Annotated in this window: 49 protein-coding genes, 4 tRNA genes and 1 pseudogene (1 of these 54 running past the window's edge); 38 read left to right on the top strand and 16 right to left on the bottom strand. The window is 61.4% G+C overall.

Going from position 1 to position 56,523, the window contains the following annotated elements:
* Positions 1-180: 180 nt before the first annotated feature.
* Positions 181-1,470 carry a citrate synthase gene (gene gltA, locus TU79_RS12955; protein ID WP_012723087.1) on the bottom strand — a complete coding sequence of 430 codons (1,290 nt, stop codon included), beginning with the start codon at positions 1,468-1,470 and terminating at the stop codon, positions 181-183.
* Between the two features lie 364 nt (positions 1,471-1,834).
* Here gltA and sdhC point away from each other — a divergent pair, with 364 nt between their 5' ends.
* The 11 genes from sdhC to TU79_RS12900 all read left to right on the top strand — a co-directional run bounded on the left by sdhC (position 1,835) and on the right by TU79_RS12900 (position 15,759).
* Positions 1,835-2,209, top strand: a complete 375-nt coding sequence (gene sdhC, locus TU79_RS12950; protein ID WP_057008337.1) for a succinate dehydrogenase, cytochrome b556 subunit — start codon at positions 1,835-1,837, stop codon at positions 2,207-2,209.
* Positions 2,203-2,571, top strand: coding sequence for a succinate dehydrogenase, hydrophobic membrane anchor protein (gene sdhD / locus TU79_RS12945; protein ID WP_003233245.1), 369 nt, complete (start codon positions 2,203-2,205; stop codon positions 2,569-2,571). The genes sdhC and sdhD overlap by 7 nt, the downstream gene beginning before the upstream one ends.
* A 3-nt stretch (positions 2,572-2,574) precedes the next feature.
* Positions 2,575-4,347, top strand: coding sequence for a succinate dehydrogenase flavoprotein subunit (gene sdhA / locus TU79_RS12940; RefSeq protein WP_057008336.1), 1,773 nt, complete (start codon positions 2,575-2,577; stop codon positions 4,345-4,347).
* Positions 4,348-4,358: 11 nt separating this feature from the next.
* On the top strand, positions 4,359-5,063 hold the full coding sequence (locus TU79_RS12935) for a succinate dehydrogenase iron-sulfur subunit (RefSeq protein WP_003172807.1): 705 nt from the start codon (positions 4,359-4,361) through the stop codon (positions 5,061-5,063).
* A gap of 261 nt (positions 5,064-5,324) precedes the next feature.
* Positions 5,325-8,156, top strand: coding sequence for a 2-oxoglutarate dehydrogenase E1 component (locus TU79_RS12930; protein ID WP_057008335.1), 2,832 nt, complete (start codon positions 5,325-5,327; stop codon positions 8,154-8,156).
* A gap of 44 nt (positions 8,157-8,200) precedes the next feature.
* Positions 8,201-9,424, top strand: coding sequence for a 2-oxoglutarate dehydrogenase complex dihydrolipoyllysine-residue succinyltransferase (gene odhB, locus TU79_RS12925; protein WP_057008334.1), 1,224 nt, complete (start codon positions 8,201-8,203; stop codon positions 9,422-9,424).
* Positions 9,425-9,524: 100 nt separating this feature from the next.
* Positions 9,525-10,961 (top strand): dihydrolipoyl dehydrogenase, encoded by a 1,437-nt coding sequence (gene lpdA, locus TU79_RS12920; RefSeq protein WP_057008333.1) that lies wholly within the window; start codon positions 9,525-9,527, stop codon positions 10,959-10,961.
* Positions 10,962-11,165: 204 nt separating this feature from the next.
* The gene (gene sucC, locus TU79_RS12915; protein WP_003233235.1) at positions 11,166-12,332 is read left to right on the top strand and encodes an ADP-forming succinate--CoA ligase subunit beta; all 1,167 of its coding nucleotides are present in this window, start codon (positions 11,166-11,168) and stop codon (positions 12,330-12,332) included.
* Positions 12,332-13,213, top strand: coding sequence for a succinate--CoA ligase subunit alpha (gene sucD / locus TU79_RS12910; RefSeq protein ID WP_003233233.1), 882 nt, complete (start codon positions 12,332-12,334; stop codon positions 13,211-13,213). The genes sucC and sucD overlap by 1 nt, the downstream gene beginning before the upstream one ends.
* A 370-nt stretch (positions 13,214-13,583) precedes the next feature.
* Positions 13,584-14,897, top strand: a complete 1,314-nt coding sequence (brnQ, locus tag TU79_RS12905) for a branched-chain amino acid transport system II carrier protein (RefSeq protein ID WP_057008332.1) — start codon at positions 13,584-13,586, stop codon at positions 14,895-14,897.
* A gap of 124 nt (positions 14,898-15,021) precedes the next feature.
* Complete coding sequence (locus tag TU79_RS12900) at positions 15,022-15,759, top strand: DUF599 domain-containing protein (RefSeq protein WP_057008331.1); 738 nt, start codon at positions 15,022-15,024, stop codon at positions 15,757-15,759.
* Between the two features lie 92 nt (positions 15,760-15,851).
* Here the strand turns inward: TU79_RS12900 and TU79_RS12895 are convergent, their stop codons facing one another.
* On the bottom strand, positions 15,852-16,094 hold the full coding sequence (locus TU79_RS12895; RefSeq protein ID WP_003233227.1) for a hypothetical protein: 243 nt from the start codon (positions 16,092-16,094) through the stop codon (positions 15,852-15,854).
* Between the two features lie 158 nt (positions 16,095-16,252).
* Here TU79_RS12895 and TU79_RS12890 point away from each other — a divergent pair, with 158 nt between their 5' ends.
* The 5 genes from TU79_RS12890 to TU79_RS12870 all read left to right on the top strand — a co-directional run bounded on the left by TU79_RS12890 (position 16,253) and on the right by TU79_RS12870 (position 21,129).
* Entirely contained in the window at positions 16,253-16,729 is a 477-nt protein-coding gene (locus TU79_RS12890) for a PaaI family thioesterase (RefSeq protein ID WP_057008330.1), read from the top strand.
* Positions 16,726-17,178 carry a PaaI family thioesterase gene (locus TU79_RS12885; protein WP_057008329.1) on the top strand — a complete coding sequence of 151 codons (453 nt, stop codon included), beginning with the start codon at positions 16,726-16,728 and terminating at the stop codon, positions 17,176-17,178. The genes TU79_RS12890 and TU79_RS12885 overlap by 4 nt, the downstream gene beginning before the upstream one ends.
* An 89-nt stretch (positions 17,179-17,267) precedes the next feature.
* Positions 17,268-19,172: a molecular chaperone HtpG gene (gene htpG / locus TU79_RS12880; protein WP_057008441.1), complete on the top strand. Its 1,905-nt coding sequence runs from the start codon at positions 17,268-17,270 to the stop codon at positions 19,170-19,172.
* Between the two features lie 67 nt (positions 19,173-19,239).
* Positions 19,240-19,968, top strand: coding sequence for a dienelactone hydrolase family protein (locus TU79_RS12875; protein ID WP_057008328.1), 729 nt, complete (start codon positions 19,240-19,242; stop codon positions 19,966-19,968).
* A 153-nt stretch (positions 19,969-20,121) separates the two neighbouring features.
* On the top strand, positions 20,122-21,129 hold the full coding sequence (locus tag TU79_RS12870) for an amidohydrolase family protein (RefSeq protein WP_139136769.1): 1,008 nt from the start codon (positions 20,122-20,124) through the stop codon (positions 21,127-21,129).
* Between the two features lie 79 nt (positions 21,130-21,208).
* Here TU79_RS12870 and fabB read toward each other — a convergent pair whose 3' ends face one another.
* The 5 genes from fabB to TU79_RS12845 all read right to left on the bottom strand — a co-directional run bounded on the left by fabB (position 21,209) and on the right by TU79_RS12845 (position 28,155).
* Complete coding sequence (gene fabB / locus TU79_RS12865) at positions 21,209-22,429, bottom strand: beta-ketoacyl-ACP synthase I (RefSeq protein ID WP_057008326.1); 1,221 nt, start codon at positions 22,427-22,429, stop codon at positions 21,209-21,211.
* Positions 22,430-22,440: 11 nt separating this feature from the next.
* The gene (gene fabA / locus TU79_RS12860; protein ID WP_003210552.1) at positions 22,441-22,956 is read right to left on the bottom strand and encodes a 3-hydroxyacyl-[acyl-carrier-protein] dehydratase FabA; all 516 of its coding nucleotides are present in this window, start codon (positions 22,954-22,956) and stop codon (positions 22,441-22,443) included.
* 249 nt (positions 22,957-23,205) lie between these two features.
* Complete coding sequence (locus TU79_RS12855; protein WP_057008325.1) at positions 23,206-25,107, bottom strand: ATP-binding protein; 1,902 nt, start codon at positions 25,105-25,107, stop codon at positions 23,206-23,208.
* The gene (locus tag TU79_RS12850; RefSeq protein WP_057008324.1) at positions 25,104-26,033 is read right to left on the bottom strand and encodes an ABC transporter substrate-binding protein; all 930 of its coding nucleotides are present in this window, start codon (positions 26,031-26,033) and stop codon (positions 25,104-25,106) included. Before TU79_RS12850 ends, TU79_RS12855 begins: the two co-directional genes overlap by 4 nt.
* Before the next feature lies 1 nt (position 26,034).
* Complete coding sequence (locus tag TU79_RS12845) at positions 26,035-28,155, bottom strand: TonB-dependent receptor plug domain-containing protein (protein WP_331716166.1); 2,121 nt, start codon at positions 28,153-28,155, stop codon at positions 26,035-26,037.
* A 195-nt stretch (positions 28,156-28,350) separates the two neighbouring features.
* Between TU79_RS12845 and TU79_RS12840 the strand changes: the two genes are divergently transcribed.
* From TU79_RS12840 to TU79_RS12805, 8 genes are all read left to right on the top strand, one after another.
* Positions 28,351-29,376, top strand: a complete 1,026-nt coding sequence (locus TU79_RS12840; RefSeq protein WP_057008322.1) for an NAD(P)H-dependent glycerol-3-phosphate dehydrogenase — start codon at positions 28,351-28,353, stop codon at positions 29,374-29,376.
* A gap of 10 nt (positions 29,377-29,386) precedes the next feature.
* The gene (locus tag TU79_RS12835) at positions 29,387-29,734 is read left to right on the top strand and encodes a DUF4389 domain-containing protein (RefSeq protein ID WP_057008321.1); all 348 of its coding nucleotides are present in this window, start codon (positions 29,387-29,389) and stop codon (positions 29,732-29,734) included.
* Positions 29,731-30,180, top strand: a complete 450-nt coding sequence (sixA, locus tag TU79_RS12830) for a phosphohistidine phosphatase SixA (protein ID WP_057008320.1) — start codon at positions 29,731-29,733, stop codon at positions 30,178-30,180. The genes TU79_RS12835 and sixA overlap by 4 nt, the downstream gene beginning before the upstream one ends.
* 33 nt (positions 30,181-30,213) lie before the next feature.
* Positions 30,214-30,657 carry a hotdog fold thioesterase gene (locus TU79_RS12825; protein WP_057008319.1) on the top strand — a complete coding sequence of 148 codons (444 nt, stop codon included), beginning with the start codon at positions 30,214-30,216 and terminating at the stop codon, positions 30,655-30,657.
* Positions 30,658-30,754: 97 nt separating this feature from the next.
* A complete protein-coding gene (locus TU79_RS12820) occupies positions 30,755-31,558 on the top strand; it encodes an alpha/beta fold hydrolase (protein WP_057008318.1) in 804 nt (267 codons plus the stop codon).
* Positions 31,555-32,409 carry an alpha/beta hydrolase gene (locus tag TU79_RS12815; RefSeq protein WP_057008317.1) on the top strand — a complete coding sequence of 285 codons (855 nt, stop codon included), beginning with the start codon at positions 31,555-31,557 and terminating at the stop codon, positions 32,407-32,409. Before TU79_RS12820 ends, TU79_RS12815 begins: the two co-directional genes overlap by 4 nt.
* A 102-nt stretch (positions 32,410-32,511) precedes the next feature.
* Entirely contained in the window at positions 32,512-33,330 is an 819-nt protein-coding gene (locus tag TU79_RS12810; protein WP_057008316.1) for a DUF4892 domain-containing protein, read from the top strand.
* Between the two features lie 71 nt (positions 33,331-33,401).
* Positions 33,402-34,454 (top strand): AI-2E family transporter, encoded by a 1,053-nt coding sequence (locus TU79_RS12805; protein WP_057008315.1) that lies wholly within the window; start codon positions 33,402-33,404, stop codon positions 34,452-34,454.
* Positions 34,455-34,518: 64 nt separating this feature from the next.
* Here the strand turns inward: TU79_RS12805 and TU79_RS12800 are convergent, their stop codons facing one another.
* Positions 34,519-35,553 carry a sensor histidine kinase gene (locus TU79_RS12800; protein WP_057008314.1) on the bottom strand — a complete coding sequence of 345 codons (1,035 nt, stop codon included), beginning with the start codon at positions 35,551-35,553 and terminating at the stop codon, positions 34,519-34,521.
* Positions 35,553-36,314: a response regulator gene (locus TU79_RS12795; RefSeq protein WP_057008313.1), complete on the bottom strand. Its 762-nt coding sequence runs from the start codon at positions 36,312-36,314 to the stop codon at positions 35,553-35,555. The genes TU79_RS12800 and TU79_RS12795 overlap by 1 nt, the downstream gene beginning before the upstream one ends.
* A gap of 247 nt (positions 36,315-36,561) precedes the next feature.
* Between TU79_RS12795 and pyrF the strand changes: the two genes are divergently transcribed.
* A complete protein-coding gene (gene pyrF, locus TU79_RS12790; RefSeq protein ID WP_057008312.1) occupies positions 36,562-37,260 on the top strand; it encodes an orotidine-5'-phosphate decarboxylase in 699 nt (232 codons plus the stop codon).
* Positions 37,261-37,330: 70 nt separating this feature from the next.
* On the opposite strand, the gene TU79_RS12785 is transcribed toward pyrF, so the two are convergent.
* The gene (locus tag TU79_RS12785) at positions 37,331-38,338 is read right to left on the bottom strand and encodes an NADP-dependent oxidoreductase (protein ID WP_057008311.1); all 1,008 of its coding nucleotides are present in this window, start codon (positions 38,336-38,338) and stop codon (positions 37,331-37,333) included.
* 228 nt (positions 38,339-38,566) lie between these two features.
* On the opposite strand from TU79_RS12785, the gene TU79_RS12780 reads away from it, so the two are divergent.
* From TU79_RS12780 to TU79_RS26920, 4 genes and pseudogenes are all read left to right on the top strand, one after another.
* A complete protein-coding gene (locus TU79_RS12780) occupies positions 38,567-39,328 on the top strand; it encodes an SDR family oxidoreductase (protein ID WP_057008310.1) in 762 nt (253 codons plus the stop codon).
* Positions 39,329-39,529: 201 nt separating this feature from the next.
* Positions 39,530-40,942, top strand: a complete 1,413-nt coding sequence (locus tag TU79_RS12775) for an aminotransferase-like domain-containing protein (protein WP_057008309.1) — start codon at positions 39,530-39,532, stop codon at positions 40,940-40,942.
* A 113-nt stretch (positions 40,943-41,055) separates the two neighbouring features.
* Positions 41,056-42,117: pseudogene (locus TU79_RS26925) on the top strand (HAMP domain-containing protein); the annotation flags it as partial.
* Positions 42,106-43,023 (top strand): methyl-accepting chemotaxis protein, encoded by a 918-nt coding sequence (locus TU79_RS26920; protein ID WP_428839033.1) that lies wholly within the window; start codon positions 42,106-42,108, stop codon positions 43,021-43,023. The pseudogene TU79_RS26925 and the gene TU79_RS26920, both read left to right, overlap by 12 nt.
* A gap of 36 nt (positions 43,024-43,059) precedes the next feature.
* Here the strand turns inward: TU79_RS26920 and TU79_RS12765 are convergent, their stop codons facing one another.
* Together TU79_RS12765 and TU79_RS12760 are read right to left on the bottom strand one after the other, a co-directional pair.
* Entirely contained in the window at positions 43,060-43,872 is an 813-nt protein-coding gene (locus tag TU79_RS12765; protein WP_057008307.1) for an alpha/beta fold hydrolase, read from the bottom strand.
* A 228-nt stretch (positions 43,873-44,100) separates the two neighbouring features.
* The gene (locus tag TU79_RS12760) at positions 44,101-44,859 is read right to left on the bottom strand and encodes a hypothetical protein (RefSeq protein WP_057008306.1); all 759 of its coding nucleotides are present in this window, start codon (positions 44,857-44,859) and stop codon (positions 44,101-44,103) included.
* 370 nt (positions 44,860-45,229) lie between these two features.
* Between TU79_RS12760 and TU79_RS12755 the strand changes: the two genes are divergently transcribed.
* From TU79_RS12755 to gltS, 5 genes are all read left to right on the top strand, one after another.
* Positions 45,230-45,305, top strand: a tRNA-Glu gene (locus TU79_RS12755).
* Between the two features lie 3 nt (positions 45,306-45,308).
* Positions 45,309-45,384 (top strand) — tRNA-Gly (locus TU79_RS12750).
* 105 nt (positions 45,385-45,489) lie between these two features.
* Positions 45,490-45,565, top strand: a tRNA-Glu gene (locus TU79_RS12745).
* A gap of 3 nt (positions 45,566-45,568) precedes the next feature.
* A tRNA-Gly gene (locus TU79_RS12740) sits at positions 45,569-45,644 on the top strand.
* Positions 45,645-45,884: 240 nt separating this feature from the next.
* Positions 45,885-47,096 carry a sodium/glutamate symporter gene (gene gltS / locus TU79_RS12735; protein WP_057008305.1) on the top strand — a complete coding sequence of 404 codons (1,212 nt, stop codon included), beginning with the start codon at positions 45,885-45,887 and terminating at the stop codon, positions 47,094-47,096.
* 60 nt (positions 47,097-47,156) lie between these two features.
* On the opposite strand, the gene TU79_RS12730 is transcribed toward gltS, so the two are convergent.
* The 3 genes from TU79_RS12730 to TU79_RS12720 all read right to left on the bottom strand — a co-directional run bounded on the left by TU79_RS12730 (position 47,157) and on the right by TU79_RS12720 (position 51,976).
* Entirely contained in the window at positions 47,157-48,896 is a 1,740-nt protein-coding gene (locus TU79_RS12730; RefSeq protein WP_057008304.1) for a dipeptidase, read from the bottom strand.
* Positions 48,897-49,045: 149 nt separating this feature from the next.
* Positions 49,046-49,453, bottom strand: coding sequence for a PA2817 family protein (locus TU79_RS12725; protein WP_003237131.1), 408 nt, complete (start codon positions 49,451-49,453; stop codon positions 49,046-49,048).
* Between the two features lie 75 nt (positions 49,454-49,528).
* On the bottom strand, positions 49,529-51,976 hold the full coding sequence (locus TU79_RS12720; RefSeq protein WP_057008303.1) for an acyl-CoA dehydrogenase: 2,448 nt from the start codon (positions 51,974-51,976) through the stop codon (positions 49,529-49,531).
* A gap of 277 nt (positions 51,977-52,253) precedes the next feature.
* Between TU79_RS12720 and TU79_RS12715 the strand changes: the two genes are divergently transcribed.
* From TU79_RS12715 to TU79_RS12705, 3 genes are all read left to right on the top strand, one after another.
* A complete protein-coding gene (locus TU79_RS12715) occupies positions 52,254-52,871 on the top strand; it encodes a glutathione S-transferase family protein (RefSeq protein WP_057008302.1) in 618 nt (205 codons plus the stop codon).
* A 135-nt stretch (positions 52,872-53,006) separates the two neighbouring features.
* Entirely contained in the window at positions 53,007-53,939 is a 933-nt protein-coding gene (locus TU79_RS12710; protein WP_057008301.1) for an ABC transporter ATP-binding protein, read from the top strand.
* Positions 53,936-54,715, top strand: a complete 780-nt coding sequence (locus tag TU79_RS12705) for an ABC transporter permease (RefSeq protein WP_057008300.1) — start codon at positions 53,936-53,938, stop codon at positions 54,713-54,715. Before TU79_RS12710 ends, TU79_RS12705 begins: the two co-directional genes overlap by 4 nt.
* 73 nt (positions 54,716-54,788) lie before the next feature.
* Here the strand turns inward: TU79_RS12705 and TU79_RS12700 are convergent, their stop codons facing one another.
* Positions 54,789-55,328 carry a TetR/AcrR family transcriptional regulator gene (locus TU79_RS12700; protein ID WP_082638485.1) on the bottom strand — a complete coding sequence of 180 codons (540 nt, stop codon included), beginning with the start codon at positions 55,326-55,328 and terminating at the stop codon, positions 54,789-54,791.
* A gap of 91 nt (positions 55,329-55,419) precedes the next feature.
* On the opposite strand from TU79_RS12700, the gene TU79_RS12695 reads away from it, so the two are divergent.
* Positions 55,420-56,523: the 5' portion of an MFS transporter gene (locus TU79_RS12695; RefSeq protein ID WP_057008298.1), read on the top strand. Its footprint extends 96 nt past the window's final position; the window shows 1,104 of its 1,200 coding nt (coding positions 1-1,104); its start codon is at positions 55,420-55,422; its stop codon lies beyond the right edge, outside the window.

Raw genomic sequence — 56,523 nt, 5'->3', positions numbered from 1 at the left:
CATTTTTTTGTCTGGGGTTTCGTGGTGCTGGTGCTGGCCTCATCACAGTTAACCGGGTACATCCTTTGGAATGCAGTCAAATGTGGGAGGGGGCTTGCTCCCGATGGCGGTAGACCAGACAGCACAAACAAAAACGGCCTCCACTAAGGAAGGCCGTTCTCGGTACAACCAGGCAATTGCTTACTTGCGATCTTCCAGCTTGGTAATGTCACGCGACTCGTAGCCGGTGTACAGCTGGCGCGGGCGGCCAATCTTGTACGGGCTGGAGAGCATTTCCTTCCAGTGGGAGATCCAGCCCACGGTCCGCGCCAGGGCGAAGATCACGGTGAACATGCTGGTTGGAATGCCGATGGCCTTGAGGATGATCCCCGAGTAGAAGTCGACGTTCGGGTACAGCGAGCGTTCGATGAAGTACGGGTCGGTCAGGGCGATCTCTTCCAGGCGCATGGCCAGTTCGAGTTGCGGATCGTTCTTGATGCCCAGCTCTTTCAACACTTCGTCGCAGGTCTGCTTCATCACGGTGGCGCGCGGGTCGCGGTTCTTGTAGACCCGGTGACCGAAGCCCATCAACTTGAACGGATCGTTCTTGTCCTTGGCCTTGGCGATGAATTTGTCGATGTTGGACACATCGCCGATTTCATCGAGCATGGTCAGCACGGCTTCGTTCGCACCGCCGTGGGCAGGGCCCCAGAGTGCGGCGATGCCGGCGGCGATACAGGCAAACGGGTTGGCACCCGAGGAGCCTGCCAGGCGCACGGTGGACGTGGAGGCGTTCTGCTCGTGGTCGGCGTGGAGGATGAAGATCCGGTCCATGGCCTTGGCGAGCACCGGGCTTATCGGTTTGATCTCGCACGGGGTGTTGAACATCATGTGCAGGAAGTTTTCTGCGTACGTCAGGTCATTGCGCGGGTACATCATGGGTTGGCCCATGGAGTACTTGTAAACCATCGCGGCCAGCGTCGGCATCTTGGCAACCAGGCGGATCGCGGAGATTTCGCGATGCTGCGGGTTATTGATGTCCAGGGAGTCGTGATAGAAGGCCGAGAGGGCGCCGACCACGCCGCACATGACGGCCATCGGGTGGGCGTCGCGACGGAAGCCGTTGAAGAAGGTCTTCAACTGTTCATGAACCATGGTGTGGTTCTTTACGGTGCTGACGAACTGGGCCTTTTGCTCGGCTGTTGGCAATTCGCCATTTAGCAGCAGGTAGCAGGTTTCCAGGTAGTCCGACTGTTCAGCGAGTTGCTCGATCGGGTAGCCCCGGTGCAGCAGAATGCCATTGTCGCCATCGATATAGGTGATCTTCGACTCGCACGAGGCGGTCGACATGAAGCCTGGGTCGAAAGTGAAACGGCCCGTGGCCGTTAGGCCCCGTACGTCGATAACATCGGGACCAACGGTGCCGGTTAAAATGGGCAGCTCGACGGGGGCTGCGCCCTCGATGATCAACTGCGCTTTTTTGTCAGCCATGTGGCCTCCTATTTATGCTTCAAATCATCAGACAGCCCCCCACGCAGGGCCCGCACCACTATAGTGAGATAAATTCAGAAGTCAATTTGCCTAAAGTCTTGCTCCAGAAGGCTTTAACCATACTTTTTCGTCGAAATTGACTGCCGTTTACGCCTTTTATACCGCCAGCGCAATCCGCTATTAGGGTGAGGAGCGCGCGTTGTCATTAGTAGCCTAACTGTCTATACTCGGCCACCGACCGCCAAGGGCTTTTGGGCTTGCTTTCATTGGGGGTCGCACTCCCTGGGTGGTGCTTACCTGACCAGTCGCACTCCCCAACAACTTTGCCCTGATTGTTAGGGGCTCTTCAGTGTGAAAAAAAGCCGTGAATAGCCAACGACCTGTAAACCTAGACCTAAGGACCATCAAACTCCCCATCACCGGCGTTACGTCGTTCCTGCACCGTGTTTCCGGCATCATCCTGTTCCTCGGCCTGGGCATCATGCTTTACGCATTGAGCAAATCCCTGGAGTCCGCGGAAGGTTACGCCGAGGTGAAGGCATACTTGACCAGCCCGCTGGCCAAGTTCGTAGCATGGGGCCTCCTGTCCGCTCTGCTGTATCACCTGGTAGCCGGCGTGCGCCACTTGATCATGGATGCAGGCATCGGTGAGACGCTGGAAGGCGGCCGCCTGGGCTCGAAAATCATCATCGCCATTTCCGTGGTGCTGATCGTTCTGGCAGGAGTTTGGATATGGTAACCAGCGTAACGAATCTGTCCCGTTCAGGCCTCTATGACTGGATGGCACAGCGTGTGTCTGCGGTCGTTCTCGCGGCTTATTTCATTTTCCTGATCGGATACCTCGTCGCAAACCCGGGCATCGGCTATGAGCAATGGCACGGCCTGTTCGCCCACAATGCGATGCGAATCTTCAGTCTGCTGGCCCTTGTGGCCCTGGGCGCTCACGCCTGGGTCGGCATGTGGACCATCGCAACCGACTACCTGACGCCGATGGCGCTGGGCAAGTCCGCGACCGCAGTCCGTTTTCTCTTTCAGGCAGTCTGCGGCATCGCGATGTTCGCTTACTTCGTCTGGGGTGTGCAGATTCTTTGGGGTATCTGATTCATGGCTAACATTCCAACTATTTCCTTCGACGCCATCATTATTGGTGGCGGCGGTGCCGGCATGCGCGCTGCGCTGCAGCTGGCCCAGGGTGGTCACAAGACTGCCGTGATCACCAAGGTGTTCCCGACCCGTTCCCATACCGTATCGGCCCAGGGTGGCATCACCTGCGCCATCGCTTCCGCCGACCCGAACGATGACTGGCGCTGGCACATGTACGATACCGTCAAGGGCTCCGACTACATCGGTGACCAGGACGCTATCGAATACATGTGTCAGGAAGGCCCGGCTGCAGTGTTCGAGCTGGACCACATGGGTCTGCCGTTCTCCCGTACCGAGCAAGGCCGTATCTACCAGCGTCCATTCGGCGGCCAGTCGAAGGATTACGGTAAAGGCGGGCAGGCTGCCCGTACCTGCGCGGCCTCCGACCGTACCGGTCACGCGCTGCTGCACACCCTTTATCAGGGCAACCTGAAAGCCGGTACCACGTTCCTGAACGAGTACTACGCGGTGGACCTGGTGAAGAACGCCGACGGTGCATTCGTCGGTGTGATCGCCATCTGCATCGAAACCGGTGAAACCTCCTACATCCGTGCCAAGGCCACCGTGCTGGCAACCGGCGGTGCAGGCCGTATCTACGCGTCCACAACCAATGCCCTGATCAACACCGGTGACGGCGTTGGCATGGCCCTGCGTGCCGGCGTGCCGGTGCAGGACATCGAAATGTGGCAGTTCCACCCGACCGGCATCGCCGGCGCCGGTGTACTGGTCACCGAAGGCTGCCGTGGTGAAGGTGGTTACCTGATCAACAAGCACGGCGAGCGTTTCATGGAGCGTTATGCGCCGAACGCCAAGGACCTTGCCGGTCGTGACGTTGTGGCCCGTTCCATGGTTAAGGAGATCATCGCCGGCAACGGCTGTGGCCCGAACGGCGACCACGTACTGCTCAAGCTCGATCACCTGGGCGAAGAAGTGCTGCACAGCCGTCTGCCAGGTATCTGCGAACTGTCCAAGACCTTCGCTCACGTTGACCCGGTGGTTGCGCCGGTGCCGGTTGTTCCAACCTGCCACTACATGATGGGCGGCGTGCCGACCAACATTCATGGCCAGGCGATCACCCAGAACGCCGACGGCGTGGACGAAATCATCCACGGCCTGTTCGCGGTGGGCGAAGTGGCCTGCGTATCGGTACACGGTGCCAACCGTCTGGGCGGCAACTCGCTGCTCGACCTGGTGGTATTCGGCCGCGCGGCCGGCCTGCACCTGGAAAAAGCGTTGACCGACGGCATCGAATACGATGACGCCACCGACGCCAACATCGAAGCAGCCCTGTCCCGCCTGAACGCGCTGAACGAGCGCACCGATGGCGAAGACGTCGCTACCCTGCGTCGCGAGCTGCAAAGCTGCATGCAGAACTACTTCGGTGTGTTCCGTACCGGCGAATACATGCAGAAGGGCATCGCCCAGTTGGCGGATCTGCGCCAGCGCATCGGCAACGTCAAGATCAACGATAAGAGCCAGGCATTCAACACCGCTCGTATCGAAGCCCTTGAGCTGCAAAACCTGTTGGAAGTGGCTGAAGCAACGGCGATCGCCGCCGAGGTTCGTAAAGAATCCCGTGGTGCTCATGCCCGTGAAGACTTTGAAGACCGCGACGACGAAAACTGGTTGTGCCACACCCTGTACTTCCCGGGTGACAAGCGCGTAACCAAGCGTGCCGTGAACTTCTCGCCGAAGACTGTTCCGACGTTTGAACCGAAAATTCGGACTTACTAAGGGTGGCTGCCATGTTGAAAGTCAGTGTTTACCGCTACAACCCTGATCAGGACGCTGCGCCGTTCATGCAGGAATTCCAGGTCGATACCGGTGGTAAGGACCTGATGGTGCTGGACGTGCTGGCCCTGATCAAAGAGCAGGACGAGGGTTTCTCCTATCGTCGCTCTTGCCGTGAAGGTGTCTGCGGTTCCGACGGCATGAACATCAACGGCAAAAACGGCCTGGCGTGCATCACGCCGCTGTCGGCCGTGGTTAAAGGCAACAAGCTGATCGTTCGTCCACTGCCAGGTTTGCCGGTTATCCGTGACCTGGTTGTCGATATGAGCATCTTCTACAAGCAATACGAGAAAGTTAAGCCGTTCCTGCAGAACGACACGCCGGCTCCGGCCATCGAGCGTCTGCAGTCCCCTGAAGAGCGTGAAAAGCTCGACGGTCTGTACGAGTGCATTCTGTGCGCCTGCTGCTCGACCTCGTGCCCGTCCTTCTGGTGGAACCCGGACAAGTTCCTGGGTCCAGCCGCGCTGCTGCAAGCGTATCGCTTCCTGGCAGACAGCCGTGACACCAAGACATCCGAGCGTCTGGCTTCGCTGGATGACCCGTTCAGCGTATTCCGCTGCCGCGGGATCATGAACTGCGTCAACGTATGTCCCAAAGGCCTGAACCCGACTAAGGCCATTGGTCACATCCGCAACATGCTGCTGCAAAGCGGCGTGTAACCGGCGTTGTATCAAGGCAGGACCGTTGTGCCCGTAAATGCTGCGGCGCAGGCTTCAACCGGCGCCGTAGTTTTAACTTGAGCAGCGACTTACAAAGCCGCGGCTCTTATTTTGAAGAAATGAGACAAGCAGGGGCATTCGGGTTGGTACCCGAACTATCAGCGTGATCCTAAGTGGCTTGTTTTGGTCGCTGCACTTGGCCTTTTGCAAGCAAACTCGGTGTTTTCGCCGGTGGTGTCCCCAAATCGAGGGTGACCAAGCATGCAAGAAAGCGTGATGCAGCGCATGTGGAACAGCGGCTATCTTTCAGGTGGTAACGCTGCCTATGTGGAAGAGCTTTATGAGCTCTACCTGCACGACCCTAACGCTGTGCCAGAAGAATGGCGCACCAAATTTCAGACGTTGTCTTCAGACGGCAACGCTGCCACCGATGTATCGCACGCAACAATTCGCGATCAGTTCGTGCTGCTGGCCAAGAACCAGCGCCGCGCCCAACCGGTTTCCGCCGGCAGCGTGAGCAGTGAGCACGAGAAGAAGCAAGTTGAAGTACTGCGACTGATCCAGGCTTACCGGATGCGTGGCCACCAGGCGGCCCAGCTTGACCCGCTGGGGCTCTGGAAGCGTCCTGCACCGGCTGACCTGTCGATCAATCATTACGGCTTGACCAATGCCGATCTTGATACGACCTTCCGTGCCGGCGACCTGTTCATCGGCAAAGAGGAAGCGAGCCTACGCGAAATTCACGAAGCGTTGCAGCAGACATATTGCCGCACCATCGGCGCTGAATTCACGCACATCACCGATTCCGAGCAACGCCACTGGTTCCAGCATCGCCTCGAAGGCGTGCGTGGCCGTCCGGTGCTGTCCGCCGAGGTACGCAGCCACCTGCTCGAGCGTGTGACTGCCGCTGAAGGCCTGGAAAAATACCTGGGCACCAAGTACCCGGGCACCAAGCGTTTCGGCCTGGAAGGCGGCGAAAGCCTGATTCCGATGCTCGATGAACTGATCCAGCGTTCCGGTTCCTATGGCACCAAGGAAGTCGTGATCGGCATGGCCCACCGTGGTCGCCTGAACGTGTTGGTCAACACCTTCGGCAAGAACCCGCGCGAGCTGTTCGACGAGTTCGAAGGCAAGAAAAAGGTCGAGCTGGGTTCCGGTGACGTTAAATATCACCAGGGCTTCTCGTCCAACGTCATGACCTCGGGTGGTGAAGTTCACCTGGCCATGGCGTTCAACCCCTCCCACCTGGAAATCGTTTCTCCAGTGGTCGAGGGGTCGGTGCGTGCTCGCCAGGACCGTCGCAACGACGCCACCGGTGAGAAAGTGCTGCCGATTTCCATCCACGGTGACGCGGCATTCGCCGGCCAGGGCGTGGTTCTGGAAACCTTCCAGATGTCGCAGACCCGCGGCTTCAAGACGGGCGGCACGGTACACATCGTCATCAACAACCAGGTTGGTTTCACCATCAGCAACCCGCTGGACGCGCGCTCTACCGAGTACGCCACCGACGTTGCCAAGATGATCCAGGCGCCGATCCTCCATGTGAATGGCGATGATCCGGAGGCCGTGCTGTTCGTGACCCAGCTGGCCGTCGACTACCGCATGCAGTTCAAGCGTGACGTGGTGATCGACCTCGTGTGCTACCGCCGTCGCGGTCACAACGAAGCGGATGAGCCAAGCGGCACCCAGCCGTTGATGTACCAGCAGATCACCAAGCAGCGCACCACCCGTGAACTGTATGCCGAAAGCCTGACCAAGGCCGGCATCGTTGACGAAGCCCGTGTGCAGGCGAAGATCGACGAATACCGCAACGCGCTGGACAACGGCCTGCACGTGGTGAAAAGCCTGGTCAAGGAACCGAACAAAGAGCTGTTCGTCGACTGGCGTCCATACCTGGGTCACACCTGGACGGCGCGTCACGACACCTCGTTCGACCTCAAGACCCTGCAGGAACTGTCGGCCAAGCTGCTGGAAATTCCGGATGGCTTCGTCGTACAGCGCCAGGTGTCGAAGATCTACGAAGACCGTCAGAAGATGCAAGTCGGCGGCCTGCCGATCAACTGGGGTTACGCCGAAACCATGGCGTACGCGACCCTGGCGTTCGAAGGTCACCCGATCCGCATGACCGGCCAGGACATCGGCCGTGGTACGTTCTCGCACCGTCATGCCGTGTTGCACAACCAGAAAGACGCGGGCACCTACGTGCCGCTGCAGAACCTGTACGAAGGTCAGCCGCGTTTCGACCTGTACGACTCGTTCCTGTCGGAAGAAGCCGTGCTGGCGTTCGAATACGGTTACTCCACCACCACGCCGCAGGCGCTGGTGATCTGGGAAGCCCAGTTCGGCGACTTCGCCAACGGTGCCCAGGTGGTGATCGACCAGTTCATCACCAGCGGCGAGCACAAGTGGGGCCGCCTGTGCGGTCTGACCATGCTGCTGCCGCACGGTTATGAAGGCCAGGGCCCGGAGCACTCTTCGGCCCGTCTGGAGCGTTACCTGCAACTGTGCGCCGAGCACAACATTCAGGTGTGCGTGCCGACGACCCCGGCGCAGATCTACCACTTGCTGCGTCGCCAAGTGATCCGTCCTCTGCGCAAGCCGTTGATCGTGCTGACGCCGAAATCACTGTTGCGCCACAAGCTGGCCATTTCGACCCTGGAAGACCTGGCCGAAGGTTCGTTCCAGACCGTTATTCCAGAAATCGACACACTCGACCCGGCCAAGGTAACGCGCCTGATCCTGTGCAGCGGCAAGGTCTACTACGACCTGCTGGAAAAACGCCGTGCCGAAGGCCGCGAAGACATCGCCATCGTGCGTATCGAGCAGCTTTACCCGTTCCCGGAAGATGACCTCATGGAGATCATCGCGCCTTACACCCAGCTCACGAATGTGGTGTGGTGTCAGGAAGAACCGATGAACCAGGGCGCCTGGTACAGCAGCCAGCATCATTTGCGTCGCAGTATCGGCAACCACAACCGGGCGTTGAACCTGGAGTACGCCGGTCGTGATGCTTCTGCTGCACCTGCGTGTGGTTATGCGTCGATGCACGCCGAGCAGCAGGAAAAACTGCTGCAAGATGCTTTCACTGTTTAACGCCTTCGCGCTGACTGAAACCGAATTTTAAGGACCCACAGATAATGGCTATCGAAATCAAAGCCCCGTCATTCCCGGAATCGGTTGCCGATGGCACCGTTGCCACCTGGCACAAGAAACCAGGCGAGGCCGTCAAGCGTGACGACCTGATCGTCGACATCGAGACTGACAAGGTCGTACTGGAAGTGTTGGCCGAAGCCGACGGCGTGCTGGGCGCAATCGTTGCTGAAGAGGGCGCCACCGTTCTGTCGAACCAGGTGCTGGGTTCGATCGAAGAGGGCGGCGCTGCCGCTCCGGCGCCTGCTGCCGCTGCTGCGCCGGCTGCTGCACCTGCTGCCGCCGCACCGGCCGACGCTGGCGAAGACCCAATCGCCGCCCCGGCTGCGCGTCAATTGGCCGAAGAAAACGGCATCAACCTGGCGTCCGTCAAGGGCACCGGCAAAGATGGCCGTGTGACCAAGGAAGACGTGGTTGCCGCCGTTGAAGCCAAGAAGAACGCACCTGCTGCCGCCCCGGCCAAGGCTGCCGCCCCGGCTGCCGCTGCGCCAGTGTTCGCCGCCGGCGACCGCACCGAGAAGCGCGTGCCGATGACCCGTGTGCGTGCCACCGTGGCCAAGCGCCTGGTTGAAGCACAGTCGAACATGGCGATGCTGACCACCTTCAACGAAGTCGACATGACCGAAGTCATGGCCCTGCGTTCGAAGTACAAGGACCTGTTCGAGAAGAGCCACAACGGCGTGCGCCTGGGCTTCATGTCGTTCTTCGTGAAAGCGGCCACCGAGGCGCTCAAGCGCTACCCGGCAGTCAACGCTTCCATTGACGGCACCGATATCGTCTACCACGGCTATGCAGACGTCGGCGTTGCCGTGTCCAGCGACCGTGGCCTGGTGGTGCCGGTACTGCGTAATGCCGAGCTGATGAGCCTGGCTGAAATCGAAGGCGGCATCGCCGGCTTCGGCAAGAAAGCCCGTGACGGCAAGCTGACCATCGACGAGATGACCGGTGGTACCTTCACCATCACCAACGGTGGTACCTTCGGTTCCATGATGTCGACGCCAATCGTCAACCCGCCGCAAGCCGCAATCCTGGGCATGCACAACATCATCCAGCGTCCGATGGCCATCAATGGTCAGGTCGTGATCCGTCCGATGATGTACCTGGCGCTGTCGTACGATCACCGCCTGATCGATGGTAAAGAAGCCGTGACCTTCCTGGTGACCATCAAGAACCTGCTGGAAGACCCGGCACGTCTGCTGCTGGATATCTGATAAAAGCAGCTTCAAGTTGCGAGCTGCAAGCTGCAGGAAAAATCAGCTTGGCTTGCAACTTGTTGCTTGAAGCTTGTCGCTAAATAGAGGATCTATTTTCATGTCGCAGAAATTTGACGTTGTAGTGATTGGTGCAGGTCCTGGCGGTTATGTTGCCGCCATCAAGGCCGCACAATTGGGCCTCTCGACTGCTTGCATCGAAAAATACACCGACAAGGAAGACAAACTGGCACTGGGCGGTACCTGCCTGAACGTCGGTTGCATTCCTTCCAAGGCGCTGCTGGACAGCTCCTGGAAATTCCACGAAGCCCAGGACGGTTTCGCGATCCACGGCATCAACCATGCCGGCGTCACCATGGACGTGCCGGCGATGATCGGCCGCAAGGCCAACATCGTCAAAGGCCTGACCTCCGGCGTTGCCACACTGTTCAAGGCCAACGGCGTCACTTCCCTGCAAGGTCATGGCAAACTGCTGGCCGGCAAGAAGGTTGAAATCACCAAGCCGGACGGTTCGGTCGAAGTCATCGAAGCCGAGAACGTGATCCTGGCCCCAGGCTCGCGTCCAATCGACATTCCACCGGCTCCCGTCGACCAGAACGTGATCGTTGATTCGACCGGCGCCCTGGAATTCCAGGCAGTGCCAAAGCGTCTGGGCGTGATCGGCGCCGGCGTGATCGGCCTGGAGTTGGGTTCGGTCTGGTCCCGTCTGGGTTCCGAAGTCACCGTGCTGGAAGCCCTGGACACGTTCCTGCTGGCTGCCGACACCGCTGTTTCCAAGGAAGCCTACAAGACCCTGACCAAACAGGGTCTGGACATCAAGCTGGGCGCCCGCGTGACCGGTTCCAAGGTCAACGGCGAAGAAGTCGTGGTGACCTACACCGATAAAGACGGCGAGCAGACCATTACTTTCGACAAGCTGATCGTGGCCGTAGGCCGTCGTCCGGTGACCACCGATCTGTTGGCTTCCGACAGCGGCGTGAACATCGACGAGCGTGGTTTCATCCACGTTGACGATCACTGCGCCACCACCGTGCCTGGTGTTTACGCCATCGGCGACGTGGTGCGCGGCATGATGCTGGCGCACAAGGCTTCCGAAGAAGGCGTGATGGTTGTCGAGCGCATCAAGGGGCATAAAACCCAGATGAACTACGACCTGGTGCCCTCGGTTATCTACACCCACCCGGAAATTGCATGGGTCGGCAAGAACGAACAGCAGTTGAAAGCTGAAGGCGTAGACGTTAACGTCGGCACCTTCCCGTTTGCCGCTTCCGGCCGTGCCATGGCAGCCAACGACACCGGTGGTTTTGTCAAAGTCATCGCCGATGCCAAGACTGACCGCGTACTGGGCGTCCACGTGATTGGCCCGAGCGCTGCAGAACTGGTTCAGCAAGGCGCTATCGGTATGGAGTTCGGCACCAGTGCCGAGGACCTGGGCATGATGGTCTTCTCTCATCCGACCCTGTCCGAAGCGTTGCACGAAGCCGCGTTGGCGGTGAATGGCGGCGCCATTCACATCGCCAACCGCAAGAAGCGCTAAGCGAGATAATAAGAAACCACGGCGGAGTTGCCCGTCGTGAGTCTTGTACGCAAGGCTCACCGCGGAATATCCGCCGGACGCAGCCTTGCGCAGCTTTACGGGCCATAAGCCCCGCAGGTTGCGCAAGCAGCAGTCACAGGTGGCGCGGCACTCATAATGAGCGCAGCGCCGAATGCGCAGTACCTAACGAAGACGGTAAAAAGCATGAATCTTCACGAGTATCAGGGTAAGCAGCTGTTCGCTGAATACGGCCTGCCAGTATCCAAGGGCTACGCAGTAGACACCCCGGAAGCAGCAGCAGAAGCTTGCGACAAGATCGGCGGCACTGAATGGGTGGTCAAAGCCCAGGTCCACGCTGGTGGTCGCGGTAAAGCGGGCGGCGTCAAGCTGGTTCGCAGCAAAGAAGACGCCAAGGCCTTCGCACAGCAGTGGCTGGGCAAGCGTCTGGTGACTTACCAGACTGATGCCAATGGCCAGCCAGTCACCAAGATCCTGGTTGAATCGTGCACTGATATCGCTAAAGAGCTGTACCTGGGCGCTGTCGTTGACCGTTCGAGCCGTCGCATCGTGTTCATGGCGTCCACCGAAGGTGGCGTGGACATCGAGAAAATCGCTCACGAAACCCCGGAAAAAATTCTGAAGGCCACAATCGATCCACTGGTTGGCGCTCAGCCGTTCCAGGGTCGCGAGCTGGCTTTCCAGTTGGGTCTGGAAGGCAAGCAGGTTGCCCAGTTCGCCAAGATCTTCGTCGGTCTGGCCAAACTGTTCCAGGATCACGATCTGGCCCTGCTGGAAGTGAACCCGCTGGTGATCAAGGCTGACGGCGATCTGCACTGCCTCGACGCCAAGATCAACATCGATGCCAACGCCATGTACCGTCAGCCAAAGCTGAAGACGTTCCACGATCCGTCGCAGGACGATCCGCGCGAAGCGCACGCTGCCAAGTTCGAACTGAACTATGTAGCCCTGGAAGGTAACATCGGCTGCATGGTCAACGGTGCCGGTCTGGCCATGGGTACCATGGACATCGTCAACCTGCATGGCGGCAAGCCAGCCAACTTCCTCGACGTGGGCGGTGGTGCCACCAAAGAGCGCGTAACCGAAGCGTTCAAGATCATCCTGTCCGACTCCAACGTCGCCGCAGTATTGGTCAACATCTTCGGCGGCATCGTTCGTTGCGACATGATTGCCGAAGGCATCATTGGTGCTGTGAAAGAAGTCGGCGTTAAAATCCCGGTTGTTGTTCGCCTTGAAGGCAACAACGCTGAACTGGGCGCCAAAGTACTGGCAGAAAGCGGTTTGAACATCATCGCGGCTACCAGCCTGACCGACGCTGCTCAACAAGTTGTCAAAGCTGCGGAGGGCAAGTAATGAGCGTCCTGATCAATAAAGACACCAAAGTTATCTGCCAGGGTATTACCGGTTCGCAAGGTAGCTTCCACACCCAGCAAGCCATCGAATACGGCACCAAGATGGTTGGCGGCGTAACGCCAGGCAAAGGCGGCACCGAGCACCTGGGCCTGCCAGTGTTCAACACCGTGAAAGACGCTGTAGAAAAAACTGGCGCCACCGCCAGCGTGATCTACGTTCCCGCGCCTTTCTGCAAGGATTCCATCCTGGAAGCGGCATTCGGCGGCATCAAGCTGATCGTCTGCATCACCGAAGGCATTCCTACCCTGGACATGCTGGACGCCAAGGTTAAGTGCGACGAGCTGGGCGTAGTCCTGATCGGCCCTAACTGCCCAGGCGTGATCACCCCAGGCGAATGCAAGATCGGCATCATGCCAGGTCACATTCACTTGCCAGGCAAAGTCGGCATCGTTTCCCGTTCCGGCACCCTGACCTACGAAGCTGTGAAGCAGACCACTGACGCCGGTTTCGGTCAGTCCACCTGCGTCGGCATCGGCGGTGACCCGATCCCGGGCTCGAACTTCATCGACATCCTGAAGCTGTTCCAGGAAGACCCGAAGACCGAAGCGATCGTGATGATCGGTGAAATCGGCGGTTCGGCTGAAGAAGAAGCAGCGGCCTACATCAAGGCCCACGTGACCAAGCCGGTTGTTTCCTACATCGCTGGTGTGACTGCCCCTGCGGGCAAGCGCATGGGCCATGCGGGCGCAATCATCTCCGGCGGCAAAGGCACTGCAGACGAGAAATTCGCTGCACTGCAGGACGCAGGCGTTAAAACCGTGCGTTCGCTGGCAGATATCGGCAAGGCCCTGGCCGAGCTGACCGGTTGGGCGGTCAAGTAAGCCTCGCGCTTAACTGACGCTTCACCACACAAAGGCCACCTTCGGGTGGCCTTTGTGCGTTCTGGAAATACCCATTTATTGAAATGTACTCTATCCAGGGTGGGAGGGGGCTTGCCCCCTCCCACAGGCACCGGTATCGGCAAATTAAGTGTGAAAACGCGACATTAAAATGTCGCTTATCGGACAGTGCGCCCCGCAACAGTGCGTTTGTCAGCCTATTTCTGTACCCTGACCGCCTCTTTATGCGCCCGCCTCCCAAAAGGAAGCGGCGCGCTGGACCGGTCGGCCCCCACAAGGGCCGGCAGCCTTTCCCTCATCCACAGGGAAGCCCCTCTCTAAATTCCGATTCAGTAGTGTGGTATTTCCTCAAATGAAAGTGTTGAAAAGCCAGGATATCCTGGCGCTGGGCTTTATGACATTTGCGCTGTTCGTGGGCGCCGGCAACATCATCTTCCCGCCTATCGTTGGTTTGCAATCCGGGCCTCACGTCTGGATGGCAGCACTGGGTTTCCTCATCACCGCAGTGGGTTTGCCGGTGGTTACCGTAATTGCCCTGGCCAAGGTCGGCGGCGGCATGGACGCATTGAGCAGCCCCATCGGCAAGATCGCCGGCGGCCTGCTCGCGGCAGCGGCGTACCTGGCGGTAGGCCCGCTGTTCGCCACTCCGCGTACTGCGACCGTGTCGTTTGAAGTCGGCCTGGCGCCGCTGACGGGCGAAAGCCCACTGGCGCTGTTCCTCTACAGCTCTGTGTATTTCCTCGTGGTGTTCTTCGTATCCCTGTACCCGGGGCGCCTGCTGGATACCGTCGGCCGTTTCCTTGCGCCATTGAAGATCATCGCGCTGGCGATCCTCGGCATTGCCGCATTTGCCTTGCCGGCCGGTGAAGTGGGCGTCGCCACCCCGGAATATGTCGCCGCGCCGTTTTCCCAGGGTTTTATCAATGGCTACCTGACCATGGATACCCTGGGGGCGCTGGTGTTCGGCATCGTCATTGTCAACGCGATCCGCTCCCGCGGCGTCGAATCGCCCAAGCTGATTACCCGCTACGCGATCATCGCCGGGCTGATAGCCGGCGTGGGCCTGGCGCTGGTGTACATCAGTTTGTTCCGCCTGGGGTCGGGCAGCCATGCGGTGGCGGCGGGCGCCAGCAACGGCGCGGCCGTGCTGCACGCTTATGTGCAAAGCACCTTCGGCTCCCTGGGCAGCGGCTTTCTGGCCGTGCTGATCTCCCTGGCGTGCCTGGTGACGGCCGTAGGCCTGACCTGCGCCTGTGCCGAGTATTTCAGCAAAGTCCTGCCGCTGTCCTACAAGACACTGGTGGTGATCCTGGCGCTGTTCTCGCTGTTCGTGTCCAACCTGGGCCTGACCAAGCTGATTGCGTTCTCCATTCCGGTGCTCACCGCCATCTACCCGCCGTGCATCGTGCTGGTGGCGCTGAGCTTCTGCAAAGACTTCTGGCAGGAGCAGGGCCGTATCGTCGGCCCGGTGATGCTGGTGTCGTTCATTTTTGGCGGCATCGATGCGCTCAAGGGGGCCGGCCTCGCCGATTGGATGCCTGCGCAGCTGACGCACCTGCCGCTGAGCGAGCAGGGCCTGGCGTGGCTGGTGCCGTCGGTGATGACGCTGGTGGTGGCGGTGGTGGTGGACCGCATGCTTGGCAAGCGCAGCGAAGCAATCGCCTGACACGCTTGCATGGCTGCACAGAAATGCCTCGTATCAATCAATACGGGGCATTTTTTATGCCTGCGTGCCGACAACCTTCTAAAGTTGCAACGCGGTCAAAACCTTCTTGTTTGTCAGGACCCCTATGTCGTTCATCGAAACCAACCAAGTCCATATGCTCGCCGCCCTCTGGTTCGTGCTGTGCTGGGGCGGCTACACCCGCTATGCCCTTTGGAAAGCCCGCGATACCGCATGCCTGGCCAGCGTGCTGCACCTGTATCGCGAAGACTGGATGCGCCGCATGCTGCTGCGCGACAACCGCATCGCCGACGCCAGCGTGATCGGCAACCTGGAGCGCAACGCCTCGTTCTTCGCCTCCAGCACCTTGATCATCCTCGCCGGCATCCTCACTGTGCTGGGCGCCTCGGAGCGCGCCGTGTCGCTGCTGGCGGACATTCCCATGGTGCAGCAGGCGTCCCAGGGCATGTCGGAAATCAAACTGCTGTGCCTGGCGCTGGTGTTCGTCTACGCGTTTTTTACGTTCAGTTGGTGCATGCGCCAGTACAACTTCGCGGCGGTGCTGGTGGGTTCAGCGCCGATGATCGGTGAGCGTCAGGTGTCCGAGCAGGAGCGCAAGGCGTTCGCGCTGCGGGCTGCGCGGGTCATCTCCATGGCTGCCAACCAATTCAACTTCGGTCTGCGTGCCTATTACTTTGGCATGACCATGCTGGCGTGGTTTGTCAGTCCCTGGCTGTTCATGTTGATGAGTGCCGGGGTAGTGGTGGTGCTGTACCGCCGCGAGTTTCATTCCGATGTGCTGGAAGTGATGGTGTATACACAGACCGACACGCCGCCGCCGGAGGCGGTCAAGGACGCGGTTTAGTTGGAGGCACGTCGAAATAAAAACGCCAGGCAAAGAAAAGCCCGCTATTAAGCGGGCTTTCTTTTACAACCAGGCTACATTAGACCGCGGTATCAGGAACCGGTCGAAGGCGTGGCTTCTTTTGCAGCGGCTGCATTCGATTCGGCCTGAGCTTTGGCAGCTTCGGCGTTTTCTTTTGCAGCGTCGTTCACTTTATCCTGAGCCTTCGCCATATCTTTCTGAGCTTGCTCAGAGTGCGAAGCGGCGTCCTGGGCTTTGTCTTCGGATTTCTTGTCGCAGGCAGCGAGGCCAAGGGCAGCAGCCAACATCATGGAAACAGCTAAAGTCTTGCGCATGGGGTGTTTCTCCTTATTGAAGATATCTTCTGGCCTTTCGAGCGTGGGGGTTCAGCATTAGTTCCTTTTATTGCGTAGATATATAAACAAAGGTTGCCAAGGAACTTAAACCCGCACTGCCTGTTCCGCGGATCACTGCAAACAAGAGCCTGGACCCAATGACCGAAAACTCCCTGCTGGAGCGTGCGACACGCTTTGTTTGCGCTTTGCGCCATTGCCAGGTGCTGGGCATTACCGTGCATGACGCCAGCAATACGGGCATGACGCTGCTGCTGCCCTATGGGCCAGCTATCGTGGGCGATCCCGAGACCGGGATCATCCACGGCGGCGCGCTCACCTCGCTGATGGACACCGCCTGCGGCATCGCCACTTTGTGCGTGCTGCCCGAATTCGAGGTGTGCCCGACCCTCGACCTGCGCATCGACTATATGCACCCGGCCGCACCGCGCCAGCCGGTCTATGGGTTTGCCCAATGCTACCGGGTGACCGCCGACGTGATCTTCACCCGCGGCTTTGCCTATCAGGATAATCCGCAGCAACCCATTGCCCATGTGGTGGGCACGTTCATGCGTATGGGCAAGCTGCTTAAGGGCGCACAGGGCCTGAGCGCCACCCTCGACGGAGAGCAGGCATGACGCACCGCTTCCAGACCCGCCTCGACCAGGCCCACGCGCGCGGCGATTACGCAGCGCTGCTCGAACTGATCCCTTACGCCAACCTGATTGGCATTGAGTGCACGCGCGAGGGCGATGAATTGCTGTTCCGGTTGCCGGCCAACAAGGACAATATTGGTAACCCCATATTGCCGGCGCTGCACGGCGGGGTGATTGCCGGCTTCATGGAGCTGTCGGCGGCGCTGCACTTGCTGGTGTCTACCGGCGCGCCGAGCCTGCCGAAAATCATCGACTTTTCCCTGGATTACCTGCGCGCCGGGCAGTTTCGCGACACCTACGCCACCTGTCAGGTATGGCGTCAGGGCCGGCGGGTGGCCAACGTTTCGGTGACCGCCTGGCAAAGCACGGCGGCAGAACCGATTGCCACGGCCCGTGCGCATTTCAAGATCGAGGAGCCTTGCGCCCCTTGAAATCCTCCCGTTAGCCCCCAACTTTGATGACAACCCGCCGCCAACCCTTTCGGGAGCGGCCATTGCCATCCAATTGGAGTTTGATGACCATGAGTGTGGAAACTCAAAAGGAAACCCTGGGCTTCCAGACCGAGGTGAAGCAACTGCTGCACCTCATGATCCATTCGCTGTATTCCAACAAGGAAATTTTCCTTCGCGAATTGATCTCGAACGCCTCTGACGCTGTCGACAAATTACGCTTCGAAGCCCTGTCCAAGCCTGAGTTGCTGGAAGGTGGCGCCGAGCTGAAAATCCGCGTGAGCTACGACAAGGACGCGAAGACCGTCACCCTCGAAGACAACGGTATCGGCATGAGCCGTGACGATGCGATCACCCACTTGGGGACCATTGCCAAATCCGGCACCGCCGATTTCATGAAGAACCTGTCGGGCGATCAGAAGAAGGATTCGCACCTGATCGGTCAGTTCGGTGTGGGCTTCTACTCGGCCTTCATCGTCGCCGACAAGGTTGAAGTGTTCAGCCGCCGTGCCGGCCTCCCCGCCAGCGAAGGCGTGCACTGGGCCTCCAAAGGCGAGGGCGAGTTTGAAATCGCCACGATCGACAAGGCCGACCGCGGTACCCGCATCGTGCTGCACCTCAAGTCCGGTGAAGACGAATTCGCCGATGGCTGGCGCCTGCGCAACATCATCAAAAAATACTCCGATCACATCGCATTGCCGATCGAGTTGCCCAAGGAACAGGCCGCGGCTGAAGGCGAAGAGAAGCCTGCCGAGGAGTGGGAAACCGTCAACCGCGCCAGTGCCCTGTGGACCCGTCCGCGTACCGAGATCAAGGACGAGGAATACCAGGAGTTCTACAAGCACATCGGTCACGACTACGAGAACCCGCTGAGCTGGAGCCACAACAAGGTTGAAGGCAAGCTCGAATACAGCTCGCTGCTGTACGTACCGGCCCGCGCTCCGTTCGACCTGTACCAGCGCGAAGCCCCCAAGGGCCTGAAGCTCTACGTGCAGCGCGTGTTCGTGATGGACCAGGCGGAATCCTTCCTGCCGTTGTACCTGCGCTTCATCAAGGGCGTGGTCGACTCCAATGACCTGTCGCTGAACGTGTCGCGGGAAATCCTGCAGAAAGACCCGATCATCGACTCCATGAAGTCGGCGCTGACCAAGCGTGTCCTCGACATGCTGGAGAAACTGGCGAAGAACGAGCCTGAGCAATACAAGGGTTTCTGGAAAAACTTCGGTCAGGTCATGAAAGAAGGCCCGGCCGAAGACTTCGCCAACAAAGAGAAGATTGCCGGCCTGCTGCGCTTTGCTTCCACCCAGGGCGAAGACGGTGAGCAGGTTGTGTCGCTGGCCGACTATTTGGCGCGCGCCAAGGAAGGTCAGGACAAGATCTACTACCTGACCGGCGAAACCTACGCCCAGGTCAAGAACAGCCCGCACCTGGAAGTCTTCCGCAAGAAAGGTATCGAAGTGCTGCTGCTGACCGACCGTATCGATGAGTGGCTGATGAGCTACCTCACCGAGTTCGACGGCAAGTCGTTCGTCGACGTGGCCCGTGGTGACCTGGACCTGGGTAACCTCGACTCCGAAGAAGAGAAGAAGGAAGCCGAAGAGGTCGCCAAGTCCAAGGAGGGCCTGGTTGAGCGGATCAAGGCGTCCCTGGGCGAGGCTGTCAGCGAAGTGCGGGTTTCCCACCGTCTGACCGACTCCCCGGCGATCCTGGCCATCGGCGAGCAGGACCTGGGCATGCAGATGCGCCAGATCCTCGAAGCCAGCGGGCAGAAGGTGCCGGACTCCAAGCCGATCTTCGAATTCAACCCGGCGCACCCGCTGATCGAGAAACTCGATGGCGAGCAGAGCGAAGAGCGTTTTGGCGACCTGTCGCACATCCTCTTCGACCAGGCGGCCCTGGCCGCTGGCGACAGCCTGAAAGACCCGGCGGCCTATGTGCGCCGACTGAACAAGCTGTTGGTTGAACTGTCGGTTTAACACCGCTGCAGGAAAAACCCGCTTCGGCGGGTTTTTTCATTTTAGTGCACCTCAACTGGAGTAAATCATGAGCCAAGTCACCGTGCGTTCCGTGGTCTATCAGATTGATGGCCAGTCTTATGAAAGCCGCCTGGCGTTCGACGCCAGCCACAAGGGTCCGCTGCCGGGCCTGTTGATGGCGCCGAACTGGATGGGTGTGAGTGCCGGGGCCGAAGAAATCGCCAGGAGCGTCGCCGCCAAGGGCTACGTGGTGCTGATTGCGGACCTCTACGGCCAAACCGTGCGCCCGTCGAACGGCGATGAAGCCGGCGCGGCGATGATGCCGTTGAAGAACGACCGCCCGTTGCTCAACAAGCGCATGCAGGTGGCGTTCGAGCAACTGCAAGGCCAGACCGAAGCGGCAGTGGATACCTCGAAACTCGCGACCTTTGGTTTCTGCTTCGGTGGCTGCTGCTCTCTGGAGCTGGCGCGCACTGGCGCACCGTTGAAAGCCGCCGTGTCGTTCCATGGCACCCTCGACACGCCCAACCCGGCGGATGCGAAGAATATCAAGGGCTCGGTACTGGTGCTGCACGGCGCCTCTGATCCGTTGGTGCCCAAGGAACAACTGCCGGCGTTCGAAGAAGAAATGAACGCGGCCGATGTGGATTGGCAACTGCTCAGCTACGGCGGTGCGGTGCATTCCTTCACCGATCCGCACGCCAACGTGCCGGGCAAGATGATGTATGACGCTAAGACCTCTGCGCGCGCGTTTCAGTCCATGCATAACCTGCTGGATGAAGTGTTCAAGGGCTGATGCTTCGGCGTCTGTCCGGGCCTCATCGGGAGCAGGCCTCCTCCCACAGTCGGATCGGTGAACACGATCAAAATGTGGGAGGGGGCTTGCTCCCGATAGCTATCTGACAGGCAACCCAATACCCCCTGACTCACCTCAATGGAGATCGCCCCCGTGCCCTGGACTCGCCTGAGCCTCGCCCTGTTGCTCACCGCCGCCAGCCTCGCCGCACAGGCCCGCGACTATGCCTACAGCGATGCCCACCTGCATTACGTGGATTTCTTTCAGGAAACCGCCGGCATGGACAAGCTGCTCAAGGCCATGGCGGACAGTCGCATCGAGCATGTGATGATTTCCGGCATCCCCGTGGCGAAAAAATGGCATGAAGACGAGCCCAAACGTCCGCGCTACTACGCCGGTGACGATGCTGATGCCTACTGGTACAGCGCCACCGACGTGATCGTCGCGGCGGCGGTCAATAAACTCACGCCTGAGCAGCGCCTGCGCTTTCATCCTTTCCTGTCCGGCTTCAACCCCAATGACAAGAATTCCGATGCGCATATCCAGCGCATGCTCGATCTCAACCCGGGCCTGTGGCAGGGCATCGGTGAAGTGTTCACCCGCCATGACGACCTGACAGCCCTGACGGCGGGTGACACCCCGCGCGCCAACAACGAAGCCATGACGCGCATTTACCATTTGGCGGCCGAAAACGATTTGCCGGTGATGCTGCATTCCAACATCACCTCAAAGCGCGAGCGCAACCCGTTGTATCTGGCGGAGGTCGAAGAGCCGCTGCGCAATCACCCCCATACTCGATTCATCTGGGCCCATGCCGGCACCAGCATGGAGATCCACCGACATCAGGTGCAGATGGACTTTTTGCTGCCCACCTTGACGCGCATGCTGGAGGCCTACCCCAACCTCTACATCGACCTCTCCTGGAGCATGCTCACGCCTTATCTGCTGGACGAGGCGGGCAAGCCCAGACCCGAGTGGGTAAAGCTGGTGGAGCGCTTCCCGGAGCGCTTCATGCTCGGCTCTGACGTGGTAGGTCGGTTTAACAAGCTGGGTAAGGAAATGCGCCGCTTTGACCCCTTCCTTGATGCGCTGCCCGAGGACGTGGCCCGCAAGGTTGCGCGGGATAATTTCCTGGCTGTGCTGCCCAAGACTTCTCGCTGAACGCTATTTTTCCCTGATGGCCACCCACAAAAAAGCCCCGAACCAGTCGGGGCTTTTTCATGGGATCAAGCTGCAGGCCTTACTTGCCCTGCCAGCGCTTGAGTACCAGCGTCGCGTTGGTGCCACCAAAGCCGAAGCTGTTGCTCATCACGGTATTGATGGTGGCGTTCTCAACGGTCTTGGTCAGGATCGGCATATCTGCCACAACCGGATCGATCTCGTCGATGTTGGCCGAACCGGCCATGAAGTTGCCTTCCATCATCAGCAGGCAGTAGATCGCTTCGTGAACGCCGGCGGCGCCCAGGGAGTGACCCGACAGGCTCTTGGTGGAGCTGATGGCCGGTGCCTTGTCGCCGAATACCGCGCGCACGCCTTCCATTTCCTTGGCGTCGCCGACCGGAGTGGAGGTGCCGTGGGTGTTCAGGTAGTCGATCGGGGTGTCAACGGTGGACATGGCCATCTGCATGCAACGGATGGCGCCTTCGCCGCTTGGCGCGACCATGTCGTAGCCGTCGGAAGTGGCTCCGTAGCCGACGATTTCCGCGTAGATCTTCGCGCCACGGGCCAGAGCATGTTCCAGCTCCTCGACCACCACCATGCCGCCACCGCCGGCGATGACGAAACCGTCACGCTTGGCGTCGTAGGCGCGGGAGGCCTTTTCCGGCGTTTCGTTGTACTGGGTGGAGAGGGCGCCCATGGCGTCGAACAGGAACGACTGGCTCCAATGCTCTTCCTCACCGCCGCCGGCGAACACGATGTCCTGCTTGCCCAGCTGGATCTGCTCAACGGCAGTCCCGATGCAGTGGGCGCTGGTGGCGCAGGCCGAGGAGATCGAGTAGTTGACGCCCTTGATGGCGAACGGCGTGGCCAGGCAGGCCGACACGGTGCTGCCCATGGTCCGTGTGACACGGTACGGGCCGACGCGCTTCACGCCTTTCTCGCGCAGGATGTCCAGCGCTTCCATCTGGTTGAGGGTGGATGCGCCGCCGGAACCGGCGATCAGGCCGGTGCGTACGTTCGATACCTGGTCTTCGCTGAGGCCGGAGTCGGCGATCGCATCTTTCATGGCCAGGTAGGCGTAGGCGGCAGCGTGACCGACGAAACGATAGATCTTGCGATCGATCAGTTCTTCGAGGGGCAGATCGATGGAGCCGGAAACCTGGCTACGCAGACCCATTTCGGCATATTCCGGGTTGAAGCGGATGCCAGGGCGACTTGCACGCAGGTTAGCGGTGACGGTCTCTTTGTCATTGCCCAGGCAAGAAACGATGCCCAGACCAGTGATAACGACGCGGCGCATGCGGATAACCCTTAAAAGTTGTCAGTGGAAGTGAATACGCCGACCCGAAGGCCTTCGGCAGTATAAATCTCGCGACCGTCGACAGTCACCGAACCATCAGCAATGGCCAGGTTCAGCTTGCCCTTGAGGACGCGCTTGATTTGAATGTTGTAGGTGACTTTTTTGGCGGTCGGCAGGACCTGGCCAAAGAACTTCACTTCGCCGGAACCCAGGGCGCGACCGCGACCCGGCAGGCCTTGCCAGCCCAGGTAGAAGCCGACCAGTTGCCACATGGCGTCGAGGCCCAGGCAGCCTGGCATCACCGGGTCGCCTTCGAAATGGCAGGCGAAGAACCACAGGTCCGGAGTGATATCCAGCTCGGCGACCAATTCACCTTTGCCGTACTTGCCACCCTCTTCGCTGATATGGGTGATGCGATCCACCATCAGCATGTTCGGGGCGGGCAGTTGCGCGTTACCTGGGCCGAACAGCTCACCGCGACTGCAGCGCAGCAGGTCTTCCCGAGTAAAGGCGTTTTGTTTGGTCATGCGAGCTCCTCAATAATCCCATGCGGCAGGGCAGGGCAAATCTTCCCGAACCGAATGAAGCGTTCATGCCTCATGCCGGCAGCCTACACGTAGACTATTGCGTTGTAGTGAAAGTCACAGCGTCAAGGCACTCAATGTACACTTGTTCACTGAAATTTTAAACCGGGCCTGTCTATCTGCCCGTTTGGGTGCCTAAGACTGCCGCACTTTCGTGTTTCACGCCAGTCGCAGATGCCTGATGGCGCGGCGCTATTGCACCCAGCGCTGCAGGATCTGCTGCAAATCCGTACGTTTGAACGGCTTGGCCAGGTAATCGTTCATTCCGGCCGCGAGGCACGCTTCACGGTCGCCCTGCAGGGCGTTTGCGGTGAGCGCAATGATCGGCAGATCGGCGCAGCCCTGCAGCTGGCGAATCTGCCGTGTGGCTTCGTAACCGTCGATCACCGGCAACCGGCAATCCATCAGGATCGCTGTGAACATCAGGCTTTCTGCGCTACGGATTGCCTCGGCGCCGTCGGTGGCCAGGCTGACTTCGAAACCGAGGCTGCGCAACATGGCTTCCACCACCGTGCGGTTGACCGGATTGTCCTCCACCAGCAACACATGCCGGCCGTCGCCGGCGCCGTGCTTGCTTTGGGCGTCCTGGGCAATCGCCGGCAGGCTGTGCTGGTCGATGGCCAGGGGGATTTCCAGGGTGAACACCGAACCACGGCCTTCTTCGCTTTGCACGCGCAGGGTGCCGCCCATGCGTTCGGCCAGCGTGCGCGCGATGGGCAGGCCCAGGCCGGTGCCACCGTAGCGCCTGGAGATCGAGCTGTCAGCCTGCTGGAACGCGTCGAACATCGACTCCAGGTGTTCGGCGCCGATACCGATGCCGCTGTCGCGCACGCTGCAGGTGAACCACACCAGCTCATGGTCGAGGGGCTGCCAGTGGGGCTCGACACTCACACTGCCCTGTTCGGTGAACTTGAGTGCGTTACCGATCAGGTTCACCAGAATCTGGCGGATACGCGTGGGGTCGCCCTTGACCCGCAGCGTATCCAGGCCCGGCGGCATCGGCAGGTTGAGCGTCAGCCCGCGCTGCTGTGCGCTGTGCCGGAAGGCATGGGCGCTGCTGTTGACCAGGTCGGCGAGGTTGAACGCAATATGCTCCAGCTCCAGGGCCGCGCGTTCGATGCGCGAGAAATCGAGGATGTCGTTGATGACCTTCAGCAGATGTTCGGTGGACTCGGAGGCCAGCGCCGCGTACTCGGTCTGCTCGTCAGTCATCTCGGTGGTTTCCAGCAACTGCAGCATGCCCAGCACTCCGTTCATCGGCGTGCGCAGCTCGTGGCTCATCATCGCGAGGAAATCCGATTTGGCATTGTTGGCCCGCTCGGCTTCTTCGCGGGTCTGGATCAACTGCGCCATGGCCCGTTGCTGTTCGTGGCTGGCCTGTTGCAGGCCGGCGGCCAGGTTGTTGATGTGACGTGACAGGTCGCCCAGCTCCGAGTCATCCACGATAGGCAGCGGAGTCTTGTAGTCACCTTGCTGGATGGCCTTCACCGCATGGCCCATTGCGCTGATCGGCTGCGACAGGCTGGCCGCCAGGCGCCGCGCCAGCAGGAAGGTAAACAGCAGGGCGAACAGCGCGAGGATGCCGGCCTTGAACAGAATCTCCTGCTGACGCTGGCTGAAGGCATCGTTGGACATGCCGACGATCACGCGCCCCAGATAATCGGCACGCGGTGCCTTGGATTCGTTGAGGTTGTCCTGGAAAAAATCACTGCCCAGCTGGATATGCTGAAGGCGGATCGGCGACTGAAACACTTTCACGGACAATGAGCGGTCGTGCTTTTCCGACGGTTGCTCGACGTACACCAGGATGTTTTCAGCGGCGTCCTGAATCTCCAGAAAGCGCACATGGGGCGTGGCCAGCGTGGCGCGCAGCAGGCTGTCGAGCACATCGTTGTTGCCGGAAATGACGCCGTACTCGGTGGCAGGCGCCAGTTGGTTCGCAATCAGCTGGCCGGTATGGTCCAGTTCCTGGCGCAGGTCCTGGATACGCACGAAGGTAAAGAAGCTGATCAACAGCAACGTGAGCAACAGTGCCGGGCCCAGGGTGATGAGCTGGGTGCGGGTGTTGATATCCCAACGACGACGCAAGGTCATGGGCGTTTTTCTCCTTCGGCGAGCCGCGCGGCGACGTTGCTTTCATCGACGTGTTCGATGCCCAGTGAGCGCGCGACCTGCGGGTTGCCCACGACTTTGAAGTGGTGCGGGTACAGCGTGCGCGGCCAGCTGGATGGCGGGCGGTCAAGCAAACGGTCGAGTACGCCCAGCCAGTCGGTCTGGTCGCTGTAGGTGCTGGCCAGGCTGCCGGCCTTGACGAAGCCGGCGTTGGGGCCCACCAGCGGCAGTTGCTGGGCGTAGCTGCTCAGCAGCAGATTCTTTGCGGTCTTCGGGTTGTACAGTTGCGGGTCGTCGAGGCCGAGCAGTACGTCGCTGGTCCTGAACAGGCTCTGCAGCGGGCGACTGTCGTTAATGTTGTTCCACCGCTGAGGCACGATTTCCAGGCCCAGGGGCGCGGCGTATTGGCTCAGCTCGCGCAGCAGGAACTCACTGTCGCTGCCGTAGAGCACGCCGATGCGCCGGGCCCGCGGCAGAATGCCGGTGATCAGGCGTAACTGGCGGTCCAGCGGTGGGTCGCTCCACAGCAGGCTGACGTGCGCCGGCAGGCGGGTGCCCAGGCGCTGGCGGGCTTGCAGGCGGCTGATGCGCAACACCAGGGTCGGCGGACCTTCGGCATCCTTCAGGCGCCAGTCGAGGCCGGGCAGGTCGAGCAGGATCAGGCGCGTGTCGGCAGGCAATTGGCGCGGCGCCGGCAGGTCCTTGAGCGGAGTGAAAGTGACCTGGTCTGCGGGACGCTGGCGGGCCAGTGCCTGGGCGAAGTCCTGCACGCCGGCGCTGTCTTGCGCGGCGGTCAGCAGGATGTTGGCACTCCACGCCGGCGCGGTCAGCAGCAGGCTGATCAGCAGCAGGGCGCGCTGCCACAGCCTGGCAAAAGAGAAGAGGGTCATCCGTGACTGACTGGCCATGTCAGAACTCCAGCTCCGCGCTGAAGTAAAGGACGTGACGGTGATCATAGATATTGTCGGCCCAGGTGGTCGGCTGGTTGTCGAGGCGTTGTTGCAGCATGCCCGCCAGCTCCACGTTGGCGTTGCCCACGGCAATGCGTTTGGCCACCCGCAGGTCAACCCGTTCGAAGCGATATTGGTTGAGTGCGTCGTCGCCGTAGTAGAACAGCGCGCTGGACCAGCCACGACCCCATTCGCGCAGCCAGCCGGCCGAGCCGCTGTTGCGTGCGGTCTGGGCCTTGTCCAGCGGGTTGCTCGCGGTGGCGTCGACATAGGCGTAGGTGAGCCGCAGGCGGTCGGCGTCACTCAAGCGCCAGTCAAATTGCGACTCGGCGCCGACAAAGCGCGAGCTGTTGCCATTGCTGGCGATGTATTGGTTGTTGCGTAGCGGCGAGCTGATCATGTCAGTGATTTCGTCATAGAACAGCTTCACGTCCAGGTTCAACCCGAGGTCGGCAAAGAAGCCGTTATAGCCCAGTTCCCGCGATTTCATCAGCTCTTTATCGAGGTTGCCCGGCCCCCGTGTCACCACAAAATATTGCCCGGCGTTCTGCCCATAGGCTGGCGAGCTGAGATTGTTGACGCGGTAGCTCCAGTTGACGTTGTTCTCGAACATGTCCGGCGAGCGGATGGCTTCGGAGTACACCGCGCGCAGGCCGTGGCGCGGGTTGATCAGGTAGTTCAGCGCTATCCGGGGCGTCAGTGAGTGACCGCTCAGGCGCGTGTCTTCATACATGGCGCCGCCCTGCAACAGCCAGTGTTCGCTGGCTCGCCATTCGAGCTGGCCGAACAGGCGCCAGGTGACGTCGTCCAGGGTGCCGTTGAAGTAGGTGTCGGAGTCGGCACGGTCGTAGCGATAATTCATACCGCTGACCAGGCGCAGGCTGTCGGACAGGCTGAGGGTGTCCTGAATCTCCAGGTCGTAGCGGCTTTCGCGGGTGCTCTGGTCGATGTCGCCGCACACGCTCTGGCTGGCACCGTTGCGCCATTGGTCCAGCACCTGGTTGCCCAGCGTCTGTTCGGCGGCGCTGCCCGGCGGGGCACTGCCCTGGCTGAAGGTGTCCATGTGCCGGGCGAGCAGTTCGGCGTAGTTGGGGTTCAGTTGCCACAGGCGGGTCAGCTCCGGGCTGAACGAGACTTTCGCGTCGCAGGCTTTCCAGACCTGGCGGCGGTCCCACTGCTGGGCGGAGCCCTGGATATACAGACTGTGCTCGGGGTTGAAATCGATGTTCCAGCGCAGTGAGCCGGCATAGTCCCTGGCGTTGACGTCGGAGTTGTTGCCGCCTTCGGTAATCCCGGCGAACACCGGTGTGTAGGTGTAAGGACGCTGGTTGGTGCCTTCCTTGGCATTCAACTGCCAGTCGAGGCTCTGTTGTGCATTCAGCGTCTGGCTCACGGCCAGGCTGAAGCGGCTCAGGCGGCGACTGTCGCGGCGGTCGGCGCCCACGGCGTCGCTGTCGAAGCCATCGTCCTGCTGGCCGGACATCGACACGCGCAGGTCGCCGGTTTCCCAGCCCAGGCCCTGGCTGGCGTAGACATCATTGATGCCGCGTTCGCCGCGCTGCACCTTCACCCGCGTGCCCTGGCTGTTGGCCGGTGAGCGCGTGAGGATGTTGACCACCGCCATCAGCGCGTTGGCGCCATAGCTGACGGTGTTGGGGCCACGGAACACCTCGATGCGCTCGATATCTTCCATGGCCACCGGAATATCGCTCCAGTCGACGGTGGCGAGTCCCGCGCGGTACACCGAACGGCCGTCGATCAGCACCTGCATGCGCCGCGCATCGCTGGCGCTGGTGCCGTGGTAGTTCACGGCGGCCTGATTGCCGGTGGTGTAGCCGACCATCATGCCTGGCACCAATCGCAACAGCTCGGCAATATCCCGCGCGCCGCTGGCCTTGATCAATTCACTGTCGATCACCGTCATGCTGCCGGGCACGGCGGCGGCCGATTGTTTGAGGCGTGTGGCGGTGAGCACCTGCGGCAGCGGCTGGCTGTCGAGGAACAGGTCATCGGCGCATGCAGCGGCGCTGCACAACAGCATCAACAACAGGGATGAGCGGGGAGGAGGGCCCAGATACACGGCACGGCCTTGATCATTGCGGATAGCCGCCCATGTTAACTGAGGTGGCGCCTTATGCCAGTCGTTGAAATTGCAATTCGTTCATCCAATTGCGGCATTTTCCGACGGGCGCACGAATTGACGCGGGGGCTGGCTGCAATTGAGGCGCTCCGTATAATGCGGCCATTGCCACTGGTATGGATTAACGGATTGCATATGACTGAACAGCGCCCTATCGCGGTCCTGGGAGGCGGAAGTTTTGGGACCGCCGTGGCTAACCTGCTGGCCGAGAATGGCCACGCGGTGCGCCAGTGGATGCGAGATCCCGAGCAGGCCGAGGCCATTCGCGTGCAACGGGAAAATCCCCGTTACCTTAAAGGCATCAAAATTCATGAGGCGGTCGAGCCCGTCACCGATCTGCTGGCGACCCTGGAGGCCTGCGACCTGTGCTTTGTCGCGCTGCCCTCCAGCGCCCTGCGCGCGGTGCTGGCCCCCCACGCCGAACGCCTGGCCGGCAAGCTGCTGGTCAGCCTGACCAAGGGTATCGAGGCGCAGACCTTCAAGCTGATGAGCGAAATCCTCCAGGAGATCGCTCCACAGGCACGCATCGGCGTGCTGTCCGGGCCGAACCTGGCGCGGGAGGTGGCCGAGCACGCGCTGACCGCCACGGTGGTCGCCAGTGAGGACGAGCAACTGTGCGAGCGCGTCCAGGCCGTGCTGCATGGCCGTACGTTTCGCGTGTACGCCAGCGGCGATCGGTTTGGTGTCGAACTGGGCGGGGCGCTGAAAAACGTCTATGCCATCATCGCCGGCATGGCCGTGGCCCTGGGCATGGGCGAAAACACCAAGAGCATGCTGATCACCCGTGCCCTGGCGGAAATGACCCGCTTTGCGGTCAACCAGGGCGCCAACCCCATGACCTTCCTGGGCCTGGCGGGCGTGGGCGACCTGATCGTCACCTGCTCCTCGCCAAAAAGCCGCAACTATCAGGTCGGCTTCGCGCTGGGCCAGGGCCTGAGCCTGGACGACGCGGTGACGCGCCTGGGCGAAGTGGCCGAAGGGGTCAACACCCTCAAGGTGCTTAAGGCCAAGGCTCAGGAAGTGGGCGTCTATATGCCGCTGGTGGCTGGCTTGCATGCGATTCTGTTCGAGGGGCGCACCCTGGAGCAGGTGATTGAGCTGCTGATGCGCGCCGAGCCGAAAACCGATGTCGACTTTATTTCCACCAGCGGTTTCAACTGAGGAACGCGTCATGAACGATCCCAAAGCAGCTCCCAAGTATGAATCCATTGCGCTGCGCATCCTGTGGATGCTGGTGTTTGCCCTGGTGTGGCAGGTTGCGCAGTTTTTGCTCGGCGCGCTGGTGCTGGTGCAGTTGGTATACCGTTTGTTCTACGGCGCGCCGAACCTGGGCCTGATGAACTTCGGCGACAGCCTCAGCCAGTTCCTGGCGCAGATCGGCCGCTTCGGCAGCTTCCATACCGAGCACAAGCCCTGGCCCTTCGCCGATTGGCCGACTCCGCGTGCACCCGAAGGCGAAGCCGCCCACCGCGTGCCACCGGCGCCGCACCCGGTGCGCGATGAGGAGCCAAAGCTGTGAAGCTGTGGATTCTGCGCCACGGCGAGGCCCAAGCCCACGCGCGCAGCGACGCCGAGCGTAACCTCACCGAGCACGGCCGTGGCGAAGTGTTGCGCAGTGCTGCGCACCTGATCGGCCAGCCCATCAGCGCCATCATCGCCAGCCCTTACGCAAGGGCGCAGCAAACCGCGCAGCTGGTGCGCGAGACGCTCGGTTTTCAGGCCGATATCCGCACGGTGCCGTGGTTGACGCCGGACGCTAATCCGCCCCAGGTGCTGGAAAACCTCGACACCGATGCCAACGTGCTGCTGGTCAGCCATCAGCCTCTGGTGGGCAGCCTGATCAGTTTTTTGCAGCACGGCCATCTGCGCCAGTCGCAGCCGATGCACACGGCGAGCCTGGCGGAGCTGGAAGGCGATTTTCCGCTGGCGGGGCTGATGAGCCTGGTCAGCGTGAAAAACCCGTAGGCCATCCCGACAATAAAAGAAAGGACACTCCCCATGAGCCTGTGGCGTACCCAACCGAACATCGAACACCTCAATACCCTGCAGAAAAACACCATCGGGGAACTGCTGGACATCCGCTTCGAAAGCTTCGATGAGCACTCCCTGACCGCGAGCATGGTGGTCGACCACCGCACCCATCAGCCCTACGGCCTGCTGCACGGCGGCGCGTCGGTGGTGCTGGCCGAAAGCGTCGGTTCCATGGCCGCCTACCTGTGCATCGATGCCAGCAAGTTCTATTGCGTGGGCCTTGAGGTCAACGCCAACCACCTGCGCGGTGTGCGCAGCGGGCGGGTGACGGCGGTCGCCACGGCCATTCATATTGGCCGCACCACCCAGGTATGGGACATTCGCCTGACCAGCGACGAGGGCAAGGCCAGCTGCGTATCGCGTCTGACCATCGCCGTGGTGCCCCTGGGCGAGAACCCGCCGGCGCGATAGGCGTGGCGTGAGTGCCATCATTCCTGGCAGTTACGGTCATTGCCGTGCGAGCCAGGCATGGTGACAATCGCTCCACTGTCTGTGCAGAGGGTTCGGTATGTCGCAGCACGTGTTTTTTGCCCACGCCAATGGTTTCCCGTCGGCCACCTATGGCAAGTTGTTTGCCGGCCTGGCGCCGGAATACGAAGTGGCTCACTTGCCCCAGCACGGCCACGACCCCAGGTTCCCGGTGGATGACAACTGGCAGAATCTGGTGGATGAACTGATCCATCATGTTGAGCGGCAGCCCGAGCCGGTGTGGGGCGTGGGCCATTCCCTGGGGGGCGTGCTGCACCTGCATGCGGCCATGCGCCGCCCGCAGTTGTATCGCGGCGTGGTGATGCTCGACTCGCCGGTACTCACGCGTGCCGACCGCTGGGTGATCCGCGCGGCCAAGCGTTTTGGCTTTATCGACCGCCTCACGCCAGCCGGGCGCACTCTGGGTCGTCGCGAAGAGTTCACCGACCTGGCCGCTGCGCGCAGCTACTTTGCCACCAAGACGCTGTTTCGCGGGTTCGACCCGGACTGTTTCGAGGCGTACCTGCAACATGGCCTGTACCCGGTGGGCGATCGCCTGCGTCTGCGCTTCGACCCGGCCACCGAAATCAGCATCTACCGCGGCGTGCCCCACACCAGCCCGGGACAGGTGCGTCAATTGCGGGTGCCGTTGGCCATGGTGCGTGGCCGCCAGAGCCGGGTGGTGATGCGTCACCATGCCAGCGGCGTCGACCGCCTGCCCATGGGCGAAACGCTCACCGTGCCCGGTGGCCATATGTTCCCCCTCGAACACCCACAGGACACTGCCGACTTGATCAAAACCCTGTTCGCCCGCTGGGAAAACCGTGAGCGCAGTTGCGCATGAGCACGCCCGTCGAAGAAGTGCGTCTGAGCCTGCCGCATATCGAATTGGCCGCTCACCTGTTCGGCCCCGAGGACGGCTTGCCGGTGATCGCCTTGCACGGCTGGCTGGACAACGCCAACAGCTTTGCGCGCCTGGCGCCGAAACTGACCGGCTTGCGCATCGTCGCCCTTGATATGGCCGGCCATGGTCACTCGGCGCATCGCCCGACGGGCGCCGGTTACGCCTTGTGGGATTACGTGTTCGATGTGTTGCAGGTGGCCGAACAACTGGGCTGGAAACGTTTTGCATTACTTGGCCACTCACTCGGCGCCGTCGTGTCCACGGCCCTCGCCGGGGCCTTGCCGGAACGGGTGACACACTTGGGCTTGATCGACGGCGTGATCCCGCCGACCGCCAGCGGCGAGCATGCCGCCGAGCGCCTGGGCATGGCGTTGCAGGCGCAACTGAGCCTGCAGGACAAACGCAAACCGGTTTACACCACCCTGGACCGTGCGGTTGAGGCGCGCATGAAAGGCCTGGTGGCCGTCAGCCGCGAGGCCGCCGAACTGCTGGCGCAGCGCGGCCTGATGCCAGTGCCTGGCGGTTACACCTGGCGCTCCGACAGCCGCCTGACCCTGGCTTCGCCGATGCGTCTGACCGACGAGCAGGCGATGGCGTTCGTGCGTCGCGTGGCTTGCCCTGCGCAGTTGATCGTGGCGGCAGAGGGCATGCTGGCGAAACATCCCGAATTGCTTTCCCAGCTGCCTTTCTCGGCGACCACGCTGCCGGGCGGCCATCATTTACACCTGAATGATGAGTCCGGCGCAGTTCTTGTTGCAGACTGTTTCAATCGGTTCTTCTCCGCGCCTTGACTTGGTGCGGTCAACTGCCGAGGCTGGGCGGATTGAAAGGGAGTCAACCATGAACAATCCAAACATAACGCCTGCTTGCACTGGCCCAGGCTCACCGATCCGATGAGCCTGGGTAAAAGATGTTTCCGTGTTCTGGGGCTGGGTATGTTCAGCCCGCTGGTATTCGCCGCCGATGTACCGGGCAGTCAGGATCTGCCTGCCGTTGCCCGTCAGGTCGACGCGCAGATCGTCGATTACCGCCCGGCCGAAGAGAAAGAACGCATCTACCCCATGGGCGCGATCCGCCGGATCAGCGGCCAGCTGCGCTCCGAGGGCCAGGCCACCGCCCGTGGGCAAGCCACGGCCATCACCTATGAACTGCCCGCCGAACACACATCGAGCGCCGCGTTTACCGCCACGCGCGAAGCGTTGCAGGCCAGCGGCGCGCAATTGCTGTTCTGGTGCCAGGCCCGTGACTGCGGCGAGAGCAGCCTGTGGGCCAATGAAGTGTTCGGCAACGCCAAGCTGGTGGGCGCTGACGGTCAGCAGGAATACCTGCTGTTGCGCCTGGCGGCCCCGCAGGACAATTCCCTGGTGGCGCTGTATAGCATCACGCGAGGCAATCGCCGCGCCTATCTGCACGTCGAGCAACTCGATTCCGGCACGCCGCTGGGTACGCTGCTGCCCACCTCAGCAACACTGCTGCGTGAGTTGAAAAGCACCGGCGAACTGGACTTTCCCGCGCTGGCCGCCGAGCCGGATACCACCTGGCTGACCCTGATTTCCCGGGCCCTTAACCTCGACACTAACTTGCGCGTCAGCTTGAGCGGCCCTTCGGCCGAGGCCTGGCGTCAGGCGCTGGTTGGCAACGGCGTACGCGCAGCCCGCTTGGAAACCGGCAGCGGTGACACTAAAGGCTTGCACCTGCATCTGATACGCTGAGCATCCCCGGGCGAACGGACCCGTGCCGTTCGCCCAAGCTATATTCCCGAGACCTTCTTTCGAGATTTTCCATGCCCAATAATGATCGCCTGCTGGTGCAAATCCTGCTGCTGGTGCTGTTTGGTGCCAGCTTCTGGGTGATGGCGCCGTTCTGGTCGGCGCTGTTCTGGGGCGCGGTGCTGGCGTTTGCCAGTTGGCCGCTGATGCGCCTGCTGACCCGTGCGCTGGGCGGGCGCGAGTCGCTGGCCGCCGGCATCCTGACCCTGGGCTGGATGCTGTTGGTGGCGCTGCCGCTGGTGTGGCTGGGCTTCAACCTGGCCGACCATGTGCGCGATGCCACGGTATTGATCAAGGACATCCAGGTCGATGGCCTGCCCGCAGCACCCACCTGGCTGGGTTCGATCCCGCTGGTGGGCGAGCGGCTGGTGGGCATGTGGGACAGCATCGACGAGCAGGGCGCCGCGCTGATGATCAGCATCAAGCCGTACCTTGGTCAGGTGGGCAACTGGCTGCTGGCGCGCAGTGCGCAGATTGGCGGCGGCATCCTCGAACTGACCTTGAGCCTGGTCTTCGTGTTCTTTTTCTACCGCGACGGGCCGCGCCTGGCGATGTTCGCCCACCGCCTGCTGGAGCGCCTGATCGGTGAACGGGCCGGGTACTACATCGAACTGGTGGCCGGCACCGTGCAACGGGTGGTCAACGGCGTGATCGGCACGGCCGCCGCCCAGGCCCTGCTGGCGCTGATCGGCTTCCTCATCGCCGGCGTGCCCGGCGCGCTGGTACTGGGCATCGTCACCTTCCTGCTCAGCCTGATTCCCATGGGACCGCCGCTGGTGTGGATCCCGGCCACGGCGTGGCTGGCGTGGAAGGGCGACTACAGCCACGCGATATTCCTTGGCGTCTGGGGCACGTTCATCATCAGCGGCGTGGACAACGTGCTCAAGCCCTACCTGATCAGCCGCGGCGGCAACCTGCCGTTGGTGATCGTGCTGCTTGGCGTGTTTGGCGGCCTCATCGCCTTTGGCTTTATCGGCCTGTTCATCGGCCCGACCTTGCTGGCAGTGGCGTACAGCCTGCTGATGGACTGGAGCGCGAGCCAGGCCCAGGAGCGGCGTGAAACATAGGTCTGCAAATGACCCTGTGGGTGGGCGCGGCCCGCCACAGAGGCTCCCGTTTTCCTGCCAGGATTCAAGCCCGAGGCAGCCACATCACCGCGGTCAACCCGCCCCCTGGGGTTTCCTCCAGGCTCAGATGGCCGCCGAGGCGTTCGACGGCTTCCCTGGCAATCGTCATGCCCAGGCCGACGCCGCCGGAGTTGCGGTTGCGCGAGCCTTCCAGTCGAAAGAACGGCTCGAACACGGCTTCGCGCTGATCCGCCGCGATCCCCGGGCCGTGGTCGATGACACGAATCACCAGGGCCTCGCGGCTGTCCGTCAGTTCCACGCGTGCGCCGCCGGCGTAGCGCAGCGCGTTGTCGATCAGGTTGTTGAGGCCCGAACGCAGGGCCATCGGCTGCACCTGCAGCGGCGTGCATGAACCCGCACATTGCACGTCGCACCCCTGGTCCTGGGCGTTTTCGCTCAGGGACTCCACCAGCGCCTGCACGTCGAGCCAGTGCCGGGTTTCGCTGGTGCGCTGTTCGTGGAGGTAGCTCAAGGTGGCGTCGAGCATGCCGATCATGTCGTCCAGGTCCTGGCGCATCTGGCCTTGCAGACGCGTGTCTTCGATCTGTTCCAGGCGCAGCTTGAGGCGCGACAGCGGTGTGCGCAGGTCATGGGACACGGCGCCGAGCATGCGCGCGCGCTGACTGACCTGCTCGCGAATGCGGCGTTGCATGAGGTTGAAGGTCGAGGCTGCCTGTCGCGCCTCGCGAGGGCCGGACTCGTTGAGCGGCGGGCTGTCGAGGTCCAGGCTCAGGCGTTCGGCCGCGTCGCTCAGGCGCTGGATCGGCCGGCTCAGCAGTTTGGCGCCGTACCACGCGGCGATGATCAGCGTGATGACCTGAAACGTCAGCGGCACGACCGGGCCGCCAAACCACGGGCGTTGGTGCTTCTTGTGCACGGGGATGAAACTGCCATCGGCCATCTGCACGTACAGGTCGCCGGTGGGCGGGGGCGGGCCGTAGTGGTGAAACCAGAAGATCGTCAGCCCATGGGCCAGCACAATCGCCACCAGCAACACGCCGAACAGCCGCCCGAACAGCGTGTTGAAAGCGTTGCGCATCAGCCGATATCCCGTGCGTCGAACAGGTAGCCTTCACCGCGTACGGTCTTGATCAATTGCGGCGCTTTCGGGTCGTCGCCCAGTTTCTGGCGCAGGCGTGACACCAGCAGGTCGATGCTGCGGTCGAAGGCCTCGATGGAGCGACCGCGCGCAGCGTCCAGCAACTGCTCGCGACTGAGTACGCGACGCGGACGTTCGATGAACACCCACAGCAGGCGGAACTCGGCGTTGGACAGCGGCACCACCAGGCCATCGTCGGCCACCAGCTGGCGCAGCACGCTGTTGAGGCGCCAGTTGTCGAAGCGGATATTCGCGCGCTGCTCGGTGCGGTCATCGCGCACCCGGCGCAGGATGGTCTGGATACGCGCCACCAGCTCCCGAGGCTCGAATGGCTTGGACATGTAATCGTCGGCGCCCAGCTCCAGGCCGATGATGCGGTCGGTGGGCTCGCAGCGCGCGGTCAGCATCAGGATCGGAATGTCCGACTCGGCGCGCAGCCAGCGGCACAACGACAGGCCGTCCTCACCCGGCAGCATCAGGTCGAGCACCACCACATCGAAGGTGCCGGCCTGCATGGCCACACGCATCGCGGTGCCGTCATTGACGCCGGTGGCGAGAATATTGAAACGCGCCAGGTAATCGATCAGCAGTTCGCGGATCGGCACATCGTCATCGACAATCAGGGCGCGGGTGTTCCAGCGCTTGTCATCGGCAATGACCGCGTCTTTGGGCCCGTTGTTTACGGTGGAGGGGGTCTGCATAGTGCGGTCATCTGCCTGGTGGGTTCGCTCAGCATAGGCGCCCAGCCCCCTGGCTGGAAGCGCTGGGCGGTCGGTCGTGGGCGCGAGGCTAGCGCCGGGGCGTGTTGAGGGCATGTCGTGAATGTATCGGCGCCGACACAAATACCAAAAAACCGGACCGTCGGTATTTACCGATCACCGGATCCCGCAACGGCGTCGCTTGCGCTACAATCCGCGCCGATTTCGACTTGCCTGAGAGCCCATGCCAATGACCGTCTGCCAGACGCCTATCATCGTCGCCCTGGATTACCCTACCCGTGAAGCCGCACTGCAGCTGGCCGACCAGTTGGACCCCAGGCTTTGCCGGGTCAAGGTCGGCAAGGAACTGTTCACCAGTTGTGCGGCAGATATCGTCGGCACCCTGCGCGACAAGGGTTTCGAAGTGTTCCTCGACCTGAAATTCCACGACATTCCCAACACCACCGCCATGGCGGTCAAGGCGGCGGCCGAGATGGGCGTGTGGATGGTCAATGTGCACTGCTCCGGCGGCCTGCGCATGATGAGCGCGTGCCGTGAAGTGCTGGAACAGCGCAGCGGCGCCAAACCGCTGTTGATCGGCGTGACCGTCCTCACCAGCATGGAGCGTGAAGACCTGGCCGGCATCGGCCTGGATATCGAGCCTCAGGAGCAAGTGCTGCGCCTGGCGGCCCTGGCGCAAAAAGCCGGGCTCGATGGTTTGGTCTGCTCGGCCCTGGAAGCCCAGGCGCTGAAGACGGCGCACCCGTCGCTGCAACTCGTGACACCGGGGATTCGTCCGGCAGGCAGCGCGCAGGACGACCAGCGGCGCATCCTCACCCCGCGCCAGGCTTTGGACGCGGGCTCGGACTACCTGGTCATCGGCCGTCCGATCAGCCAGGCCGCCGATCCGGCCAAGGCGCTGGCAGCGGTCGTCGCTGAGATCGCCTGATACACAAAAGAAAATGTGGGAGGGGGCTTGCTCCCTCCCACCGGTGTACTCAGGTCTCAGAGTGAGTGTCTCAACTGACCTTGAGCACCAGCTTGCCGAAGTTCTCGCCATTGAACAGCTTCATCAAGGTCTCGGGGAATGTCTCCAGCCCCTCGACGATATCCTCCTTGCTCTTGAGCTTGCCCTGAGCCATCCAGCCGGCCATTTCCTGCCCGGCGGCGGCAAAGTTGGCGGCATGGTCCATCACCACGAAGCCTTCCATGCGCGCGCGATTGACCAGCAATGACAGGTAGTTGGCCGGTCCTTTCACCGCTTCCTTGTTGTTGTACTGGCTGATGGCGCCGCAAATCACCACCCGCGCTTTCAGCGCCAGGCGGCTGAGGACGGCATCGAGAATATCGCCGCCGACGTTATCGAAGTACACGTCCACGCCTTTGGGGCACTCGCGCTTGAGGGCGGCAGGCACGTCTTCGCTTTTGTAGTCGATGGCCGCGTCGAAGCCGAGTTCATCCACCAGGAACCTGCACTTGTCGGCGCCACCGGCGATGCCGATCACACGGCAGCCCTTGAGCTTGGCGATCTGCCCGGCAATGCTGCCCACCGCGCCGGCGGCGCCCGAGATCACCACGGTTTCGCCGGCCTTGGGCGCACCGGTGTCCAGCAGCGCGAAGTAGGCGGTCATGCCGGTCATGCCCAGGGCCGACAGGTAGCGCGGCAAGGGAGCCAGGGACGGGTCGACCTTGTAGAAGCCACGCGGCTCGCCAACGAAGTAGTCCTGCACACCCAGCGCGCCATTCACGTAATCGCCGACGGCAAATGTCGGATTGTTCGAGGCAATCACCTTGCCCACGCCCAGCGCGCGCATCACTTCACCAATGCCGACCGGCGGAATGTAGGACTTGCCCTCATTCATCCAGCCACGCATCGCCGGGTCCAGGGACAGGTATTCGTTGTGCACCAGTACCTGCCCGTCGCCAGGCTTGCCCACCGGGACTTCCTGATAGGTGAAGGTGTCACGCGTGGCCGCGCCGACCGGGCGTTTGGCAAGCAGGAACTGGCGGTTGGTCTGGTCAGTCATGGCAGGGACTCTTGAGAAATGAACCCCGAGTGATAGACCTGCGAGGGCGTGAATGCAAGTGTTTGCCAGACATGCGAATGCTCGCCGATAGACCAGAATGATAGTGCTGCCGGTGCAGTTATCACTGCGATTCATGCAGCCACAACCGGGCTTTTGATAGTGCTGACGCGCCAGGCCTGCCCTTGGCTAGACTCGGCCTACGGTTACCTCTCCCACAGGATCTTTGCCATGAGCATGACATTTTCCGGCCAGGTTGCCCTGGTGACCGGCGCCGCCGCCGGTATCGGCCGCGCCACTGCGCTGGCGTTTGCCGCTGAAGGCTTGCAGGTGGTGGTGGCTGATCTGGATGTGGCGGGCGGCGAGGGGACGGTTACGCTGATTCGTCAGGCCGGTGGTGAAGCCGTGTTTGTGCGCTGCAACGTCACCCTCGAAGAAGAGGTGCAGCAATTGATGGCGCACACCATCGCCGCCTACGGCCGGCTGGATTACGCCTTTAATAATGCCGGGATCGAAATCGAGAAGGGCAAGCTGGCCGACGGTAGCCTGGATGAGTTCGACGCGATCATGGGGGTCAACGTCAAGGGCGTGTGGCTGTGCATGAAGCACCAGTTGCCGCTGCTGCTGGCCCAGGGCGGCGGGGCAATCGTTAATACCGCGTCGGTGGCCGGGCTGGGCGCGGCGCCGAAGATGAGCATTTATGCGGCCTCCAAGCACGCCGTGATCGGCCTGACGAAGTCGGCGGCGATTGAGTACGCGAAAAAGAAAATCCGCGTCAACGCGGTGTGCCCAGCGGTGATCGACACCGACATGTTTCGCCGCGCGTGGGAAGCCGACCCACGCAAAGCCGAGTTTGCCGCAGCCATGCATCCGGTGGGGCGCATCGGCAAGGTGGAGGAAATTGCCAGCGCCGTGTTGTACCTGTGCAGTGATGGCGCGGCCTTTACCACGGGCCAAGCCTTGGCGGTGGACGGTGGCGCGACGGCGATCTAGGACGCGATGCCACACGCCATTCGAAAACGCCGGGGGTGGTTGTGGGGCGTTTCCAGAACGGACGAACGCTTTGTCGAATGTGTGTCATCAGGTAAATAATTCAATAAAATCAATACTTTAATAAGAATTCAAAAAAGGCTTGAAGGGGCTTCTGTGCTTAACTGCTCCGGTTGATTAACTGACAGTTCAAGTGAGTGGCTCATGGATTTAGGGATTGATCGACAAGCCCTTGTACCGGTGGTGCAGCAAATCGTCAGCGCGGTGGCCGAGTGGATCCGCAGTAATGGAGTGAGCCCCGGCACGCGCCTGCCCTCCATCCGGCAATTGGCCCTCGACAACCTGCTTAGCCAGTCAAACGTGGTCGAGGCTCTGGAGCGGCTGGTAGCTCAGGGGCTGCTGGCTTCCAGCAAAGGCTCCGGGTTTGTGGTGGCGCCGCCGCCAGTGTTTTACGAACCGCCCTGGCACGAGGGGGCGGAACGCGAGTGGGGCGCCTTCACCGACAGCCCCCTGGGTGAGCTGAAACTGGGCTGCGGCTGGTTGCCGGACGACTGGCGTGAAAGCGATGACCTCAGTTACGCGATCCGCGAAGTCAGCCGTACCGACACCGCCGGCCTGTTCAACTACAGCACGCCCCTGGGGTTGCCGGCGTTGCGCGAGCAATTGCTCAAGCGTCTGAACCAGATTCAGGTGAGCAGCAACCTGGAGTGCATTCTCACCACCCACGGTGCCAGCCATGCCCAGGACCTGCTCATCCGCACGCTGCTCAAGGCCGGGGATACGGTGGTGGTCGAGACGCCGGGCTATGGCAACCTTTACCGTCAATTGGCGTTTCACGGCGTCAGACGGCTGGAGGTGCCCCGCACCGGTTGCGGTCCGGATATTCCGGCGCTCGAAGCGCTGCTGCAACGTCATCGGCCCAAGTGCCTGTTCACCAGCAGCCTCTATCACAACCCCACCGGCTCCAGCCTGAGCCGCGACGTGGCCGAACGCTTGCTGGCGCTTGCATGCTGTAACGACTTCCTGATCATCGAGGAGGACGTCTACGGCGACCTGCAACATGCCAGTTGCACACGCCTGGCGGCGATGGCCCATGCTGATCGCGTCATCTATGTATCGAGCTTTTCCAAGACCCTGAGCAGCGCCTTGCGGGTGGGCTATCTGAGCGCGGGCGCCTCGCTCATTGCGCAATTGACCCACCTCAAGACGCTGACGGGCATCGGCACCTCGCGTTTTGCCGAAGCCGTCGTGGCGACGCTGCTGGCCAACGGCACTTACCGCAAGTGGGCGCAACGCCTGCGCAAGCGCCTGAACGCGCAGATGGTCGCCACCCTGCAGGTGCTGGAAGACGAAGAATGGCAGGTGTTTACCGTGCCCGCTGGCGGCATGTTCCTGTGGGCGCGACCACGGCTGGGGGACCCATCGCGTATGCAGGCCTGTGCTCGGCGATTGGGTGTGTTGTTGACGCCAGGCGCGCTGTTCAACCCGGCGGGTGAACCCAGCGATTGGCTGCGCATCAATGTGGCCTATGCTGGGGATGAGCGGGCGCTGGCATTATTTCGCGCAATGGGGCCGGCCAGATCGACCTCGACCATTCTGAAAACGACCAGTACGTAGCTTTTTGCCATTATTGTGGCGTCAACGACTTGTGTTCGGGGCCCTGTGGTTGCCAATCTCGCTGCTGATTAACCGGGCGTGTGGCATCCGCCATTGCTGGAGGGGCAAGTGCAATGATTTCGAGCGTGCAACGACGTTTCGCCAACCTCGGTATGGCGAAGAAGCTGGGCTTGGGTTTTGCGCTGGTACTGCTGCTGACGGCGCTGGTGGCTGCGATTGGTGTTGGGTCCCTGCACACCGTGGGCCAGCGTTTCGATGGGCTCAAGCGTATGTCGGCGCTCAACGACGGCTTGCTCAAGGTGCGTCTGATCGAGCAGGACTACGCGCTGCACGCCGACCCCAAGGCGGTGGATGCCCTCCATGAAAGTGTCGATGCACTGGCCGCGCTGGCGGCCAGTCTCAAGGCGCAGTCGGCGGCCAATGGGCCGGTGATGACCGATGTCGAGCAAGCCCTCGGCGCCTATCGCAAGGCGTTCGACGAGTTTGTCGAACTGACCCAGACCAAGGACCTGGCGCTGGAAATGGCCAGTTGGTCGGTGTCCAGCGTGGCCAATAACCTTGATGTGTTGCAGTCGGGCCTCGCGGACGACGGCGCCGAAGGCCTCAAGGAAAGCCAGGGCCGGGAAGGCGTCGAGCTGATCGAGCAGGCGGGGCAGATCAGCCAGGTATCGCGCTTGATGCTGCAGGCGATGAACGAAGCCCGGCTGCGTTTGGACCAGAGCCGCCGCGCGGATGCCGAGGACGCCGAGCAGGGCAGGATCGAACAGGCCGAGCAGGCGCTGGCGCAGGTCGAGCAACTGAAAACGTCGGTCAAGGACGCCGGCTATCAGACCGTACTCAATGAAGTCTCCGGGCATATCGCCGCGTTCAGTGAAAAACTCGGTGAATACACCGACCTGCTGGCCCAGGAAAAAGGGGTCTACAAACAATTGCATGAGCGCGCCGATCAGGTGGTCAGCCGGGTCAACCAGGCATATGACGCCGAAGATCAGTCGATGCAGGCGCAGTTGCTCAAAAGCACACTGCTGATCATCGGCTCGTCCGCGTTGGCATTGCTGGTGGGGCTGATGGCGGCGTGGCTGATTACCCGTTTGATCGTCGCGCCGCTGCGCAGCGTGATCGCGGTGGCCCGGCAGATTGCGGCCGGCGACCTGACCGGGCGTATGGACGTCAGCCGCCGCGATGAAATCGGCCAGTTGATGCAGGCGATGCAGCAGATGGGTAATGGCCTGAGCCAGATGGTCAGCGGGCTGCAGGCCGGCATCGAGCAACTGGCCAGTTCGGCGCAGTCGTTGTCCCGCGTTACCGAGCAGACCAACATCGAAGTCAGCAGCCAGAAGGAAGAGACCGAGCAGGTCGCCACGGCGATGAACCAGATGACCGCCACCGTACATGACGTGGCGCGCAATGCCGAGGAGGCCGCGCACGCTGCGCAGACCGCGGACGAGAAGGTCGACAGTGGCCAGCAGGTGGTGCGCCAGAGCCTGCAGCGCATCGAATTGCTCGCCACCTCCAGTACCAGTGCCAGCGCGAGTATCGATAGTCTCAGTGCCGAGATCCAGCACATTGGCACGGTGCTGAGCGTGATCAAGAGCGTGGCCGAGCAGACCAATCTGCTGGCCTTGAACGCGGCCATCGAAGCCGCCCGCGCCGGTGAGCAGGGGCGAGGTTTTGCGGTGGTGGCCGACGAGGTGCGGGCGTTGGCTAAACGCACCCAGCAATCGACGGAAGAAATCGAGCGGCTGGTGAGTACCTTGCGCAATGCGGCGCAGTCGTCGGTGCAGCAGATCCAGCAGAGTGGCGAACTGGTGAAGCTGGCGGTGAGTGACGCGCTGGAAACCGAAAGTGCTCTGGGCAGCATCGCGACGGCCGTGTCCTTGATCCAGCAGATGAACCAGCAGATTGCCGCTGCCGCCGAGGAGCAAAGCTCGGTGGCCGAAGAGATCAACCGCAGCGTCACCAGCATCCGGGCGAGTGCCGATCAGTCGGCATTGAGCATGCAGGGCAACGCTGCGTCGAGCATCCAGCTGGCGCAGTTGGGGGCCGAACTCAAGGGCATGGTGGGGCATTTTCGCCTGTGATCGCCGCGCAGCACGGCGATCACAGGGGGAGGGCCGTCAGGCGTGGTTGGCGAGGAACGTCAGCAGCGCTTCATTGACGAAATCCGGGTTCTCCCGACTGGAAATATGCCCCGCATCGGGAATCAGCGTCAGGGCGCAGCCGATCAGCTCGGCCATTTCGGCGGACTCGGCCGGTGGGCGCGGTTTGTCCTGCTCGCCGCACATCACCAGGGTGGTATCGGCATCCAGGCGCGGCAGCTGCTGCAGGATGTCTTCACGGCTGAAGATCAGGCGGCCCAGGGGCACGATGCTGTGCACCAGGCGTTCTTTGGAGAAGGCCTGAAGGGCGCTGCGAAAACCCTGGTAAAGCGCGGATTCGCGGTCGATATCGGCACGAAAGAAGATCGGCGCGACCACATCCAGCAATGGCTCGGGAATGGCGCCGGCGTCTTCGATCATCTTGAACAATGAGAAATAGTACTGGCGGGTGGCTTCCGGTTCGGCACCGAGGTAGGTGTCCATCAGCACCACGCTGTTGATGCGCTCCGGGGCGCGCAATGCCAGGCGCGCGCCCCACATGCCGCCGACGGACAGGCCGACGAGGTTGACCTGGGGGATTTCCAGCTGGTCCAGCAGGGCCAGGGTCTGGCGTGCCAGGTCGTCGAGGGACTGGGTTTGCGGCGGCAGCGTGCCCGATTCGCCGTGGCCCCATAGCTCGGGGACGATGACGCGATATTGCTGCGACAGGGCTTCGATCTGTGGTGCCCACATGGTGTGGTCCCAGAGGTAGCTGGAGCCCAGCAGAACGACGGGGCCGGCGCCCTGGTCGAGGTAGTGGAGGGGTTGTCCATCAATTATGGCGACAGGCATGTGGGGCCTCTGGCTGGCAGGAGTTAGGAGGACTTTTTTACGCTAGTCGGGAGCGGGGGGATAGGTGCAAAGTGATGGCACTGCGCGGGCTTTTACGGGGGATAATTCGTGGGGTGCCTCTGCTTGAATGCTTGGGTAACCCGGTGCCCTGCCAGGTTACCCAAGGATTCAAGCCTGTGTTCGGCCCGCGTGGTTGACGGGGCGCCCTGGATCGAGATCAATAGCGGATCAGTCGTAGATTGCCTTCTTCTTCCACGCTGCATCGGCGTCGTCGACTTTCAGGCCTTCGGTCAGTTCGTTGACTTCGTCTTCGGCGGGCTGGCTGTTGGTCAGGACGGTGGAGTTGGCGCGGGCCAGTTGGGATTCGAGCATTTTCAGTTGGGTGCTGTAGAGCACCGGTTCCGGTTGTTTGCGCAGGTATTGCACGCCGCGCTCGAAGGCCAGGCGTGCCTGGCCTGGTTGGCCTTGCAGCAATGCGTGCTGGCCAAGGTTGTTGAAGAACTCGATGTGCAGCAGCACCAGGATGTGACGAATTTCGCGAATCCAGTGCTTGGCTTCGTTGGCCGGCAGGAAGCCGTCCTGGGCAGCACGGGTGACCTGGCCGTGCAGGGCTTCGAGAAGGAAGCGCACGTCCTTGGCCTTGGCTTCGGTCTGGATAGGGGCGGGCGGGTTGGCGACCGGGATCGACTCGCCCTGGGCGATCAGCGCATCGAGTTCGCTGATCCGTGCCTTGAGCGCCGCGCTGGACCTGTTGAGGTTGAGCAGGCGCTGGTTGACATTGAGTTCCAGGCGGGTGAGCAACAGCTTGAGCGCCGGGGTCATCAACTGGCCGGGGAAGGTCTCGGTGATTTCGCCGCAGCGACGCAGCCGGTCGTTGAGTTCGATCTCGGTGCGTTTCTTTTCCAGCTTGTTGTTTTCCACCACGTGGTTCATGTAGCCAATGGCGATCAATATTACGATCCCGACTACTACCAGCAGGGTGATCATGAGTGGTGTCACCGGCGTGACCTCTTAATAGGGTTTGCTGTGAGTGTAGTGACTGGGCCATCCGGCGGATAGGACTGTTCGACCAGTTGCCCAGGTACCTTCTTCTATATAGGTATAGCGTTGGATGAATGGGCGCACATTGCCATCACCTGTTGGAGCGAACTATAGCGCCTTGTCGGGCGCCAGAATATAGGCGCCGGGTTGCAGGGCGGCGCAACGCCCGTGCAGGCGCGTAAACACGGGGGAAGTCATTGATTTAAATAAATTTATCCTTGGGGGTTGACGACCTTTCAATCCATCCATAGAATGCGCGCCACTTACAGCGTAAAGCACACAGCCAAACGCGGTAGGGAGTGAATGTTGTACGTGTGTCCCCTTCGTCTAGTGGCCTAGGACACCGCCCTTTCACGGCGGTAACAGGGGTTCGAGTCCCCTAGGGGACGCCATATGCGGGAATAGCTCAGTTGGTAGAGCACGACCTTGCCAAGGTCGGGGTCGCGAGTTCGAGTCTCGTTTCCCGCTCCAGTTTTTAAGCAGTGTTGCTCTCGGGCGGCACTGAGTGAAACCAGGGCCACGTCTTCGGATGCGGCCTCTGGGCACTGAAATACACACCATGTGTTTCAGTAGCGTGTCCCCTTCGTCTAGTGGCCTAGGACACCGCCCTTTCACGGCGGTAACAGGGGTTCGAGTCCCCTAGGGGACGCCATTTGCGGGAATAGCTCAGTTGGTAGAGCACGACCTTGCCAAGGTCGGGGTCGCGAGTTCGAGTCTCGTTTCCCGCTCCATATTCAACGAAAACGCCGATCAGAAATGATCGGCGTTTTTGTTTGTGCGTTTTTTGATCGGATGCATCCCGGCCCGCTGCTCTCTGGCGGGTTAGAAAGCGAAAAACTTACCCAGCCTGTAGGGTTTTTTGTGAAGTGCATAAGAATATTCTGTACTTCGCTTCGGGTGGCTGTGCCCGGGTGTCTGTATCTCTACTCTGGCGGGCCCATTCTCCCCGTTCACTTCAGAGAGCTGCCCGGATGTTTCAACTCGACTTTTATTCGACTCTGGTCGCCGCCTCCCTGGTGCTGTTGCTGGGGCGCTGGCTGGTGGCTCGCATCGGTTTTTTACGTACCTACAGCATTCCCGAGCCGGTGGCCGGTGGGTTACTGGTGGCCGCGCTATTGGTGGTGTTGCGTTTAATGGCGGGTGTTGAAGTTCGCTTCGATGCATCGCTGCAAGCGCCTTTGATGCTGGCGTTTTTCGCCACCATTGGCCTGAATGCGGACTTCGCCAGCCTGAAGACAGGGGGGCGCATACTCGGCATTTTCCTGTTGGTGGTGACGGGCCTGCTGGTGCTGCAAAATGCCATGGGCATCGCGTTGGCCAAGGTGCTCGGGCTCGACCCACTGATGGGCTTGCTGGCTGGCTCCATCACCCTGTCCGGTGGGCACGGCACAGGTGCGGCCTGGGGCGCGGTATTCAGCGACAAGTACGGCGTGGCCTCGGCCTCCGAGCTGGCGATGGCGTCGGCGACCTTTGGCCTGGTACTGGGCGGCTTGATCGGTGGGCCAGTGGCGCGGCTGCTGATCAAGCGGGTCCAGGTGCCTGGTGTCGAGCTGGCGTTGCCGCGCCTGCCCAAAGGCTTTGAGCAGCCCCATCGTGAACGGATGATTACCTCGTCGTCGTTTATCGAGACCTTGGCGCTGCTGGCGATAAGCCTGCAGGTTGGCACCTTTCTCAGTGGGGTGATCCAGGGCACGTCTTTCGAGTTGCCAACCTTCGTCTGTGTGCTGTTCGTGGGCGTGGTATTGCGCAACGGCCTGTCGGCGCTGGGTTGGCACCAGGTGTTCGAACGTGAGGTGTCGCTGCTGGGCAATGTCAGCCTGTCGTTGTTCCTGGCGATTGCCTTGATGTCGCTCAAACTGTGGGATCTGGCTGCGCTGGCCTTGCCGATTGTGATTCTGCTGGCGGCACAGGCGCTGTTGATGGCGTTGTTCGCACTATTCGTGACCTTCCGCGTGATGGGCCGCAATTACGATGCGGCGGTATTGGCGGCGGGGCACTGCGGGTTCGGCCTGGGCGCCACGCCCACTGCGATTGCCAATATGCAGGCGGTGACTCAACGCTTCGGGCCCTCGCAGATCGCTTTTCTGGTGGTGCCGATGGTGGGCGCGTTTTTCATCGACATCACCAACGCGGTGGTGATCAAGCTGTATCTGGCGCTGCCGTTCCTGGGCGCGGGCGGGTGAGGGGGGCTCACTACGTCGCTGACAAAAACGCCGATCATGATTGATCGGCGTTTTTATTTATCAGAGCTTCGGCAACTGGCCTATGCGGCCCATCATTTCAGTCACGATCTGCAGGTCCAGCAGGAACTGGTCGACAGTCTTGAATTCGCCGTCGGTGTGCCCGGTGTACTTGGTTTCCGGGCGCGCCAGACCAAATTGCACGCCATTGGGCAGATCGTGCACGGACGTGGCGCCGGCTGAGGTGCCGAACGTGTGCGCCATGCCGAGGTTCTCGGTGGACACCGCCAGCAAGGCTTTTACCCACTCACCTTCGGGGTTGCGGTACATCGGCGTGTCGAGCGAGCAGGTGAAACTCACGTTGACCTTGGCATGAGCGTTCCAGGCGTTCAGCTTCTGCTCGATCTGCGCCTTGAGCGCCTCCGGTGATTTGCCTTTCGGCGCGCGCAGATTCACCGCCAGCTTGAAAGCCTTGTCGTCCTGGCTGACGAAGGTCAGCGAGGTGGTCAGCGGCCCCATGAACGCATCGGAAAAGCCCACCCCCAGCTTGCCACCCAGGTAATCCAGGCCCCAGTTGTCGGATGCGTACCGCGCGGCGTCGGTGATGTGGTTGTGCTTGAGCGCGATCTTGCCGTCGACGCTATGGATCAACTCCAGCATGCGCGCCACCGGATTGACCCCGGACTGCGGTGCCGAGGAATGGGCAGACACGCCCGTGACGGTGAGCTTGACGTCCTTGCCGTCGACCTTGGCGCTCACCTGGAAATCACCACCGTTGCGCTTGGCGTATTCAGTGCCGGCCTGCTGCAGGGCGGCGGCCAGTTCTGCAGGTGTATCGCTGACCAGCGTGGCCACCGACGCTGACGGAATCTGGTTGGTGGCCTTGCCGCCGGTCATCGAGATGATTTCTGCGCCGCTGCCGTCGCCCTTGCGTACCGGGAACGTGGCCATGACGGTGCCCGAGCCTTTCTCGGCAATCACCACCGGGTAGCCACCGTCCAGTGCCAGGTTGTATTGCGGCACCGGGTTACGCGCGAAGTAGTAGGGGATGGCATCGCCGGCAGTTTCTTCAGTGGTGTCCACCAACAACTTGAAGGTGCGCGCCAGCGGCAGTTTTTCTTCCTTGATCACTTTCATCGCGTACATCGCCACCACGATGCCGTTCTTGTCATCCTCGGTACCACGGCCGTACATGCGGTCACCGATCAGCGTGACCTTGAACGGGTCAAGCCGGGTGCCGTCCTTGAGCACCCAATTCTCCGGCGTCACCGGGACCACGTCGGCGTGGGCATGGATGCCCACCAGCTCATCACCACTGCCTTCCAGGGAGATCTCGTACACCCGGTTGTCAACGTTACGGAAGGTGAGGTTGAACGACTTGGCCAGCGCCTGGATCCTGTCGGCGATCTTGAGAAATTCGGGGTTTTTGTACTGCGGCAGACCGTCGACGTTGAAGGTTGGAATCTCTACCAGCTCGCGCAGGGTTTCGAGAGCGGCCTTGCCGTATTTCACGCGGGTGTAGATGCCGAGCAGGCGGTGGATTTCGTTTTGTTGGTCGGCGGTGAGGGGTTTGTTGTCGAGAAACGCGTTGATCGCCGGACCTGTGTCAATGGTCTTGCCCAGGTCATCTTTATTCAGGGCAGCGAGGAAACTGCGGAAATCAGTGGCCGGCGTTTCGCTGAAATTTTTCAGGATCGCGGCACTTTGCTCGGGAGTGATGTTGGCAAAAGCGGAGGGGGTGACGCCCGAAAGGCTGGCGGCCAGGAGGGTCGCAACGGCCAGTTGCTTGAGTGGAAAGTGCATGGAGAGTCGCATTCCTTTGCAGGTATTAGTGACGTTTCTGACCGAACTGTCAGAAACATTTCCACACATTACCATCACTCAGGCGCGCCGTGCGCTCAAAAGTGTGGGAGGTTTTTGCTCCCACATCGGGTTTATCAGACTTGCGACAATCAGTGCTTGCTCTGGTCGTCCGGCATGGCCAGCAGCTGCTTTTCCTGGTTCCAGTCGAACGGTTCGTCGTTCAGCTCGGCTTCATGACGACGTTCTTCGAGCGCCTGGTACAGGTCCAGTTCTTCGTCGGGCATGAAGTGCAGGCAGTCGCCGCCGAAGAACCACAGCAGGTCGCGTGGCACCAGGTGGGCGATTTGCGGGTAGCGCAGGATGACCTGGCTCATGAGGTCCTGGCCCAGGTACTGGCTTTCGATCGGGTCGATCGGCAGCAGGGCGCGCAGTTCGTCGAAGCGCTCCAGAAACAGGGTGTGGCTTTCCTCGGGCACTTGTTCGGCTTCGCCGACGGCAACCAGGATACTGCGCAGGTGGTCGAGCAGGACGAGATGATCGGCAACGACGTTGGACACGCGATAAGTCCTCTAAAGCAAAAACGGGCGCGAGAGTATATAGCTCAAGCGCCCGTAATTATATGACCGCCGGTATCAGCGGACCTTGCCTTCGGCCTGGGTCAGCTCTTCCTTGCTGAAATCATCCACGTCGATCACCTTGCGTCGCGCCGCTTCGGCGTCACGCAGGGTCTGCGCTTCGGCCGGTTGCAGCACGCCCGCTTGCAAGGCGGCGTCGATGGCGTGTTCGCCGGCAGTCGGTTTGACCTGGCCGCTTTTCAACGCGCTGTGCAGTTTCTTTTGCAGCGGATGGCTGGCGACGAGCAGGTCGTAGGCATGCTGCAGGGCGCCGACTGGATCCTGCGCCGATTGCGGGCGGTAGCAGCCGGCCAGAAGCTCTTCAAGCGTCGGGTCGCCCTTGGCGCGGCCAATGACTGCGGCCACTTCGGCATCCAATGCATCGGACGGCCCGGTATGGCGCCGTCCGAATGGGAACACGATCACTCGCAACAGGCAGCCCAGCACCTTGTTCGGGAAGTTGCTCAGCAATTCATCCAGCGCACGCTCCGACTCGCCGAGGCTTTCTTCCATGGCCCAGGCAAACAACGGCTCCAGGTGAGCCGGTGAATCCAGGTCGTGGTAACGCTTGAGCGCCGCCGAGGCCAGGTACATATGGCTCAGCACGTCGCCCAGGCGCGCGGACAGGCGTTCGCGGCGTTTGAGCTCGCCACCGAGCAGCATCATGCTCAAGTCGGCAAGCAGTGCGAAGGCCGCCGCCTGACGGTTCAGGGCGCGAAAATAACCCTGGCTCAGGCGGTTGCCCGGGGCTTTCTCGAAGTGGCCAAGGCCGAGGTTCAGCACCAGGGTGCTGGCGGCGTTGCTGACGGCAAAACCGATGTGCTGCATCAGCAGGCCGTCAAATTCCTTGAGGGCCTGGTCACGGTCTTCACGCCCGGCCAGCGCCATTTCCTTGAGCACGAACGGGTGGCAGCGAATCGCGCCCTGGCCGAAGATCATCAGGTTGCGCGAGAGGATGTTGGCGCCTTCCACCGTGATGAAAATCGGCGCGCCCTGCCAGCTGCGGCCCAGGTAGTTGTTGGGGCCCATGATGATGCCCTTGCCGCCGTGCACGTCCATGGCGTGGGTGATGCACTCGCGGCCACGTTCGGTCAGGTGGTACTTGAGGATCGCCGACAGCACCGAGGGCTTCTCGCCCAGGTCGACGGCGTTGGCGGTGAGCATCCGCGCGCTGTCCATCAACCAGGCGTTACCGCCGATGCGTGCCAGGGACTCCTGGATACCTTCGAACGCCGACAGCGGCACGTTGAACTGTTCGCGCACCTGGGCGTACTGGCCGGTGACCAGGCTGGTGAACTTGGCAGCACCGGTGCCGACGGCCGGCAACGAGATCGAGCGGCCCACCGACAGGCAGTTCATCAGCATCATCCAGCCCTTGCCGAGCATCTCCTGACCCCCGATGAGGTATTCCAGGGGAATGAACACGTCCTTGCCCGAGTTGGGCCCGTTCATGAACGCAGCCCCCAGCGGCAGGTGGCGACGGCCGATGTCCACGCCCGGGGTGTCGGTGGGAATCAGCGCGAGGCTGATGCCGAGGTCTTCTTCCTCGCCCAGCAGGTGATCCGGGTCATGGGCCTTGAAGGCCAGGCCCAGCAGGGTCGCGACCGGGCCGAGGGTGATGTAGCGCTTCTCCCAGTTCAGGCGCAGGCCGAGGGTTTCCTGACCTTCCCATTCACCTTTGCAGATCACCCCGGTGTCGGGCATGGCGCCCGCATCGGAGCCGGCCAGCGGGCCGGTGAGGGCGAAGCACGGGATGTCATCGCCGCGCGCCAGGCGCGGCAGGTAGTGGTTGCGCTGTTCGTCAGTGCCGTAGTGCAGCAGCAGTTCGGCCGGGCCCAGGGAGTTGGGCACCATTACGGTGGACGCGAGGTCGCCACTGCGGGTGGCGAGCTTCATCGCCACCTGGGAGTGGGCGTAGGCGGAAAAGCCCTTGCCGCCGTACTCCTTGGGAATGATCAGCGCGAAGAAACCGTGGGTCTTGATGTGCTCCCAGGCGGCGGGCGGCAGGTCCATGGCCTGGCCGATTTCCCAGTCGCTGACCATGGCGCAGAGTTCTTCGGTGGGGCCGTCGATAAATGCCTGCTCTTCTTCGGTCAGTTTTACCTTGGGGTAGGCCAGCAACTTGTCCCAATCGGGGCGACCGCTGAACAGTTCACCGTCCCACCACACCGTGCCCGCGTCAATCGCGTCACGCTCGGTTTCGGACATTGGCGGCAAGACTTTCTGGAACCAGCTGAAGAGTGGTTTTGTGAAGTATTGGCGGCGCAGGTCGGGCAGCAGCAGGGGCGCGGCCACCAGAGCGATCAACACCCAGAAGACCAGCAGCAGCCAACCCGGCGCGTGGCTCCAGGCGCCCATCGCCAGCAGGTAAACGGCAACCACGCCCAGGGCGGGCAGGGGGGCGACGCGGCGGTGTGCCAGGTAGGCAATGCCGACCACCAGCACCAGTATCCACAACAACAGCATATTCAATCCTCCGTGAAACCAGGGGCGAAATCACCAGGGAGCTTAGTCGGCATGCGAGCAAGCGCGGTGATCAAGGTGTTACCACGTGTTCAAGACAGTTCCAGTCGCTCACTGGGTAGTGACCGTCACAGGAAGGGGGAGTTCGTATGAAAACATACCGGAACTGATGCGGATTTATCTGACCTGGCAGTCATCCAGTACCGGTTCGCGGCCCAGGCGTCGTATGCTGCGGTTTCCATTACCACATGTTGTCCATTCACCCAATCAGGGAGCGGTCATGCTGAAGATCTGGGGTCGTAAAAATTCGTCCAACGTCAGGAAAGCGCTGTGGTGCGCCGAGGAACTCGGCCTGGACTACGAGGCGATTGATGCAGGCGGGGCGTTCGGGATCGTCGACACGCCGCAATACCGGGCGTTGAACCCCAACGGCCGGGTGCCGATGATCGAAGACGGCGACTTTGTGCTGTGGGAATCCAACACCATCGTGCGCTACCTATGCGCCAAACACGCTTCGGAATTTTACCCGGCTGACCTGCAAGCCCGCGCCAACGCGGAAAAATGGATGGACTGGACCACCTCGACCCTGGCCGATCCGTTCAAAGCGGTGTTCTGGGGCATCGTGCGCACTGCGCCGGAAAAACGAAACCCGGACAGCATCAACGCCGGGCGCCAGGCCTGTATCGATGCACTCAACACCGTTGAGCAAGCGCTCGCCGGGCAACCTTATCTGTCCGGCAACGCGTTCGGCATGGGCGATATTCCCCTAGGCTGCTTCATCTACGCCTGGTTCGAGATGCCCATCGAGCGCCCGGCAATGTCGCACCTGGAGGCCTGGTACCAGCGCCTGCAACAGCGTCCGGCCTACCGCAAGGCCGTAATGACCGCGTTGACTTAATACCCACTATCAATGCGGTTGACTGTACTTGTGTGACGCGGGCACTCACCATGCCCGCCATGCACCCCGGTTGAACTACCTGCGGTGCGCCTTCATCTACCCTTTCCATTCCCTTCTTTTGGTGCGTAATCCGATATGAGTTCCGCTCTGTCCATCCGGCAGCTAACCAAAACCTACGGCAACGGTTTCCAGGCCTTGAGTGGTATCGATCTGGACGTTGCCGAAGGTGACTTCTTCGCCTTGCTTGGCCCCAACGGGGCCGGCAAATCCACCACCATCGGTATTCTCTCCACCCTGGTCAACAAGACCAGCGGCACGGTGAATATCTTCGGCCACGACCTGGACAAGTCCCCGGCGGCGCTCAAGCGTTCCATCGGCGTGGTGCCCCAGGAGTTCAACTTCAACCAGTTCGAAAAGACCTTCGACATTGTCGTCACCCAGGCCGGTTACTACGGCATCCCGTCGAAAGTCGCCAAGGAACGCGCCGAGCAGTACCTGACCCAACTGGGCCTGTGGGACAAACGTGACGTGCCGTCGCGCTCGCTGTCCGGTGGCATGAAACGCCGTCTGATGATCGCCCGCGCGCTGGTGCATGAGCCGCGCCTGCTGATCCTCGATGAGCCCACTGCCGGTGTGGACATCGAACTGCGCCGCTCCATGTGGACCTTCCTCACCGAATTGAACGAGAAGGGCATCACCATCATCCTCACCACTCACTACCTGGAAGAGGCCGAGCAGCTGTGTCGCAACATCGGCATCATCGACCACGGCACCATCGTCGAGAACACCAGCATGCGTAATCTGCTGGGCCAACTGCATGTGGAAACGTTCCTGCTCGACCTGAAGAACCCGCTGTCGGCGCCGCCGCAGTTGCTGGGCTACCCGAGCCGCCTGGTGGACAGTCGCACCCTGGAAGTTCAGGTGGACAAGGCCATGGGCATCACCGCGCTGTTCACGCAGTTGGCGACCCAGAACATCGAAGTGCTGAGCCTGCGTAATAAAACCAATCGCCTTGAGGAGTTGTTCGTGTCCCTGGTGGAGAAAAATCTGGCGAAGGTGGCGGTATGAGTTCCGAACTGCAACCCAACCTCGTCGCGCTGCAAACCATCGTCTATCGCGAAGTGAAGCGCTTCACCCGGATCTGGCCGCAGACGCTGCTGCCGCCGGCGATCACCATGGTTCTGTACTTCGTGATCTTCGGTAACCTGATCGGTCGGCAGATCGGTGACATGGGTGGTTTCACCTACATGGAGTACATCGTGCCGGGCCTGATCATGATGTCGGTGATCACCAACTCCTACGGCAACGTGGTCTCGAGCTTCTTCGGCAGCAAATTCCAGCGCTCCATCGAGGAGCTGATGGTGTCGCCGGTGTCGCCGCACACCATCCTGATCGGCTACACCGCAGGCGGCGTGCTGCGCGGCTTGATGGTCGGCGTGATCGTGACCCTGCTGTCGCTGTTCTTCACTCACCTGCAGGTGCACCACCTGGGTGTCACCATTCTGGTGGTGGTACTGACGGCGACGATCTTTTCGCTGCTGGGGTTTATCAACGCAGTGTTTGCACGCAATTTCGATGATATCTCCATCATCCCGACCTTCGTGCTCACGCCGCTGACCTACCTGGGCGGGGTGTTCTACTCCATTACCCTGCTGCCGCCATTCTGGCAGACCGTGTCGCTGGCCAACCCGGTGCTGCACATGGTCAATGCTTTCCGCTACGGCATCCTGGGGGTTTCGGATATCAGGATCAGCGTGGCGATCACCTTCATGATCGTGGCCACGATTGTTCTGTATATCGGTTGCGCGCGGTTGCTGGTGAGCGGGCGCGGGATGCGTACATAACTGCTGACCTTAACTGGGCCAAAAATGTGGGAGGGGGCAAGCCCCCTCCCACATTTGGATTTGGGTAGGGCCTCTACTTTTTCAATGCCAGTTCGATCAGTGCGTGCAGTTCCTGCACGGTCAGCGGCGCAGTTGAAAACAGAATCCGAAAGACCGTCGGCGCCGCGATCAGATTGATCAAGTGGGCCACGCTCGGTGGGTTGCTGTCGGGATAGCGATCGACAATCGCTTGAAGCTGCCCGCTGAGGATGCTCACGCAGTGGCCCGGGGTCATGCTGCATTGCAGGTCGCGCATCATGTCGCGCCCTGGCTCGGAGCTCATCTCATCCAGATACTGCTCGGCCCAGGCCTGCAAATCGCCGCGAAGGCTGCCGGTGTTGGCCGGCTCACTGTCCGGGCGCAGGCGGGCCAGGGCCACATCCGCGAGCAGCACGCCAAGGTCACCCCAACGCCGGTAGATGGTCGAGGGCGTGACACCTGCGCGGGCGGCGATCATCGGTACCGTCACACTGGAACGCTCATGGGTTTCCAGCAGTTCACGCGCCGCCGAATGTACGGATTCTTGTACCCGGGCACTACGGCCCCCCGGGCGGAGGCCTTCTTTTATCACCATGGTTGCGACCTTAACACAAAGAATTTGCTTTAAGAGCCAGCCGGTAGCACACTCCGCAAAAGCAAAATATTAGCTTTAACGGAGCGTGCCCATGTCCAGTTCCACCTCTCATCGTCCCAGCCTGGTGTTCCTCGCGATCACCTTGCTGACGTTCCTGGCCGCTTCCAGTGCGCCGACGCCGCTGTATCACCTCTATCAGGAAGGTCTGCATTTTTCGGCGGGCATGCTCACACTGATCTTCGGGGTGTACGCCTTGAGCCTGCTGGCCGCGTTGCTGACCGTGGGTTCGTTGTCGGACTACCTCGGACGCAAGCCGGTGATTTTTGCCGCGCTGGTCCTGAATATGCTGGCGATGTTGCTGTTTATCAATGAAGGCAGTGTGGCCTGGCTGATTGCTGCGCGCACCCTGCAAGGGTTTGCCACCGGCATGGCCACCGCGGTGTTGGGCGCGGCGTTGCTCGACAGCGACCGCCAGCAGGGCCCGTTGGTCAACAGTGTGGCGCCGCTGCTGGGCATGGCGTGTGGGGCGATGGGCAGCAGCTTGCTGGTGGAGTTCGCGCCGCTGCCGACCCAGTTGATCTACTGCACATTGTTGCTGCTGATGGTATTGCAGGCCGTTTATGTGTGGCGTCTGCCGGAAAGCGTCAGCCGTATCCCGGGTGCATTGGCCTCGTTGCGTCCGACCCTGCATGTGCCGCCTCAGGCACGCCGGGCGTTGTGGCTGTCGTTGCCGGTGGATGTGGTGGTGTGGGCGATGGGCGGGTTCTATCTCTCCCTGGCGCCGTCGCTGGTGCGGGCGGCCACCGGCTCGACGTCCAACCTGATCGGTGGAGGCCTGGTGGCGGTGCTGACCTTGAGTGGCGCGCTGATGATCCTCACCCTGCGCAATCGACCCGCGGACAAGGTGCTGCGCCTGGGCGCCGGGTTGCTGGCCATCGGCGTGGCCCTGATTCTTACGGCGGTGCATAGCGCCAGCCTTCCACTGTTTTTCATTGCCACCCTGATCGCCGGCAGCGGTTTTGGCGCAGGCTTTCTGGGCGCCTTGCGCAGTGTGGTACCGCTGGCCTTGCCCCATGAGCGGGCGGGCTTGATGTCGGCATTTTATGTGCTGAGTTACTTGGCGTTCTGTTTGCCGTCGTTATTGGCGGGAAACCTGATTCGACGTTTTGGCTTGATCGCGACCACCGACGGTTAT

This window comes from Pseudomonas trivialis, from assembly GCF_001439805.1.
Classification (GTDB): domain Bacteria; phylum Pseudomonadota; class Gammaproteobacteria; order Pseudomonadales; family Pseudomonadaceae; genus Aquipseudomonas; species Aquipseudomonas trivialis.
The sequence above is the reverse complement of the archived record's forward strand: the minus strand, read 5'-3'. Positions and strand labels throughout refer to the sequence as shown.

Excerpts from the sequence above, each read along its gene's own strand:
- gltA (WP_012723087.1), bottom strand. The coding sequence starts at position 1,470 with ATGGCTGACAAAAAAGCGCAGTTGATCATCGAGGGCGCAGCCCCCGTC.
- sdhD (WP_003233245.1), top strand. The coding sequence starts at position 2,203 with ATGGTAACCAGCGTAACGAATCTGTCCCGTTCAGGCCTCTATGACTGG.
- sdhA (WP_057008336.1), top strand. The coding sequence starts at position 2,575 with ATGGCTAACATTCCAACTATTTCCTTCGACGCCATCATTATTGGTGGC.
- TU79_RS12935 (WP_003172807.1), top strand. The coding sequence starts at position 4,359 with ATGTTGAAAGTCAGTGTTTACCGCTACAACCCTGATCAGGACGCTGCG.
- TU79_RS12930 (WP_057008335.1), top strand. The coding sequence starts at position 5,325 with ATGCAAGAAAGCGTGATGCAGCGCATGTGGAACAGCGGCTATCTTTCA.
- odhB (WP_057008334.1), top strand. The coding sequence starts at position 8,201 with ATGGCTATCGAAATCAAAGCCCCGTCATTCCCGGAATCGGTTGCCGAT.
- lpdA (WP_057008333.1), top strand. The coding sequence starts at position 9,525 with ATGTCGCAGAAATTTGACGTTGTAGTGATTGGTGCAGGTCCTGGCGGT.
- sucC (WP_003233235.1), top strand. The coding sequence starts at position 11,166 with ATGAATCTTCACGAGTATCAGGGTAAGCAGCTGTTCGCTGAATACGGC.
- sucD (WP_003233233.1), top strand. The coding sequence starts at position 12,332 with ATGAGCGTCCTGATCAATAAAGACACCAAAGTTATCTGCCAGGGTATT.
- brnQ (WP_057008332.1), top strand. The coding sequence starts at position 13,584 with ATGAAAGTGTTGAAAAGCCAGGATATCCTGGCGCTGGGCTTTATGACA.
- TU79_RS12900 (WP_057008331.1), top strand. The coding sequence starts at position 15,022 with ATGTCGTTCATCGAAACCAACCAAGTCCATATGCTCGCCGCCCTCTGG.
- TU79_RS12895 (WP_003233227.1), bottom strand. The coding sequence starts at position 16,094 with ATGCGCAAGACTTTAGCTGTTTCCATGATGTTGGCTGCTGCCCTTGGC.
- TU79_RS12890 (WP_057008330.1), top strand. The coding sequence starts at position 16,253 with ATGACCGAAAACTCCCTGCTGGAGCGTGCGACACGCTTTGTTTGCGCT.
- TU79_RS12885 (WP_057008329.1), top strand. The coding sequence starts at position 16,726 with ATGACGCACCGCTTCCAGACCCGCCTCGACCAGGCCCACGCGCGCGGC.
- htpG (WP_057008441.1), top strand. The coding sequence starts at position 17,268 with ATGAGTGTGGAAACTCAAAAGGAAACCCTGGGCTTCCAGACCGAGGTG.
- TU79_RS12875 (WP_057008328.1), top strand. The coding sequence starts at position 19,240 with ATGAGCCAAGTCACCGTGCGTTCCGTGGTCTATCAGATTGATGGCCAG.
- fabB (WP_057008326.1), bottom strand. The coding sequence starts at position 22,429 with ATGCGCCGCGTCGTTATCACTGGTCTGGGCATCGTTTCTTGCCTGGGC.
- fabA (WP_003210552.1), bottom strand. The coding sequence starts at position 22,956 with ATGACCAAACAAAACGCCTTTACTCGGGAAGACCTGCTGCGCTGCAGT.
- TU79_RS12855 (WP_057008325.1), bottom strand. The coding sequence starts at position 25,107 with ATGACCTTGCGTCGTCGTTGGGATATCAACACCCGCACCCAGCTCATC.
- TU79_RS12850 (WP_057008324.1), bottom strand. The coding sequence starts at position 26,033 with ATGGCCAGTCAGTCACGGATGACCCTCTTCTCTTTTGCCAGGCTGTGG.
- TU79_RS12840 (WP_057008322.1), top strand. The coding sequence starts at position 28,351 with ATGACTGAACAGCGCCCTATCGCGGTCCTGGGAGGCGGAAGTTTTGGG.
- TU79_RS12835 (WP_057008321.1), top strand. The coding sequence starts at position 29,387 with ATGAACGATCCCAAAGCAGCTCCCAAGTATGAATCCATTGCGCTGCGC.
- TU79_RS12825 (WP_057008319.1), top strand. The coding sequence starts at position 30,214 with ATGAGCCTGTGGCGTACCCAACCGAACATCGAACACCTCAATACCCTG.
- TU79_RS12820 (WP_057008318.1), top strand. The coding sequence starts at position 30,755 with ATGTCGCAGCACGTGTTTTTTGCCCACGCCAATGGTTTCCCGTCGGCC.
- TU79_RS12815 (WP_057008317.1), top strand. The coding sequence starts at position 31,555 with ATGAGCACGCCCGTCGAAGAAGTGCGTCTGAGCCTGCCGCATATCGAA.
- TU79_RS12810 (WP_057008316.1), top strand. The coding sequence starts at position 32,512 with ATGAGCCTGGGTAAAAGATGTTTCCGTGTTCTGGGGCTGGGTATGTTC.
- TU79_RS12805 (WP_057008315.1), top strand. The coding sequence starts at position 33,402 with ATGCCCAATAATGATCGCCTGCTGGTGCAAATCCTGCTGCTGGTGCTG.
- TU79_RS12800 (WP_057008314.1), bottom strand. The coding sequence starts at position 35,553 with ATGCGCAACGCTTTCAACACGCTGTTCGGGCGGCTGTTCGGCGTGTTG.
- TU79_RS12795 (WP_057008313.1), bottom strand. The coding sequence starts at position 36,314 with ATGCAGACCCCCTCCACCGTAAACAACGGGCCCAAAGACGCGGTCATT.
- pyrF (WP_057008312.1), top strand. The coding sequence starts at position 36,562 with ATGACCGTCTGCCAGACGCCTATCATCGTCGCCCTGGATTACCCTACC.
- TU79_RS12785 (WP_057008311.1), bottom strand. The coding sequence starts at position 38,338 with ATGACTGACCAGACCAACCGCCAGTTCCTGCTTGCCAAACGCCCGGTC.
- TU79_RS12780 (WP_057008310.1), top strand. The coding sequence starts at position 38,567 with ATGAGCATGACATTTTCCGGCCAGGTTGCCCTGGTGACCGGCGCCGCC.
- TU79_RS12775 (WP_057008309.1), top strand. The coding sequence starts at position 39,530 with ATGGATTTAGGGATTGATCGACAAGCCCTTGTACCGGTGGTGCAGCAA.
- TU79_RS26920 (WP_428839033.1), top strand. The coding sequence starts at position 42,106 with ATGGACGTCAGCCGCCGCGATGAAATCGGCCAGTTGATGCAGGCGATG.
- TU79_RS12765 (WP_057008307.1), bottom strand. The coding sequence starts at position 43,872 with ATGCCTGTCGCCATAATTGATGGACAACCCCTCCACTACCTCGACCAG.
- TU79_RS12760 (WP_057008306.1), bottom strand. The coding sequence starts at position 44,859 with ATGATCACCCTGCTGGTAGTAGTCGGGATCGTAATATTGATCGCCATT.
- gltS (WP_057008305.1), top strand. The coding sequence starts at position 45,885 with ATGTTTCAACTCGACTTTTATTCGACTCTGGTCGCCGCCTCCCTGGTG.
- TU79_RS12730 (WP_057008304.1), bottom strand. The coding sequence starts at position 48,896 with ATGCACTTTCCACTCAAGCAACTGGCCGTTGCGACCCTCCTGGCCGCC.
- TU79_RS12720 (WP_057008303.1), bottom strand. The coding sequence starts at position 51,976 with ATGCTGTTGTTGTGGATACTGGTGCTGGTGGTCGGCATTGCCTACCTG.
- TU79_RS12715 (WP_057008302.1), top strand. The coding sequence starts at position 52,254 with ATGCTGAAGATCTGGGGTCGTAAAAATTCGTCCAACGTCAGGAAAGCG.
- TU79_RS12710 (WP_057008301.1), top strand. The coding sequence starts at position 53,007 with ATGAGTTCCGCTCTGTCCATCCGGCAGCTAACCAAAACCTACGGCAAC.
- TU79_RS12705 (WP_057008300.1), top strand. The coding sequence starts at position 53,936 with ATGAGTTCCGAACTGCAACCCAACCTCGTCGCGCTGCAAACCATCGTC.
- TU79_RS12700 (WP_082638485.1), bottom strand. The coding sequence starts at position 55,328 with ATGGTGATAAAAGAAGGCCTCCGCCCGGGGGGCCGTAGTGCCCGGGTA.